This window comes from Deinococcus sp. YIM 77859, assembly GCF_000745175.1.
In the GTDB taxonomy this organism is placed as follows: Bacteria; Deinococcota; Deinococci; order Deinococcales; family Deinococcaceae; genus Deinococcus.
This window is the reverse complement of sequence record NZ_JQNI01000002.1, coordinates 592,916-649,432: the sequence shown is the minus strand read 5'-3', so window position 1 is coordinate 649,432 and position 56,517 is coordinate 592,916. Positions and strand designations below refer to the sequence as shown.

At 68.9% G+C, this 56,517-nt stretch carries 53 protein-coding genes, 1 pseudogene and 1 riboswitch (2 of these 55 only partly in view); of the genes and pseudogenes, 27 read left to right on the top strand and 27 right to left on the bottom strand.

Features of this window, described 5'->3' with window-relative positions; translation table 11 throughout:
• The 3 genes from EI73_RS03290 to EI73_RS03280 all read left to right on the top strand — a co-directional run.
• Positions 1-574, top strand: partial view of a carbohydrate kinase family protein gene (locus EI73_RS03290; protein WP_034387645.1) — the 3' portion only. 359 nt of this gene lie to the left of the window's left edge; the window shows 574 of its 933 coding nt (coding positions 360-933); its start codon lies beyond the left edge, outside the window; it ends in the stop codon at positions 572-574.
• Between the two features lie 90 nt (positions 575-664).
• Positions 665-1,276, top strand: coding sequence for a hypothetical protein (locus tag EI73_RS03285; RefSeq protein ID WP_034384199.1), 612 nt, complete (start codon positions 665-667; stop codon positions 1,274-1,276).
• An 86-nt stretch (positions 1,277-1,362) separates the two neighbouring features.
• The gene (locus EI73_RS03280) at positions 1,363-2,898 is read left to right on the top strand and encodes a gamma-glutamyltransferase family protein (RefSeq protein ID WP_081908950.1); all 1,536 of its coding nucleotides are present in this window, start codon (positions 1,363-1,365) and stop codon (positions 2,896-2,898) included.
• A 20-nt stretch (positions 2,899-2,918) separates the two neighbouring features.
• Here the strand turns inward: EI73_RS03280 and EI73_RS03275 are convergent, their stop codons facing one another.
• Both EI73_RS03275 and recG read right to left on the bottom strand, forming a co-directional pair.
• Positions 2,919-3,752 (bottom strand): SDR family NAD(P)-dependent oxidoreductase, encoded by an 834-nt coding sequence (locus EI73_RS03275; protein ID WP_034384196.1) that lies wholly within the window; start codon positions 3,750-3,752, stop codon positions 2,919-2,921.
• Positions 3,753-3,904: 152 nt separating this feature from the next.
• On the bottom strand, positions 3,905-6,238 hold the full coding sequence (gene recG, locus EI73_RS03270) for an ATP-dependent DNA helicase RecG (protein WP_034384195.1): 2,334 nt from the start codon (positions 6,236-6,238) through the stop codon (positions 3,905-3,907).
• Between the two features lie 100 nt (positions 6,239-6,338).
• Here recG and cax point away from each other — a divergent pair, with 100 nt between their 5' ends.
• Positions 6,339-7,403: a calcium/proton exchanger gene (gene cax, locus EI73_RS03265; RefSeq protein ID WP_034384193.1), complete on the top strand. Its 1,065-nt coding sequence runs from the start codon at positions 6,339-6,341 to the stop codon at positions 7,401-7,403.
• Here cax and EI73_RS03260 read toward each other — a convergent pair.
• The gene (locus tag EI73_RS03260; protein WP_034387643.1) at positions 7,388-7,933 is read right to left on the bottom strand and encodes a DinB family protein; all 546 of its coding nucleotides are present in this window, start codon (positions 7,931-7,933) and stop codon (positions 7,388-7,390) included. The two genes, cax and EI73_RS03260, sit on opposite strands and share 16 nt — an antisense overlap.
• A 70-nt stretch (positions 7,934-8,003) precedes the next feature.
• A riboswitch (SAM riboswitch) is annotated at positions 8,004-8,133 on the top strand.
• 101 nt (positions 8,134-8,234) lie between these two features.
• On the opposite strand from EI73_RS03260, the gene EI73_RS03255 reads away from it, so the two are divergent.
• From EI73_RS03255 to EI73_RS03240, 4 genes are read left to right on the top strand one after another with little or no spacing between them, the layout of a single operon-like run.
• Positions 8,235-9,206 (top strand): methionine ABC transporter ATP-binding protein, encoded by a 972-nt coding sequence (locus tag EI73_RS03255; protein WP_034384191.1) that lies wholly within the window; start codon positions 8,235-8,237, stop codon positions 9,204-9,206.
• Positions 9,203-9,856, top strand: coding sequence for a methionine ABC transporter permease (locus tag EI73_RS03250; RefSeq protein ID WP_034384190.1), 654 nt, complete (start codon positions 9,203-9,205; stop codon positions 9,854-9,856). The genes EI73_RS03255 and EI73_RS03250 overlap by 4 nt, the downstream gene beginning before the upstream one ends.
• Positions 9,857-9,870: 14 nt before the next feature.
• A complete protein-coding gene (locus EI73_RS03245) occupies positions 9,871-10,641 on the top strand; it encodes a MetQ/NlpA family ABC transporter substrate-binding protein (protein ID WP_034384188.1) in 771 nt (256 codons plus the stop codon).
• A 9-nt stretch (positions 10,642-10,650) separates the two neighbouring features.
• Positions 10,651-11,421, top strand: coding sequence for a MetQ/NlpA family ABC transporter substrate-binding protein (locus EI73_RS03240; RefSeq protein WP_034384186.1), 771 nt, complete (start codon positions 10,651-10,653; stop codon positions 11,419-11,421).
• A gap of 24 nt (positions 11,422-11,445) precedes the next feature.
• Here the strand turns inward: EI73_RS03240 and EI73_RS03235 are convergent, their stop codons facing one another.
• From EI73_RS03235 to asnS, 4 genes are all read right to left on the bottom strand, one after another.
• Positions 11,446-12,240, bottom strand: a complete 795-nt coding sequence (locus tag EI73_RS03235; protein ID WP_034384184.1) for a Cof-type HAD-IIB family hydrolase — start codon at positions 12,238-12,240, stop codon at positions 11,446-11,448.
• 26 nt (positions 12,241-12,266) lie between these two features.
• Positions 12,267-13,016 carry a 2-phosphosulfolactate phosphatase gene (locus tag EI73_RS03230; RefSeq protein WP_034384182.1) on the bottom strand — a complete coding sequence of 250 codons (750 nt, stop codon included), beginning with the start codon at positions 13,014-13,016 and terminating at the stop codon, positions 12,267-12,269.
• A 4-nt stretch (positions 13,017-13,020) separates the two neighbouring features.
• The gene (locus EI73_RS03225; RefSeq protein WP_034387637.1) at positions 13,021-13,899 is read right to left on the bottom strand and encodes a PhzF family phenazine biosynthesis isomerase; all 879 of its coding nucleotides are present in this window, start codon (positions 13,897-13,899) and stop codon (positions 13,021-13,023) included.
• Between the two features lie 89 nt (positions 13,900-13,988).
• Entirely contained in the window at positions 13,989-15,329 is a 1,341-nt protein-coding gene (gene asnS / locus EI73_RS03220; RefSeq protein WP_034384180.1) for an asparagine--tRNA ligase, read from the bottom strand.
• A 53-nt stretch (positions 15,330-15,382) separates the two neighbouring features.
• Here asnS and EI73_RS03215 point away from each other — a divergent pair, with 53 nt between their 5' ends.
• Both EI73_RS03215 and EI73_RS03210 read left to right on the top strand, forming a co-directional pair.
• The gene (locus EI73_RS03215) at positions 15,383-16,819 is read left to right on the top strand and encodes a gluconokinase (RefSeq protein WP_034384178.1); all 1,437 of its coding nucleotides are present in this window, start codon (positions 15,383-15,385) and stop codon (positions 16,817-16,819) included.
• Positions 16,820-16,833: 14 nt separating this feature from the next.
• Positions 16,834-18,216: a GntP family permease gene (locus tag EI73_RS03210; RefSeq protein WP_034384175.1), complete on the top strand. Its 1,383-nt coding sequence runs from the start codon at positions 16,834-16,836 to the stop codon at positions 18,214-18,216.
• Positions 18,217-18,272: 56 nt separating this feature from the next.
• Here the strand turns inward: EI73_RS03210 and tpiA are convergent, their stop codons facing one another.
• The 3 genes from tpiA to gap are packed head-to-tail and all read right to left on the bottom strand — an operon-like array spanning position 18,273 to position 21,240.
• Complete coding sequence (gene tpiA / locus EI73_RS03205) at positions 18,273-19,013, bottom strand: triose-phosphate isomerase (RefSeq protein WP_034384172.1); 741 nt, start codon at positions 19,011-19,013, stop codon at positions 18,273-18,275.
• On the bottom strand, positions 19,010-20,194 hold the full coding sequence (gene pgk, locus EI73_RS03200; RefSeq protein WP_034384169.1) for a phosphoglycerate kinase: 1,185 nt from the start codon (positions 20,192-20,194) through the stop codon (positions 19,010-19,012). Before pgk ends, tpiA begins: the two co-directional genes overlap by 4 nt.
• A 53-nt stretch (positions 20,195-20,247) precedes the next feature.
• Complete coding sequence (gene gap / locus EI73_RS03195; RefSeq protein WP_034384168.1) at positions 20,248-21,240, bottom strand: type I glyceraldehyde-3-phosphate dehydrogenase; 993 nt, start codon at positions 21,238-21,240, stop codon at positions 20,248-20,250.
• Between the two features lie 170 nt (positions 21,241-21,410).
• On the opposite strand from gap, the pseudogene EI73_RS03190 reads away from it, so the two are divergent.
• The 7 genes and pseudogenes from EI73_RS03190 to EI73_RS03165 all read left to right on the top strand — a co-directional run.
• Positions 21,411-22,463, top strand: a pseudogene (locus tag EI73_RS03190) (branched-chain amino acid aminotransferase); the annotation flags it as partial.
• A 9-nt stretch (positions 22,464-22,472) separates the two neighbouring features.
• Positions 22,473-22,802 carry a hypothetical protein gene (locus EI73_RS03185; protein WP_034384165.1) on the top strand — a complete coding sequence of 110 codons (330 nt, stop codon included), beginning with the start codon at positions 22,473-22,475 and terminating at the stop codon, positions 22,800-22,802.
• Between the two features lie 49 nt (positions 22,803-22,851).
• A complete protein-coding gene (locus EI73_RS03180) occupies positions 22,852-23,295 on the top strand; it encodes a DUF1775 domain-containing protein (protein WP_034384164.1) in 444 nt (147 codons plus the stop codon).
• A gap of 12 nt (positions 23,296-23,307) precedes the next feature.
• On the top strand, positions 23,308-23,706 hold the full coding sequence (locus tag EI73_RS03175; RefSeq protein WP_034384162.1) for a copper resistance CopC family protein: 399 nt from the start codon (positions 23,308-23,310) through the stop codon (positions 23,704-23,706).
• Between the two features lies 1 nt (position 23,707).
• On the top strand, positions 23,708-24,316 hold the full coding sequence (locus EI73_RS16195; RefSeq protein WP_197050738.1) for a hypothetical protein: 609 nt from the start codon (positions 23,708-23,710) through the stop codon (positions 24,314-24,316).
• Positions 24,216-24,485, top strand: coding sequence for a hypothetical protein (locus tag EI73_RS16930; protein ID WP_369699469.1), 270 nt, complete (start codon positions 24,216-24,218; stop codon positions 24,483-24,485). Before EI73_RS16195 ends, EI73_RS16930 begins: the two co-directional genes overlap by 101 nt.
• Positions 24,486-24,547: 62 nt before the next feature.
• Entirely contained in the window at positions 24,548-25,960 is a 1,413-nt protein-coding gene (locus EI73_RS03165) for an aspartate kinase (protein ID WP_034384159.1), read from the top strand.
• A gap of 139 nt (positions 25,961-26,099) precedes the next feature.
• Here the strand turns inward: EI73_RS03165 and EI73_RS03160 are convergent, their stop codons facing one another.
• Both EI73_RS03160 and uvrC read right to left on the bottom strand, forming a co-directional pair.
• Entirely contained in the window at positions 26,100-26,777 is a 678-nt protein-coding gene (locus EI73_RS03160; RefSeq protein ID WP_034384157.1) for a phosphatase PAP2 family protein, read from the bottom strand.
• Positions 26,778-26,834: 57 nt separating this feature from the next.
• Entirely contained in the window at positions 26,835-28,691 is a 1,857-nt protein-coding gene (gene uvrC / locus EI73_RS03155) for an excinuclease ABC subunit UvrC (protein WP_034384148.1), read from the bottom strand.
• A gap of 53 nt (positions 28,692-28,744) precedes the next feature.
• Here uvrC and EI73_RS03150 point away from each other — a divergent pair, with 53 nt between their 5' ends.
• Positions 28,745-29,383, top strand: coding sequence for a histidine phosphatase family protein (locus EI73_RS03150; RefSeq protein WP_034384146.1), 639 nt, complete (start codon positions 28,745-28,747; stop codon positions 29,381-29,383).
• A 48-nt stretch (positions 29,384-29,431) separates the two neighbouring features.
• On the opposite strand, the gene aspS is transcribed toward EI73_RS03150, so the two are convergent.
• From aspS to EI73_RS03135, 3 genes are all read right to left on the bottom strand, one after another.
• Positions 29,432-31,165 (bottom strand): aspartate--tRNA ligase, encoded by a 1,734-nt coding sequence (gene aspS, locus EI73_RS03145; protein WP_034384144.1) that lies wholly within the window; start codon positions 31,163-31,165, stop codon positions 29,432-29,434.
• Entirely contained in the window at positions 31,162-32,457 is a 1,296-nt protein-coding gene (gene hisS, locus EI73_RS03140) for a histidine--tRNA ligase (protein WP_034384143.1), read from the bottom strand. The genes aspS and hisS overlap by 4 nt, the downstream gene beginning before the upstream one ends.
• Positions 32,458-32,611: 154 nt before the next feature.
• Positions 32,612-32,977: an IPT/TIG domain-containing protein gene (locus tag EI73_RS03135; protein WP_034384140.1), complete on the bottom strand. Its 366-nt coding sequence runs from the start codon at positions 32,975-32,977 to the stop codon at positions 32,612-32,614.
• Between the two features lie 38 nt (positions 32,978-33,015).
• On the opposite strand from EI73_RS03135, the gene EI73_RS03130 reads away from it, so the two are divergent.
• Complete coding sequence (locus tag EI73_RS03130) at positions 33,016-33,972, top strand: diacylglycerol kinase family protein (RefSeq protein WP_034384137.1); 957 nt, start codon at positions 33,016-33,018, stop codon at positions 33,970-33,972.
• Positions 33,973-34,040: 68 nt separating this feature from the next.
• On the top strand, positions 34,041-35,084 hold the full coding sequence (locus EI73_RS03125; RefSeq protein ID WP_051935398.1) for a tyrosine-type recombinase/integrase: 1,044 nt from the start codon (positions 34,041-34,043) through the stop codon (positions 35,082-35,084).
• Here EI73_RS03125 and lnt read toward each other — a convergent pair.
• Positions 35,064-36,533, bottom strand: coding sequence for an apolipoprotein N-acyltransferase (gene lnt / locus EI73_RS03120; protein ID WP_034384134.1), 1,470 nt, complete (start codon positions 36,531-36,533; stop codon positions 35,064-35,066). The two genes, EI73_RS03125 and lnt, sit on opposite strands and share 21 nt — an antisense overlap.
• A gap of 53 nt (positions 36,534-36,586) precedes the next feature.
• Between lnt and EI73_RS03115 the strand changes: the two genes are divergently transcribed.
• Entirely contained in the window at positions 36,587-37,294 is a 708-nt protein-coding gene (locus tag EI73_RS03115; protein WP_034384133.1) for a metallophosphoesterase, read from the top strand.
• Here the strand turns inward: EI73_RS03115 and EI73_RS03110 are convergent, their stop codons facing one another.
• Positions 37,295-38,452, bottom strand: a complete 1,158-nt coding sequence (locus tag EI73_RS03110) for an aminotransferase class V-fold PLP-dependent enzyme (RefSeq protein WP_034384131.1) — start codon at positions 38,450-38,452, stop codon at positions 37,295-37,297.
• 430 nt (positions 38,453-38,882) lie between these two features.
• Here EI73_RS03110 and EI73_RS15585 point away from each other — a divergent pair, with 430 nt between their 5' ends.
• The 5 genes from EI73_RS15585 (at position 38,883) to EI73_RS03085 (ending at position 43,999) form a co-directional block, all read left to right on the top strand.
• A complete protein-coding gene (locus tag EI73_RS15585; RefSeq protein ID WP_231557272.1) occupies positions 38,883-39,851 on the top strand; it encodes a diguanylate cyclase in 969 nt (322 codons plus the stop codon).
• A 70-nt stretch (positions 39,852-39,921) separates the two neighbouring features.
• Positions 39,922-40,893 carry a dipeptidase gene (locus EI73_RS03100; protein WP_231557271.1) on the top strand — a complete coding sequence of 324 codons (972 nt, stop codon included), beginning with the start codon at positions 39,922-39,924 and terminating at the stop codon, positions 40,891-40,893.
• 3 nt (positions 40,894-40,896) lie between these two features.
• Positions 40,897-41,784, top strand: a complete 888-nt coding sequence (locus tag EI73_RS03095; RefSeq protein ID WP_034384129.1) for a C40 family peptidase — start codon at positions 40,897-40,899, stop codon at positions 41,782-41,784.
• Entirely contained in the window at positions 41,775-42,794 is a 1,020-nt protein-coding gene (locus tag EI73_RS03090) for a dipeptide epimerase (RefSeq protein WP_034384126.1), read from the top strand. The genes EI73_RS03095 and EI73_RS03090 overlap by 10 nt, the downstream gene beginning before the upstream one ends.
• Positions 42,791-43,999 carry a Gfo/Idh/MocA family protein gene (locus EI73_RS03085; protein WP_034384124.1) on the top strand — a complete coding sequence of 403 codons (1,209 nt, stop codon included), beginning with the start codon at positions 42,791-42,793 and terminating at the stop codon, positions 43,997-43,999. Before EI73_RS03090 ends, EI73_RS03085 begins: the two co-directional genes overlap by 4 nt.
• 76 nt (positions 44,000-44,075) lie before the next feature.
• Here the strand turns inward: EI73_RS03085 and EI73_RS03080 are convergent, their stop codons facing one another.
• The 8 genes from EI73_RS03080 to fsa form a co-directional block, all read right to left on the bottom strand.
• Positions 44,076-44,822 (bottom strand): alpha/beta fold hydrolase, encoded by a 747-nt coding sequence (locus tag EI73_RS03080; RefSeq protein ID WP_034384122.1) that lies wholly within the window; start codon positions 44,820-44,822, stop codon positions 44,076-44,078.
• Positions 44,819-45,562, bottom strand: a complete 744-nt coding sequence (locus tag EI73_RS03075) for an alpha/beta fold hydrolase (RefSeq protein ID WP_156103443.1) — start codon at positions 45,560-45,562, stop codon at positions 44,819-44,821. The genes EI73_RS03080 and EI73_RS03075 overlap by 4 nt, the downstream gene beginning before the upstream one ends.
• A 24-nt stretch (positions 45,563-45,586) precedes the next feature.
• On the bottom strand, positions 45,587-46,204 hold the full coding sequence (pdxT, locus tag EI73_RS03070) for a pyridoxal 5'-phosphate synthase glutaminase subunit PdxT (protein ID WP_034384118.1): 618 nt from the start codon (positions 46,202-46,204) through the stop codon (positions 45,587-45,589).
• Positions 46,198-47,088 carry a pyridoxal 5'-phosphate synthase lyase subunit PdxS gene (gene pdxS / locus EI73_RS03065; protein WP_034384112.1) on the bottom strand — a complete coding sequence of 297 codons (891 nt, stop codon included), beginning with the start codon at positions 47,086-47,088 and terminating at the stop codon, positions 46,198-46,200. The genes pdxT and pdxS overlap by 7 nt, the downstream gene beginning before the upstream one ends.
• A 61-nt stretch (positions 47,089-47,149) precedes the next feature.
• A complete protein-coding gene (locus EI73_RS03060) occupies positions 47,150-47,548 on the bottom strand; it encodes a response regulator (RefSeq protein ID WP_051935396.1) in 399 nt (132 codons plus the stop codon).
• Positions 47,545-48,918, bottom strand: a complete 1,374-nt coding sequence (locus EI73_RS03055) for a peptidoglycan DD-metalloendopeptidase family protein (RefSeq protein WP_034384106.1) — start codon at positions 48,916-48,918, stop codon at positions 47,545-47,547. Before EI73_RS03055 ends, EI73_RS03060 begins: the two co-directional genes overlap by 4 nt.
• 96 nt (positions 48,919-49,014) lie before the next feature.
• Positions 49,015-50,295: a transcription termination factor Rho gene (gene rho / locus EI73_RS03050; RefSeq protein ID WP_034384102.1), complete on the bottom strand. Its 1,281-nt coding sequence runs from the start codon at positions 50,293-50,295 to the stop codon at positions 49,015-49,017.
• Positions 50,292-51,017, bottom strand: coding sequence for a fructose-6-phosphate aldolase (gene fsa / locus EI73_RS03045; RefSeq protein WP_034384101.1), 726 nt, complete (start codon positions 51,015-51,017; stop codon positions 50,292-50,294). The genes rho and fsa overlap by 4 nt, the downstream gene beginning before the upstream one ends.
• Before the next feature lie 510 nt (positions 51,018-51,527).
• Between fsa and ileS the strand changes: the two genes are divergently transcribed.
• On the top strand, positions 51,528-54,821 hold the full coding sequence (gene ileS / locus EI73_RS03040) for an isoleucine--tRNA ligase (protein ID WP_034384098.1): 3,294 nt from the start codon (positions 51,528-51,530) through the stop codon (positions 54,819-54,821).
• Positions 54,822-54,841: 20 nt separating this feature from the next.
• Here the strand turns inward: ileS and modA are convergent, their stop codons facing one another.
• Together modA and EI73_RS03030 are read right to left on the bottom strand one after the other, a co-directional pair.
• A complete protein-coding gene (gene modA / locus EI73_RS03035) occupies positions 54,842-55,600 on the bottom strand; it encodes a molybdate ABC transporter substrate-binding protein (protein ID WP_034384096.1) in 759 nt (252 codons plus the stop codon).
• A gap of 103 nt (positions 55,601-55,703) precedes the next feature.
• A protein-coding gene (locus tag EI73_RS03030; RefSeq protein WP_034384093.1) for a DegV family protein crosses the window boundary here: on the bottom strand, positions 55,704-56,517 show its 3' portion. The gene runs 32 nt beyond the window's last position; only the last 814 of its 846 coding nucleotides appear in the window; its start codon lies beyond the right edge, outside the window; it ends in the stop codon at positions 55,704-55,706.

Genomic DNA, 56,517 nt, shown 5'->3' with positions numbered 1-56,517 from the left:
GCTCAAGAAAAAGGACATCGAGGGGGCGGACGCCCTGATTGTCAGCGCCTACAGCCTGACCGAAGGACCGCAGCGCGAGTACACCCTACGGGCCATCGAGACGGCCAAAAAGGCGAAAAAGCCGGTTCCTGTCTTTATCGATCTGGGAACCGGCGCCGTGAACAAGGTCGGCACCGATCTGATCGAGAACGTGATCGGCGCAGACTACCTCACCCTCAACCAGCATGAGCTGCTCGCCCTGACCGACACCACCAGCATCAGTGCCGCGCTGGCACAGCTCGGTGATGCGGGTGCGCGCCGGGTCATCGTGAAGGTCGGCCGAATGGGCAGCATCGTCTGGACGCCCAACGAGACCGAGCTCGTCGACCCCATCAAGCCTGAAGGCCGCGTGGTGGACTCAACCGGTGCGGGGGACACCTTTACCGCTGCCTTTGCCCACGCCGTGCTCACCGGCCAGACCCTCGCCCAGGCGGCCCGCACCGCCAACGCCGCAGGCGCCCTCGCTGCCACCCGCGTCGGCGCACAGGCCCGCCCCATCACGCCCGCCGATCTAGAAGCCGCTCTGAACCGCTGAGCGGGTGCGGGCCCCGGGGCCCCCTTTGGCCCCCTTCGAATATATACAAAAGGGCGATGCTGAATTTGCTTCAGTTGCTACCCTAGCCCCATGTCCAGCGCTCTTCCGCTCACCCGCCTCCTGCACGAAGAGGCCGCCGCACGCGGCTTACGCGACCCCCAAGCCCCCCTGCCCGACATTCCCGAAGTCTTTGCCCTGGTGCGCGACATGCCCTATGCCCGCGCGAGCACGCATGACCCCGCGGGCATCGTGCGCGAGTGGCGCGGCACCTGCAGCACCAAGCATGAGCTGCTGGCTGCCCTGCTTGCCGAGCGCGGCGTGAGCAGCACGGTGATCGCCTGCACCCAGGAGATCACGCCGCCGCCCGGAGCCCCAGCGGAACTCTTGGCCCTGGCCGGCGGGCGGCCGGTGGTGGACGTGCACAACTACCTGATTGTGCACGCGCCGCAGGGCGATATGGTGGTGGACGCGACCTGGCCTCTCAGCGCTGCTCAGGCTGGCCTGCCGGTGAATGCCGAGTGGCGTTGGGGCGAAGACCAGCAGCTTGCCTGCACACCCCTCGAAACCTGGGCTGTTCCGGCGGGGGAGAGCGTGGCGGACTTCAAGGCCCGGTTGCTGCGCGAACGCTACACCCCCGAGGAACTCGAGCGCCGCGACGCTTTTATCCGCGAGGTGGGCCGCCTGTTCCTGACCAGCCGCTAGCCTCTCCCCATTCGTATAGCCTGTCTGGCGTGACCTTCCATCCGGATTCTCCTACCGTTCGCCGCCCGGTGTACGCTCGCCGGGGTATGGTCGCGACCAGCCAACCTCTCGCCGCGCAGGCCGGGCTCACGGTGCTGCAAGCGGGCGGAAACGCGGTTGACGCGGCTGTGGCCACCGCTGCCGCCCTCACGGTCGTCGAGCCGACGAGCAACGGGATCGGCGGCGACCTCTTTGCCCTGGTCTGGGCAGACGGCGAGCTGCACGGCCTGAATGCGAGCGGCGCGGCACCCGCTGCCCTGACCCTGGACGTGCTGGGGGGCGACATGCCCAAACACGGCTGGCCGCCGGTCACGGTCCCCGGCGCAGTGCGCGGCTGGGCCGATCTGCACGCCCGGTTTGGCCGCCTGCCCTTTGCCGACGTGCTGGCCCCCGCCATTCGCTATGCCCGCGAGGGCTACCCCCTTTCGCCCGTGCTCGCGGCGAACTGGGCCCGGGCCATCCGGAGCTACCAAACGTTGAGGCTCCCCATCCTGGAGGAATGGTTCCGCGTCTTTGCCCCCTCCGGCTTCACACCTGCTCCCGGTGCCCTGTGGCGCAGCGAAGCCCACGCCCACACCCTGGAGGCCTTGGCCCAGACCAACGGCACAACGCTGTACGAGGGAGAACTCGCCGAGCGAATCGACGCCCACGCCCGTGCCAGCGGTGGGTTTATTCGCGCCTCTGACCTGGCGGCCCACCGCTCCGAGTGGGTGGCCCCCATCCACACCGACATAGACGGTCACCGCGTCTACGAGATTCCCCCCAACGGTCAGGGCATCGCCGCCCTCATCGCCCTGAATGTCCTGCGGAAGCTGGACCTGCCGGAGCGTCGTGACGACCCCCAGGGGCTACACCTTCAGATCGAGGCGATGAAACGCGGCTTTCATGACGCGCATGCGTACGTCGCGGACCCTCGTCACGTCCCGGTGGATGTGGAACGCCTCCTCTCGGAGGAGAACGCCGCCGAACACCGCGCCTTTCTTGGGGGCGCAGCCCATGACCCCGCCACCCGCGCGCCCAGCACCGGCGGCACCGTGTACCTGGCCGCCGCAGACGCGGAAGGCCAGATGGTCAGCCTGATCCAGAGCAACTACATGGGGTTTGGCAGCGGGGTGGTCGTGCCCGGCACCGGCATCGCCCTCCATAACCGCGGCCACAACTTTCACCTTGACCCCGCGCACCCCAATGCCCTGGCCCCCGGCAAGCGGCCCTACCACACCATCATTCCCGGCTTCCTCGGCCGCAGCGACGGTACGCCGGTCGGTCCCTTCGGTGTGATGGGCGGTTTTATGCAGCCGCAGGGCCACGTCCAGGTGGTCTTGAACACGGTCCGCTACGGCATGAACCCCCAGCAGGCCCTCGACGCGCCGCGTTGGCAGTGGCTGCAGGGCCGGGTGGTCGAGGTCGAGCACGCCCTCGGCGCGCCGCTGGCTCGCCTGCTGGTCGCCCGTGGCCACGACGTGCGGGTCCAGCTCGACCCCGGTGCCTTTGGGCGTGGCCAGATCATCTGGCGGAACCCCAAGACGGGTGTGCTCGAGGGCGGAACCGAGAGCCGAACCGACGGGCACATCGCCGTGTGGTAGCTGTGCGTGGCGGGGCCCCCTCAGGGCGCCGGGACGCCCTCCACGTACGCCTCGCTGAGCGCCCACAGCCGCCGCGCCGCCGCGTCGTCACGGGCCTGGCGTGCGGGCCGCGCCTGCTTCTGGGCGCGGAAGTACTGTCCGCTGACCTGAAGGCTGGGGTCTGCGGCGAGGCGGAGGCTGGTGCGCGCCCCCTCTTCCGGCGTGAGGCCAAAGCGGTCGATCAGGCTCCACAGGCGGCTGACGCCTCCGCCGTTGTTGTGCGCGAAGCCCGAGCGAACCAGGCCGGGATGCAGGCTGTTGCTTCGGATGGCGGGCTCACGCCGCGCGAGTTCCCGCGCGAAGAGGATGTTGGCCAACTTGCTCTGGCTGTACGCCGCCCACCCCCGGTAGCCGCGGCGAAACTCGGGATCGGCAAAACGAATTCGTCCGTACCGGTGCGCGTCGGAGGCGACGGTGACCACGCGCCCGTCTGCCGAACGGCGCAGCAGCGGCAGCAGTTCCCGCGTGAGCAGGAAGGGTGCCAGGTGGTTCAGGGCCCAGGTGCGTTCGAGGCCCTCGGCGGTGTCCTGCCGCTGCGCATACCAGGCCCCTGCGTTGTTCACCAGCACGTCCAGTCGGCCCACCCGCTCGCGGAACTCGGCAGCGGCCCGGCGCACCTGGGCAAGCTCTGCCAGATCCGCGAGGAACGTGCTCGCCGCCCCGATCTGTGCGGCGACACGCGCTGTCTTGTTCGCGTTTCGCCCCACGATATGAACCTGTGCCCCCGCTCGCGCGAGTTCCCGCGCCGTGACCAGCCCGATGCCACCAGTGGCACCCGTCACCAGCACCACCCTGCCGCTCATGTTCCACGTCATCCGGCCAGCATAGAGAACGCCACGCCAAAAAGGTAAGGCTGACCCCTGTGGATCAGCCTCCCGGCGCGCGGACTTCACCCGGTCCGCCTGCTTCATTGCGCTGATACCCCCAGTGTAGGCCCCCGGTGTCACACGGTTGTCACGGGTGCTTCCTAGATCACCTCGCGGAAGGCCACGCTCTGGCTGCGGCGCTGAAGTTCTTGGCGAAGAAACTGCAACCTCGGGTGTTCCAAGCGGGGATCATGCGTGAGGATGTGCTTGGCCAGCGCCCGTGCCTGCTCGATGATCTCTACGTCGCTGGCGAGGTCGCCCAGCCTCAGGTCGGGCAGGCCGCTTTGCCGGGTTCCCCGCAGCTCGCCGGGGCCGCGCAGCTTGAGGTCGGCCTCGGCGATCACGAAGCCGTCCGTGCTCCCCTCGATGATTTTGAGGCGCTGCCGCGTCTTCCGGGAGTGCTCGCCCGCGATCAGCACGCAGTAGCTCTGCGCGCTGCCGCGGCCCACCCGGCCCCGCAGCTGGTGAAGCTGCGCCAGACCAAAGCGCTCGGCGTTTTCGATCACCATGACCGTCGCGTTGGGAACGTCCACACCGACTTCGATCACGGTGGTGCTCACCAGGATGTCGAACTCGCGGGCGCGAAAGCGGTCCATCACCTGGTCCTTTTCTGCCGCCGTCATCCGGCCGTGCAGCAGCTCGATGCGCGCTTCGGGCAGCATTCTGCGCAGGTCATCCGTCAGCTGTGTCGCGGCCAGCAGCTCCAGGTTCTCGTTCTCCTCGATCAGGGCCGTCACCACATAGGCCTGCCGCCCCTCCCGGATCTGGCGCATCACGAAGCCGTACGCCTGCACGCGGTGCGTGTCCCCAATCAGCTTCGTCTCCACCGGGGTACGGCCCGGCGGCAATTCATCGATCACCGACAGCTCCAGATCTCCGTACGCCGTGAGTGCCAGGGAGCGCGGAATGGGCGTGGCCGACATCACCAGCACGTCCGGACGGCCCGCGAGCAGCCGCCGCCGCTGCATCACGCCGAAGCGGTGTTCCTCATCGATCACGGCCAGCCCCAGGTTGTTAAAGTGCACGTTCTCCTGAATAAGCGCCTGCGTGCCCACCACCACGTCCACATCCCCTGCGGCGATGCGGGCCTGCATCTCCAGCTTCTGCCGCGGCGCCATCGCGCCGATCAGGAGGCCCACCCGAACATCAAGCCCGGAGAGGTACCCCACGAGATTCGCGTGGTGCTGCCGCGCCAGAATCTCCGTCGGGGCCATCAGCGCCCCCTGGTAGCCGTCCCGCACCGCAAGGTACAGGGCACAGGCAGCCACCGCCGTCTTGCCGCTCCCCACGTCCCCCTGCACCAACCGCGCCATCTGCCGTTCACTGCGCATGTCGTCGACGATTTCAAGCAGGACCCGCCGCTGCGCGTTGGTGAAGCGAAAGGGAAGCGCCGCCTCGAACCGGTCGATGTCCCCGCTGTCCGCCTGAAAGCGCTTCCCCAGCAGCACCCCGTCTTCGCCCTGCAGCAGCACCCGCAGCTCCAGAAAGAGGTACTCGTCAAAGCGCAGCCGGTGCAGGGCGCGTTCAAGCTGCGCCTCGTCGCGCGGAAAGTGAATTCCCCACAGGGCGTCACCCAGGTCCGTCAGGCCGCGTTCGCGCCGCCAGTGGGCGGGCAGGTAATCGTCCAGCGGCGCTGCCTGAAGCGCGCGAAAGGCGGCCCGCCGCAAGAACTCCTGCGAGATCCCGTCCTTGCTGTCATACACCCCCACGATCCGCCCGGTGCTGAGGCTGTCGCGCGCGTCCTCCACCGTCTCCAGGTGCTCGACCCCGAGCTGGACCGTGCGCCCGAACCGTTTCACCCGGCCGGTCAGCACCAGGCGCGCGCCCTCCCGCAGCTGCTTTTCGACCCAGGGCTGGTTAAACCACGACGCTCGCACCCGCCCGCCCGCCGGCGTTTCCAGCGTCACGTCCAGAATCAGCATGTTAGGCCTCGGCTTGCGGCGGCTTTTGGCCACCACCGTGCCCTCCACCGTCACCTTCTGTCCCTCCGGCACCTCCGAGAGGTCCGGCAGCGCCCGGCGGTCCTCATGGCGATGCGGGTAGGCGTGCAGCACGTCCCGTAGGGTGTACAGGCCCAGCGACTGGAGTTTTTTGGTTCCCCCCGGCCCGGTTGCCAGGCGCGACACCTCTGCGTCAAGAGGAAGCCGCTCCCCGGGGGCGGCGGTAGGGGGCGCCGCACGTGCGGCGGGTGAAACCGGCGGACGCACCTCTTCCTCGAGGAGGGCGAGCGCCTTGTGCAGCGCTTCGGCGCGTGCCCCGACATCGAGTGCCGCGTACCCGCGCAGCGCCTCGCGCACCGCCGGAAACGGCCCGGCGAGGGGCGAGGCCAGCAAGCGCTCCACGCCGCCCGCCACCACCCGATTCGCGCAGCCCGCCGCGAGTTCCGCCGCGAGCGGCCGCCTGAGTCTCTCCCGCAGCTCTGCCACCGTCGCCATACGCGGGGCCCAGGCTACCAGCCGCCCGCGCCTCCCGTCCTGCTTTGCCTCACGGTACGCTGAAGGTGCGTCCCCGCGCCCTGCCCGTACACTGCCCCCTATGCAGTGGCTGAACGCGCTCCTGATCTTCCTTCCCGTAGCGGTCTTTCTGGAAGTCACGCACGGCAACCCCACGCTGATCTTTCTGAGCGCGGCCCTCGCCATCCTGCCCCTGGCGGGGCTGATGGGAACGGCCACCGAGCAGCTTGCCGCGCGGCTGGGCAGCACCGCCAGCGGCCTGCTGAACGCCACCTTTGGCAACGCGACAGAGCTCATCATCGCCTTTTTTGCGCTGCGCGCGGGCAAGCTGGCGGTGGTCAAGGCCAGCATCGTGGGTTCCCTTCTGGGCAACCTGCTGCTGGTGCTGGGTCTGGCTGTCTTTCTGGGCGGCCTCAAGCACCGGTCGCAGCGCTTCAACGTGAAGAGCGCGGGCACCGTCGCCAGCCTGCTCTCCGTGAGCGTTCTGGCCCTGATGATCCCCACCATCTTCGACCTCACCGCCCGAGCCGTGGCGCCGCGCGAGGTCCTGCGGCTGGATGTCCGCCTGAGTGACGCGGCCGCCGCCGTGCTGATCGTGGTGTACCTGGGCTACCTGTACTTTACCCTGCGGACCCACCGCGACCTGCTCTCCACCGCCGACGAGGATCACAGTGCCCCCCTCTGGAGCGTGCCGCGCGCAGTCGGGGTGCTGCTTGCCGCCACCGTCGCCGTGGGCTTGATGTCTGAGTTTCTGGTGGGCAGCCTGGAGGCGGCCACCGCAGCGCTCGGCCTCACCGAGTTTTTTGTGGGCCTGATTCTGATCCCCATCATCGGCAACGCGGCCGAGCATGCCGCCGCCGTGCTGTTCGCCCTGCGGGACAAGATGGACCTCGCCATGACCATCAGCCTGGGCTCCACCGTGCAGGTCGCGCTGCTGGTCGCGCCGCTGCTGGTGCTGGCGGGCTTGGTGGTGGGTCAGCCGATGAATCTGGTCGTGACGCCGCTGGAACTCGTCGCGGTGGGCGCGGGAGTTTTGATTGCCAATTCGGTTGCCCGTGACGGCGAGACCAACTGGCTGGAGGGTCTGCTGCTGCTCGGCGTGTACGTCATTCTGGCCTGCGCGGCGTTCTACTACCCGGTGGCCTGATCGTCCCCCAGCGCCGCGAGGCCGCGCTCGATGGCCTGGCGATGGTGCCGGGTGTGCCAAGCGGCCATGCGCAGCCAGTCCAGCGCGTCAAGCTCACCCAGAAAGGGGTGGGGGAAGGTCCGTTCTGGATTGGGCGCCGCCCGCGCCCCGCTCAGCAGAGGCCCGGCGGCGGCGTGCCGTTCCAGCAGCGTCTCCAGGGCCTCGCCCGGTCCCGGTTCTGTTCCCGGCGGCGCGAGCCGTTTGCCCTGCGCGGTGCGGCCCGGCTCCAAGGGGACCGGGCGCAGCGGCCGCTCGGACAGCAGCAGGCGGACCACTCTTCCGGTGCCCTCATTGACCAAGATGGTGTGTTCGGCCTCCTGCGCGGGTGACCACGTTCGGCCCGGCATGGGCGTGTGCCAGTGGGGCGCAGCGGCCCGCATGGTCTGCGCGAGCGCCGCGAATTCCCGCTCGAGCTGTGCGCTGAGGCCTTCGGGCGTCGGGTAGGTGGCACGCAGCAGGGCGAGTTGCTCCTCGGAGCTGGGAAGGGTCATGGCCGCAGTGTACGCTTGGTTGACAAGGAAGGTCAGCTGCTGTAGGGTCATGCGGACCCGTACGGGTCCACTCTTATCCAGAGCGGCGTAGGGATCTGGCCCAGAGACCGCCGCAGCAACCGGCCCTCATCACGGCATCGGTGCTTGCCAGCCCGCTTGCGCCAACGATGGCTTTTTCCCCGCAGCGGGACCGATAAGAGAAGGGTCACCAGACGTTTGCGCGTCCCCTTCTCCGTTGCTTCGCCTCGGAAGGGGACGTTGTTGCGTTCCCTCCGGCTTTCTCCCGACGGAGGACCCCACCTTGACCGCCTCAGTTCCCCCGCCCGCCCTGGTCTTTGCCGGGGTCACCAAGACCTATCCCGGCCAGCCGTCTCCCGCCCTGCGCGACCTGCACCTCACCGTACCGCGCGGCAGCCGCACGGGCATCATCGGCCGCAGCGGCGCGGGCAAAAGCACGTTGGTCCGCCTGATCAGCGGCCTGGAAACCCCCGATACGGGGCAGGTGTGGGTGCAGGGCCAGGAGCTTGCTCGCCTCACCCCCGCCGAGCTGCGCCGGCGCCAGGCCCGCACCGGTCTGGTCTTTCAGCACTTCAACCTGCTTGCCCAGCGCACCGCCCTGGGCAACGTGACGCTCCCGCTGGAGCTTGCCGGGGTGCCCCGCGCTTCCCGGGAAGCGCGCGCCCGCGAACTGCTCGCGCAGGTCGGCCTGGGGGACCTCGCGCACCGCTATCCCGCTCAGCTCTCCGGTGGTCAGAAACAGCGCGTCGGGATTGCCCGCGCCCTTGCCCTGGACCCTGATCTGCTGCTCGCCGACGAGGCCACCAGCGCCCTGGACCCGGAGACCAGCGCGGGCATCCTGGCGCTGCTCACGGAGCTTCAGCGGGAGCGCGATCTCACCCTGGTGATCGTGACGCACCAGATGGACGTCGTGCGGGCCGCCTGCACCCACGTTGCCGTGCTTGACGCGGGGCGCCTGGTGGAGAGCGGCGAGACGCGCGGGGTTCTCGCCCAGCCGGCCCACCCCGTGACCCGCGCCCTGCTCGACGCGCACCGGCCCCAGGCGGAGCTGCACCCCGGCGAGACGCTGCGCCGCGTCAGCCTGCCTGATCTGGGGGGGCGCACCCTCATCACCCTCGGCGCGCTGGGGGCCCGCCTTGTGCAGGCCGACTCGCATCCACAGGGCGTGGATGCCTGGCTGGCCCTGCCCGAGGACGCCCCCGACCCCGAAGTTCGCCTGCGGGACGTGGCGCGCCGCGCCGGAGTTCACGAATGATCGAAAGCCTGCTTCCCCTGCTGTGGCCGGCCACCCTGGAAACCCTCCTGATGGTGCTTCCCAGCGCCCTGATCGCGCAGCTTCTGGGCACGCTTCTCGGCGTGGCGCTGACCCTCACCCGGCCCGGCGGCCTGCGCCCACAGCCCCTCACCTTCCGGGTGCTTGACGCCGCTGTCAACGTGGGCCGCAGCCTGCCCTTCATCATCCTGCTCGTCGTGCTGATTCCCTTGACCCGCCTGATCACGGGCACCAGCATCGGCAGCACCGCGGCGACCGTGCCCCTCACCGTGGCGGCGATTCCCTTCGTAGCCCGTCTGGTCGACGGGGCGCTGCGCGACGTGCCCTACGGCGTGGTCGAGGCTGCTCGCGCGATGGGCGCGCGCACCGGTCAGATCGTTTGGAAGGTGCTGCTGCCCGAAGCCCGGCCTGCGCTGATTCACGCCTTTACGGTGATGCTGGTGAGCCTGATCGGCTACAGCGCGATGGCGGGAGCCATCGGCGGCGGCGGCCTGGGTGACCTCGCCATTCGCTACGGCTACCAGCGCTTCGAGACGGACGTGATGCTTGCCACCGTCGCCCTGCTGCTCGTGCTGGTACAGGGCGTGCAGTGGCTCGGTGACCACGTCGCCCGCCGCGCCGACCACCGCTGAAAGAGGAGCCTGCCATGCGCCCTATCCTGACCCTTTCTGCCCTGCTCTTCGCCTCCTTGGCCTCCGCCGGGACCCTGCGGGTGGGGGCCACCCCCGTCCCAGCCGGTGAGCTGCTGCAGTTTGTGAAACCGCTCCTCGCCAAGCAGGGCGTGAGGCTCGAGATCCGCGAATTCAGCGATTACGTCCAGCCCAACCTGGCCCTCGCGGACGGCAGCCTCGACGCCAACCTTTTCCAGCACGTGCCGTATCTGAACGCCTTTCAACAGAACCGGCCCCTGAACATCGTGCCGGTGAAGAACATCTACCTGCCGCCGCTGGGCCTCTACAGCCGTCGGGTCACCCGGGTGACCGAGCTCCGCCAGGGCGCGACGATCGCCATCCCCAACGACCCCAGCAACGGGGCGCGGGCCCTGCTGCTCCTCGAAAAAGCCGGCCTGATTCGCCTCAAGCCGGGCGCGGGCGTGACGGCCAGCCTGCGTGACATCGTCAGCAACATCAAACGGCTGAAGTTCCGTGAGCTTGAAGCCGCGCAGCTTCCCCGCTCGCTCGCGGACGTAGACGCCGCCGTGATCAACGCGAACTACGCCCTGGAAGTCGGCCTGAACCCCACCAAGGACGCGATTTTCCGCGAGAACAAAAACAGCGTGTACGTCAATGTCCTGGCCACCACGAGGGACAAGGCACGCCATCCCGACGTGCTCAAGCTTGCCGCGGCCCTCACCAGTCCCGAAGCCAAAGCCTGGCTGCTGAACAAGTACGGCGGCAGCATCATTCCCGCGTTCTAAGGAAGAGATATGAAAAAGCTTCTGACCCTTTCTGCCCTGCTCTTCGCCTCCTTGGCCTCCGCCGGGACCCTGCGGGTGGGAGCCACACCCGTGCCGCACGCAGAAATTCTCAACTTTGTCAAGCCTACCCTCGCGAAGCAGGGCGTGACGCTCGAGATCCGCGAATTCAGCGACTACGTCCAGCCCAACCTGGCGCTTGCGGACGGCAGCATCGACGTGAATTTCTTCCAGCACCTGCCGTACCTCAACGAGTTCCAGAAGAACCGGCCCCTTGGCCTCGTTCCCGGCGCGAAGGTGCACGTGGAACCCATCGGGCTCTACAGCCGCCGGGTAAAGAGCCTCAAGGAACTGCGTTCCGGGGCGACGATTGCCATTCCCAACGACCCCAGCAACAGCGGCCGCGCCCTGAAGCTGCTGGAGCGCGCCGGGCTCATTCGCCTCAAGCCCGGTGTGGGCGTCACCGCGACCGTGCGGGACATCACCACCAACCTCAAGCGCCTGCGCTTTCGCGAACTCGAAGCCGCGCAGCTTCCCCGCGCTCTCGCAGACGTGGACGCGGCGGTGATCAACACCAACTACGCGCTGGAAGCGGGCCTCAACCCCCTGAAGGACGCGCTCGTTCTCGAGGACAAGCGCAGCCCCTACGCCAACCTCCTTGTCGCCAAGCCCGCCACCCTGAAAAACCCCGACTACCTCAAGCTCGTCAAAGCCCTGCAGAGCCCCGAGGTGAAGGCTTTTCTCCTCAAGAAGTACGGTGGGGCCGTCGTTCCCGCCTTCTGATCGGCGGGAGCAGCTTCCCCGCGCTCATAACGTCAGGGCCAGCCCCACCGCTTCCACCAGTCCCCCTGCGTCCACGTGGGCGACGTGGTAGCGGGCGGCGGCCCGGGCCTCGGCCTCAGCGTTGCCCATGGCCACCGGGTGGCCGACCACTTGCAGGGCCGAGACGTCGTTGTGTCCGTCGCCCACCATCATCACGCGGGAAAGCGGCACCCCGTAGGCAGCAGCAACGCGGGTGACCGCGCTCCCCTTGCTCACCCCCGCGCGAGTCACGCTGATGAATGTCACGTCGGGCATCACCGGGCTGCCCGCCGGGTGCAGGTCCAGCCCCGGATGGGGTTCGGCTTGAACGGCCTCGGACTCCTCCAGCGGCACCACCCACTGTGCCCGCACCCGCGTGCCGGTGAGCTCCTGTGGGGAGCGCGGCACGTAGGGGAGGCCCAGCAGCTCCGCGTGCCGCCGCGCGAGGTCGCCGGGCTGCGTGATGCCGTACTCGCGATCGGTGTACACCTCCAGCAGGCGCCCCGTCTCCTGCGCGCGCGTGAGAAGCAGGTCCAGGCCCTCCGGCGGCAGCGGCTCCGAGAGGCTGGCGCCGCTTTCCACGTTCACCACCGACGCTCCGTTCTGGAAGACGTGCCAGCCGTCCGGGTCGAGCTTCTGGGCGTAGCGCAGCGCGTTTCCAAAGGCGGGACGGCCGCTACACAGCACGATTCGAATCCCGCGAGCACGCGCCTGAGCCAGAGCCGCCCACACGTCCTCCCGGACCGCGTTTTCGGTACCGACGAGCGTTCCGTCCACGTCCACACAGAGAAGACCCAGCATCCGGGCAGTGTACGCCCGGAGAAGGCTTAGGCGTGAGAAGGGGAGACCCCGTTGACGAAGGCACCCTCCTGCAAGACGGGCACGCAGGAGCTCACGTTCAGTTCTGCCGCCAGCGTCACGTCCTCCGGGAAGCCCCGACCCATCAGCTCCAAGCCTGACGCGCACCCGCTCAGCAGTTCCGGCAGCCGTTTCCGCAGGGCCTGGAACGTCGCTCGTGCGCCCGCCGCCTCCGGGGAAGGGGAGAGGCCCGGCGAGCGGCAGAGTGCCTCCACGACCGCGCCCGCCCCCAGGCTGTCTTCCAGAGCGGGCCGCAGCGTGCCGCCGGGCCACCTTTCCCCCGCCGGGACCACGAGAACCCGCGCAAAGCGTCCGCGCAGCCATTCGCCCACCGCTCCGGCGTTTCGCAGGCAGGCCGCGACCACCACGGCGCGGCTGCTCTCCTGGGCCAGCGCGCAGAGTGTTCCGCCATTGGGCGAGGGCAGAACCAGCCTCGTTCCCGGTGGAAGGCCCAGCAGCGAGGCGGGGGAGAGGGTAGGCCCGCCCGAGTCGCGGTCTCCTGCCAGCACGGCCCCCTGCGCCGCCGCGAAGGTGGCGGCCCGGGTGTCCCGCCAGCGGAAGGGCAGCACCGCCGCACCCCCGGACACGCCGACGTCCACGGCGGTGGAAAAGGACAACACGTCCACGATCACGACCGCGTCCGCCCACGGGGCGAGGTGCTGCACCCCGGGTTCACCCCATTCCAGTCGCACCCCGTGCTCGTCTTGCGCCCAGAACACGCCGCTACCCTTCCCGCGTCCAGGAGCCTTCCCGGTCCAGCACGGCCCGGCCGCCCACCCGCACCACCTGGCCCCCCAGCAGGACTTCGACCTCCACCTCGCCGGGCGTGCCCAGCGCGTGGCCCTGGTATACCACCCCGGCGGCGCGGTCGCCCCGCACGGGCAGGCGGCCTTCCCGGGCGAGCAGGGCCAGCAGGGCGCCCGCCGCGCTGCCGGTGACCGGGTCTTCCGGAATGCCGACGGCGGGGGCAAAGTCCCGCGCGGCAAAGCGGTTGACGCCCAGCGGGGCATAGGCGTAGACGCTGCTCACGCCCAGGCGGTCACTGAGGGCCTGGACATGTGCCAGATCGGGTTCCAGCCCGTCCAAAATGACCTGGTCGATCAGCGGCACAAAGACGCTCCAGAGCCCTGTGCTCGCCGCGGCCAGCGGCAGCCCGCGGTGCAGCATCCGCTCATTCAGGCCGAGGGCCTGCGCCAATTCTTGCCGCAGCTCCGGCGCGACCGAGCGCGACTCCAACTCGCGCTGCTCCATCCACACCCGCGTGGGGACGCCCGCTTCTGTCTCCAGCGTGAGCGGAATCTGTCCTACCAGCGTTTCCAGTGTGAGCGGCTCGCCTCTCCAGTCCCCCCGCTGCGCGAGCGTCAGCCCCAGCGCGACCGTCGCGTGCCCACAAAAGTCGATCTCCTGGGTGGGCGTGAAGTACCGCACCCGCACCAGGCCGTCCCCCATCCGCGTCACAAAGACGGTCTCGGGAGCTTCCAAAAAGGCGGCCAGCGCCTGCATCTCCGCTTCCGACAGGTGCCCGGCGTCCAGCACAACACCCGCGCGGTTGCCCTGTCCGGGCGTAGCGGTAAAGGCGCTGACCTCGCAGTACGCGATCATGCGGGCACTGTAGCGCAGTTGACGCAACAAAACTTTCACGACCAGACCAGTCGTGAAAGTATTCACCTTGTTCTCCCCAACCCGGTGCCTTAGGGTGACATGCGCGTCAGCATGCGCGGAAAGGGAATCGCCTCGCGGATGTGGTCGATGCCGGTGAGCCAGGCCACGACCCGTTCGAGCCCCATGCCGAAGCCCGCGTGCGGCACGCTGCCGTATCTGCGCAGGTCGAGGTACCACTCGAATGCGGAAAGGGGGAGGCCCTCGTGCTCGATGCGGGCGCGAAGGAGCTCGTACTCGTGGATGCGCTCGGAGCCGCCGATGATTTCGCCGTAGCCCTCGGGGGCGATCATGTCGTCACAGAGGGCCAGCCGCGGGTCTTCGGGGTCAGGCTGCATATAAAACGCCTTGATGGCGGCTGGATACCGCTCGACAATGACCGGGCGGTCAAAGTGGTGGCCCAGGATCGTCTCGTGCGGCGCGCCCAGATCGTCTCCCCACTCGACGGGCTGCACGTCCGCCCCCACGTTGGGGGGCAGGTCACCCGCCGCGATATGCTCGCGGATGATGTCGAGCGCCTCGCTGTAGGTGACGCGTGGAAAGTTGCCCTCGGCCGCCGGTCGTAGCCGGGCCAGGTCGCGGCCCAGCAGGGCGAGCTCGGTGCTGCATTCTTCGAGGACACGCCGCACGATGAAGCTCACGAGGCGCTCCTGAAGCGCCATGTTCTCCACGTGGCTGCTGGGGGCGACCTCCGGCTCGACCATCCAGAATTCCAGCAGGTGCCGCCGGGTCTTGCTCTTCTCGGCGCGAAAGGTCGGGCCGAAGGTGTACACCTTGCCAAAGGCGAGCGCGCCCGCCTCCGCGTGGAGCTGCCCGGTCTGCGACAGGTACGCCTCGCGCTCCCCAAAGAGGTCGATCTCAAAGAGTTCGGTGGTGCCCTCCGCCGCGTTGGGCGTAAAAAAGGGAGCGTCAAAGCGGATAAACCCTTCCTGATGAAAAAAATCCACAATCGCCCGCTCGACGCTGTCGCGCACGCGCAGGACCGCCCAGGGCCGCCGGTGCCGCAGCCACAGGTGCCGGTGGTCAAGCAGGAACTCGATCCCGTGCTCCTTGGGCGTAATGGGGTACTCGCCGCTGTTCTCCGCGTAGGGCGCGAGGTCCCGCACGCTGAGCTCGACCCCGCCCGGCGCGCGCTCGTCTGCTCGCACCTCGCCGGTGAGCCGCACCGCCTGCTCCTGCGTGAGGCGTTTGGCCGCCTCGAAGACCTCCGCCGTCACGTCGCCCTTGAACACGGTTGCCTGCACGAAGCCTGTTCCGTCCCGCAGCTTCAGAAACTGAATCTTGCCCTTGCCGCTCTTGTCTGTCAGCCACGCGCTGAGGGTGACCGTCTCGCCGACATGACCCTTCAGGTCACGGATAGAAACCGAAGCCATGGGCGGAATTATACGGGGCCGCTTCCCACGCCTTGCCGGTCCTAGACTGGGGCATGCCCGAGCCCCCCATCACCGTCGGCTTTGACCTGGGAACGACGGCCCTCAAGGCCGTGGTCTTCCGCGGAGCCCAGGAGCTTCACCGCCTCAGTTGCCCGTACCCGCTGCACAGTGACGCGCCCGGGCAGGCCACCCAGGCGCTGCCCGACCTCCAGCAGGCGTTTGCGCAGGCCCTTGCTGGCGTGGAGGCGTACTGCGCAGCGCAAAAGCTTCAGCCGCTGGCCGTGGGTCTGAGTAACGCCATGCATTCGCTGATCCTGATCGGTCCCCAGGGACCTTCGGAGGTGTACACCTGGGCGGACGGGCGCGCCGATACGGGCGGACACCCGCCCACCTTCCACCACGCGCGGACGGGTGTGCCGTACCACCCCATGACGCCCGCCGTGAAGCTCGCCTGGTTGCGGCGGACCCACAATCCCGACGCCTGGGAAGCCGTGAGTGGCGTCAAAGAAGAGATCTTAAAGCGCTATTTCGGCGTCTTCTGGACGGACGTGAGCACCGCCGCCGCCAGCGGGCTGATGGGCCTCAACGGGGCGTACGACCCGGAAGCCCTCGCCCTGGCCGGCGTCCGCCCGGAGCAGCTCCCAGCCATCCAGCCCACCACCGCCCCCCTGCCGCCCATGCGCGAGCCGCACCGGGGCCGCTATCCACGGCTTGCCGCCGCCCATTGGGTGATGGGTGCGAATGACGGCGTGACCGCCACCGAGGGCCTGGGCATCACGCGGCCCACCCAAGCCGCCATCTCGGTCGGAACGAGCAGCGCCATCCGCACCTTTGTGCAGACGCCGCTGCTCGACCCGGAGGCGCGCCTGTTTTGTTACCGCGCCGATGACCGTTACCTGCTGGGCGGTCCCAGCAACAATGCGGGCATCGTGTGGAACTGGCTGCGGGAGCACCTTGTGCTGCCCGGTGACCTCGATGACCTCCTGCACGGAACAGTGCCCGGCGCGCGCGGGCTGCTGTTTCTTCCCGCGTTGGCCGGGGAGCGCGCGCCGCTGTGGGACCCCTCCCTGAGCGGCAGCCTGCTGGGCCTGGGGCTTCACCACACCCCACGCGATATCGCGCGGGCAGGGATGGAGGCCGTCGCCCTGCACCTCGCCTGGCTGGCCGACCTGCTGCGTTCCCAGGTCGGCGCGCTGGACGAGGTTCGCGTGACCGGCGGTCTCACCCGTTCCCGCGCCTGGTTGCAGGTGCTGGCAAATGCCCTGGGCCAGCCCGTCAGCGTGTCGCAGGACGCCGACCTGTTCGAGGGGAGCGCCTTTGGGGCCGCGTGTCTCGCCGCTCGCAGTGCCGGAACCCCGCTCCCCACCGAACGCGCCTACGACCACATCGCGCCCAATGCCCAAGCGCCCCTGTACCGCACGCTCGGCCTGAAGTACCGCCGGACGGCGCTGGCCCTCCAGGCCCTCACGCACGAGCTTGGTCGCCTTTGATCTCAGGAGGACTCATGGAAGGTTTTACCCAGACGCTCGGCGCTCCGGCGCTCCTCGCCATCGGGGCGGCGGCGGTCACCCTGCTGCTGGTGCTGATCATCGCGCTGCGGCTGCATGCCTTTGTGGCGCTGATTCTGGTGAGCCTGCTCACCGCGTTTGCCACGGGACTTCCCACGGGGAGCATTGTGGACGTGCTGGTGAGCGGCTTCGGCACCACCCTGGGGTCGGTGGCGCTGCTCGTGGGGCTGGGGGCCATGCTGGGCCGCCTGATCGAGACGAGCGGCGGCGCAAGAACATTGGCCGAGAGCCTGATTGCCCGCTTCGGCGAGCGGCGCGCCCCCCTCGCGCTGGGCGTGGCCTCTTTGCTCTTCGGCTTTCCGATCTTCTTCGACGCGGGCCTGATCGTGATGCTGCCCGTCGTCTTTGCTGTGGCCCGCCGCCTGAACCAGCCGGTGCTGCGCTACGGCCTTCCCGCCGCCGGCGCTTTTTCAGTGATGCACGTGTTTGTGCCCCCGCACCCCGGCGCCGTGGCCGCCGCAGACCTGCTGGGGGCAGAGATCGCCACCCTGATCGGGGTGGGCCTGCTTGTCGCCTTGCCCACCTGGTTCCTCGCCGGCTACCTCTTTGGCCTGTGGGCCGGGCGCCGCTTTCCTCTGCCGGTGCCTGAGCTGCTCAGCGGCGGCCCGCTGGTCAGCGAGGAACCTCGCCGGCCTCCCAGTGCCGGAACCGTGATCGCCCTGCTGCTGCTGCCCCTTGTCCTGATCTTCGGCAACACCGGTCTCAGCGCGCTGGTGACCGCCGGTGCCGTCAGCGGTGAGAACGCGGCCGTGCAGCTCATTCGCCTGCTGGGCAACACCCCCGTCGCGCTGCTGTTCTCCGTGCTGGTCACTGCGGCGGTGCTGGGCGCATTTCGGGGCGTCGACCGAGTCACCATCGAGAAGCTCCTCGATTCGGCGCTGGGGCCGGTGGCCTCCGTCATTCTGATCACGGGTGCGGGCGGCATGTTCGGCGCGGTCCTGCGCGCCTCCGGCATCGGGGACGCTGTGGCCGCCAGCCTGGAAAACCTGGGCATTCCCGTGATCCTGGCCGCCTTTCTCATCGCCGCTGTCCTGCGGATCGCTCAGGGCTCGGCCACCGTGGCCCTGCTCACGGCCGCCGGTCTTGTCCAGCCTGCCGTGGCGGCGGCGGGCTATGCCGGCACCGACCTCGCCGCCGTCGTCCTCGCTGCGGCCGCCGGTTCTGTCGTGGTGTCGCACGTGAACGACTCCGGCTTCTGGCTGGTCGGCCGCCTGATGAATCTCGATCTCCCCACCACCTTCAAAACCTGGACCGTCATGGAGACCCTGATCGGCGTCATCGGCTTCGCGCTCGCTTGGCTTGTCTTTACGCTGGTCTGAGACATCCGCGCGGCGGGGACCAGCCAGCCCCCGCCGCGCGGAACAGGGTGTGGCCTCTAGCTCAGGGCGTGAGCGAGCGCGAGGACGTCGTCCACCTGTAGGCTCGCGCCGCCCACCAGCGCGCCATTCACATTGGGCTGGGCACAGAGGGCGGCGATGTTGTCCGGCTTGACGCTGCCGCCGTACAGCACGCGCAGCGCCGCAGCCTCCGGGCCGTACAGACCGGCGAGCGCCCCGCGCAGCGCCGCGGCCATCTCCTCCGCGTCGTCGGCGGTCGCCGTGCGGCCGGTCCCGATGGCCCAGACGGGCTCATAGGCCACGACGAGGTTGGCCTGGACACCCTCGGTGCTCGCGCGGAGCTGGTCGAGCGTGAAGCGGACGTGTTCGCCGCGCTCGCGCACGTCGAGCCGCTCGCCCACACACACGATGGGCGTGAGCCCGTGGGCCTGCGCCTGACGGGCCTTGGCCGCCACCACGGCGTCCGTTTCCAGGTGGTACTCGCGGCGCTCAGAGTGGCCCACAATCACGTAGGTCGCGTGCACGTCCCGCAGCATCGCGGCGCTGATCTCACCCGTGTAGGCACCGGCCGCGTGCGCGCTGACGTCCTGGCCGCCCACATCCACCCCGGCGGGCAGCAGCTCTTTCAGGCCGGGCAGGTCAATCGCGGGCGCCAGCACCGCGAGTTCTGCTGCGCTGCGGGTGTAGCGGCTGGCCAGCTCACGTGCCCACTCGCGGGCCTCGGTGGGCGTCTTGTTCATCTTCCAGTTCAGGGCGAGCAGGGTTCTGGGTTGGGTCACGGTTCTCCCTTGTCCTTCATCGCTTCCACGCCGGGCAGCGGCTTGCCTTCCAGCAGTTCTAGGCTGGCCCCGCCGCCCGTGCTGATGTGGCTGACCTTCTCCGCCTGCCCGCTCTGGTGTATGGCGCTCACGGAATCGCCTCCGCCCACCACGGTGTAGGCCTCCTCGTTCAGTGCCGCGATGGCCTGCGCGACCGCGTTGGTGCCGCCCGCAAAGGCCCCGAACTCAAACACCCCCATCGGGCCGTTCCAGAACACGGTCTTGGCCCCCTGAAGCGCCGCAGCGTACGCCTGGCGCGTCTGCGGGCCGATATCCAGCCCCATCCAGCCGTCGGGGATCTGGTCGGCGGGCACCACCTGCGTCTGCGCGTCGGGGGCGAAGCGGTCCGCCGCCACAGCGTCGGTCGGAAGCATCAGCTTGTCGCCGTACCGTTCAAGCAGCTGCCGCGCGTACTCGACCTGATCTTCTTCGACCAGGCTGTTCCCGATGTGCCCGCCGCGCGCCTGGATAAAGGTGAACATCATCCCGCCGCCGATCAGCATGCGGTCCACCCTGGGCAGCAGGTTCTCGATCACCCGGATCTTGTCGCTGACCTTGGCCCCGCCGATAATCACCACGTAGGGCCGCGCGGGGTTCGAGAGCAGGCGCGAGAGGGCCTCCACTTCTGCCTGAAGCAGCAGACCCGCCGCGTGCGGCAGGACCGACGCCACGCCGCTGACCGAGGCGTGCGCTCGGTGCGCGCTGCCAAAGGCGTCCAGCACAAAAGCGTCCCCCAACTGCGCCAGCCTCGCGACAAGCTCGGGGTCGTTCTTCTCTTCGCCCGGCTCAAAGCGCACATTCTCCAGCAGGGCCACCTCACCGGGCTGCAGCGCCTCCACCGCGCGCCGGGTCTCCTCGCTGCCGGGCAGGCTGGCGATGAACTTCACCGGCCGCCCCAGCGCCCTTTCCAGCACCGCCGCCACCGGCCGCAGGCTGTACTTCGCCTCCGGCCCGTTTTTGGGCCGCCCGAAGTGACTGATCAGCACGAGCGAGGCGCCCTCTGCGAGCAGCCGCCGCAGCGTGGGTAGGCTGGCCGTCACGCGCGTGTCGTCCTGCACCACGCCGTCCTTGACCGGTACGTTGTAATCCACGCGGACCAGCACACGTTTGCCTTGGACCTTCAGTTGGTCGAGGGTTTGCATGGTGCCTCCTTCAAGAAAAGAGGCGTGAGGGAAGCGACCCTCACGCCTTCGGCCTACCCTTTTTGCTGCACGAGCTGCACCAGATCGGCGATCCGGTTGCTGTAGCCCCACTCGTTGTCGTACCAACTGAAGAACTTGACGAGGTTGCCCATCGCCATGGTCAGGCCGCCGTCGATGATGGCGGAGTGCGGGTCGCCCACGATGTCCTGGAGGACGATGGGGTCTTCGGTGTACCGCAGGATGCCCTTGAGCCTGCCCTCGGCCGCCTCGCGGAAGACGGCGTTCACCTCGTCCGCCGTGACCTCGCGGCCCAGGATCACCACCACGTCGCTGATCGAGCCCACCGGTGTGGGCACCCGCAGGGACGTGCCGTCAAACTTGCCCTTGAGCTGCGGGTACACCTGCGAGACCGCCTTGGCCGCCCCGGTCGAGGTGGGAATGATGTTGATGGCCGCGGCACGAGCGCGGCGCAGGTCCTTGTGCGGCAGGTCGAGCACGCGCTGGTCGTTCGTGTAGGAGTGAACGGTGGTCATGATCGCCTTTTCGATGCCAAAGGCCTCGTCGAGCACCTTCATGGGCGCACCCAGGCTGTTGGTGGTGCAGCTCGCGTTGCTGATGATGTGGTGCGCCGCCGGGTCGTACTGCTCCTCGTTCACGCCCAGCACGATGGAGATGTCCTCGTTCTTGGCGGGCGCGGTGATGATGACCTTTTTCGCGCCGCCCGCCAGGTGCTTGCTCGCGCCCTCGCGGTCGGTGAAGATGCCAGTGGACTCGACGACCAGGTCTACGCCCAGCTCGCCCCATTTGAGGTTGGCCGGGTCGCGCTCCGCGAGCACCTGGATGCGCTGCCCGTTCACGGTGATGCTGCTCGCGTCGTACTCCACCGTGCCGTTGAAGCGGCCGGCGGTGGAGTCGTACTGCAGCAGGGTTGCCAGCGTCTTGGTGTCGGTCAGGTCGTTGATCGCCTCGACGTCCACGCCGCGCTCGACCAGAATGCGAAACACCAGACGCCCGATGCGGCCGAAGCCGTTGATGCCTACTTTCATGCTGCCTCCTCGTGCTGCTGTAGAGCACTGTGGGGCCCGCGGGTGCCCCACGCATCAGCGAGTGTAACCCACCTTTCCCGGCTGCCGTGTTTCGGCCGCCTGAACAGCCCGCGGCGTAGCATGGCCTCGGCAGGGGTGCAGGGCTTGCCCGCGCTTCCCGGAAAGGACAGGCACCCATGAAGAAGATCGACTGGCAGAACCTGGGCTTTGGCTACCTCAAGACCGACCTGCGCTACGTCTCGCGCTGGCGGGACGGCGCGTGGGACGCGGGCACCCTCACAGAGGACAACTGCGTTCACATCAGCGAGGGCTCGACCGCCCTGCACTACGGCCAGCAGTGCTTCGAGGGCCTCAAGGCCTACCGCTGCCGCGACGGCTCGGTGAACCTCTTTCGACCCGACCAGAACGCTGCCCGAATGGCGCGCAGCTGCGCCCGGCTGCTGATGCCGCCGGTGTCCAGCGAGCAGTTCATCAGCGCCTGCGTGCAGGTCGTCCAGGCCAACCTGGACTACCTTCCCCCCTACGGCACCGGCGGCGCGCTCTACCTGCGGCCCTACATGATCGGCGTCGGGGACAACCTGGGCGTGCGCAGCGCGCCGGAGTTTCTCTTCTCGGTGTTTTGCGTGCCGGTCGGGGCGTACTTCAAGGGCGGCCTGACCCCCGCCAACTTCATCGTTTCCCGCTACGACCGCGCTGCGCCCCACGGCACGGGGGCCGCGAAGGTGGGCGGCAACTACGCCGCGAGCCTCCTCCCCGGTCAGGAGGCCAAGGAACGCGGGTTTGCAGACGCGATCTACCTCGATCCCGCCACCCACACCAAGATTGAGGAGGTCGGTGCGGCCAACTTCTTTGGCATCACCCACGACGACCGCTTCGTCACGCCGAAGTCGCCCTCGATTCTCGCCAGCATCACCAAGGCCTCGCTGCTCCACCTCGCGCGCGAACGCCTGGGCCTAGAGACCGAGGAGGGTGACATCTTTATCGACGAACTCGGGCAGTTCAAAGAGGCCGGGGCGTGCGGAACGGCAGCCGTCATCACGCCCATCGGCGGCATCCAGTACGGGGACACCTTCCACGTCTTCTACAGTGAAACGGAGGTCGGCCCGGTCACCCGCCGCCTGTACGACGAGCTGACCGGCATCCAGTTTGGGGATGTCGCTGCCCCCGACGGGTGGATTCTCAAGGTGGAGGAACGGGGCATCTTGCCTCTCCCCAGTCCCTAGAGTGGCCCCATGCTCCGCAGGAGGTGGCCCCCGCTGTGGACTCGGGGGGCGCGCCTCCTGGCGGCGTGCCTGACCCTGGTCGCCGCGGGCCTGTACCCGCTGCGGACGCTGCCGCTTGTGCCCGCGGCCCACGCGCCCGCGCACCATTCCAGTCCGGTATCTGCTCCAGAACACGCCCACTGCCTGTTCTGCCTCACCGGGGCCTTTGCCACTGCGCCCCCGCCGGGGCCGGTCCTGCTCCCCGCGTGCCCCAGCGTGCCGGACCGGCCCATCCTCGTGCTGCGGCTGGCCGCCGCGCCCGCGGGCCTGCCGGACGCGCGCGCTCCTCCGCAGCGCTGAAGCCGTGACCTGAGTTTCCGACGTCTCGCCTTCAGCTTGAGGAGATCCTATGCAACGTATTTTGGCCCTGCTGCTTGCGCTGTGCCTGTCCGTCGCCGCCGCCCACGCCACCATTCGCACCGAGAGCGGCCTCACCGAGTCTGCCGCGGCAAAGATCGAAACCTACCGCCTGAACGTCCCCAGCGAGAAAAACATCAGCACCACCCAGATCCGCCTGATGGTGCCCGCCGGCGTCACCGTCACCCGCTTCCAGGTCACGCCCGGCTTTGTCCGCACGGTCAAGGTCAATGAGGCCGGTCTGGTGACCGAGGTCACCTGGCGGGGCCGCATCGCGCCCATGGAGTACGCCCGCTTCTTCTTCCAGGCGGTGAATCCCGCACAGCCTGGCCCCCTCGTCTGGAAGGTGTACCAGACCTACGCGGACGGCTCGGTGGTCGCCTGGGACGACAGCGATCCAGAAAAGACGCCAGCGAGCCGCACCACCGTCCGGTGACCCGGAGAACCGATGCGCGCGCTGCTTGCTCTGCTGACCGCCCTCACCCTGGGCACGGCCCTCGCCCATACCGAGGTCACCGGCCTTTTTCCCGCTCACGGCGCCCACGTGAGCGCGCCCAAAGCCGTCACCCTCACCTTTGGCGAGCCCGTCAACCTGCGCTTTTCTGTCTTCAAGGTCGTGCCGCTTCCCGCCGGGGCAGACCCCGCCAAGGAGGCCGCCGCCGTCCTTGCCCGCCGAGATGACGCGGCGCTGCGGGTCGATACGGCCCCGCGGCTCAGCGGCATGGCCACCCGAGTCACGCTGCCCCTGCGCGCGGGCCTGAAGCCGGGCGCGTACCTGACCGTCTGGCGGCTGCTCTCGGCCGACGGCCACCTGGTGAGCGGGCACGCCGTCTTCTACGTGCGGTAACGTGCTGCTTCTCGCCACCGCTCGCGGTCTGACCTTTCTCGGCACGCTGCTGCTGGTCGGGGGCGTCTTTGCCCGCCGAGCGCTGACGCCCGCCCATCCGCCGCGCCGCTGGCTGGGCCTGGGGTTGACGCTGCTGCTGCTGGGGGCCGCCCTGGAGCTGGGCGGAACGCTCGCGGCGCTCGGCTTTCTGAGCGCCGCCGACATCCTCGCCTATCTGACGGACAGCGGTCCGGGCCGCGCCGCCCTGACCCGGCTGCTGGGCGCGGCTCTGCTGCTCGCGGCAGAGCTGTCACCCTGGCCCGCGGTTCTCGCGCTGCTCGCCGCCCTCACCGTGCTGTGGGGCCAGGCGGGGGGGGACACGGGGCGCGCACGGCCTCCTGCTGCGCCTCCTGACCGCCGGGCACGCGGGGGCCATGGCGCTTTGGTTGGGCGGCGTGCTGGCGCTGCTCACGCATCCTGCGCCCACCGCCGCCCTCGCGCGGCGCTTCACCCCGGTCGCCCTGACCAGCGTGGGCCTGCTCGCGCTGACCGGGGCAGTCCTGATCCCCGCCCACGCGGGGAACGTCCTCACCCTGCCGGACAGCGGCTATGGGCGCACGCTGCTGCTTAAGCTCGCTGGCGTAGCCCTGGCGCTGCTCGCGGCCGCCCGCGTACGGCGGGCCTTGACCCGCCCACGGCTCGCCCTCGAGGCGCTGCTGCTGCTCGCCGTGCTGGGCCTGACGGCCGCGCTGGGAAGCATGCCGCCCCCCGTGCACACCGGGCATACGCTCCTGCCCTGAAGTTCCCCTGCTCAGACGCCCGCCCGCTGCACCGCCGGGGCGGGCGTCATACTGTGCCCCATATGGCGTATTCGCTTCTCGTGATGAAGTTCGGCGGCACCAACATGCAGGACGCCCAGGCGATCCGGCACAGCGCCTCCCTTGCGGCGCGCAGCATCAAAGAAGGCGTGAAGGTCGTGGTGGTGGTGTCCGCCATGGCGGGCGTCACCAACCAGCTGTTGCGCCTCGCTGGCGCCGCGCAGGGCGGAGACATCGCCGCGGCGAACGACGAGATCGCGCTGATGCGGACCCGCCACTTCGCCGCCGCCCAGGACCTCGGCGCAGCGCCCGACAGCGAGACGGTGCGCGAGCTGCGCGAGCTGCACGAGACGCTGCGCCAGGCGGTGTACGGCGTGTACCTGCTGCGCGAACTCACCCCCCGTTCACGTGACCTGATCGTGGCCTTTGGTGAACGCCTGAGCGCCCCGCTGATGAGCCTGGCGCTGGAGGCGCAGGGCATTCGCGCCCACCACCTCACCGGCGGCCAGGCGGGCATCCTCACCGACGCGCACTTCGGCAATGCCCGGCCCCTGCCGACCACCTACGAGCGGGTGCGCGACCGCCTCAGCGGCCTGCTCGCCGCGGGTGTCACGCCGGTTGTCGCGGGCTTTATGGGCGAGACGGAAGGCGGCGCCCTCACCACCCTGGGGCGCGGCGGCACCGATTTTTCCGCCACCATCATCGGCAAGGCCCTGCACGCCGACGAGGTCTGGGCCTGGAAGGACGTCGACGGCGTGATGAGCGCTGACCCCCGCGTGGTCAAGGACGCCCGCAACATCGAGGTTCTCAGCTACGGCGAGGTCATGGAACTCGCCTACTTCGGCGCCAAGGTTCTGCACCCCCTGGCGGTGACGCCCCTGCAGGACAGCGGGATTCCGCTGCGTGTGAAGAGTGCGGCCGACCCCGACTTCCCCGGCACCCTGGTCCAGGAAGCTCCCCACAACGAGGCCGGGCACCCGGTCAAGGCCGTGACCGCCATCCGCCACGTGAGCATCATCAACGTGACGGGGGCGGGCGTGCTGGGCGTGCCCGAGGTCGTCGCCAGCCTCTTTGGCGCGATTGCCCGCGAGAACATCACCCTGCTGATGGTCTCGCAGTCGAGCTCCATGAGCAATGTCTCGCTGGCGGTGCAGAGCGCAGACGCGGCCCGCACCCTCGCGGCGCTGCGCCGCAGCATGAGCGGTGAGCTGCGCGTCGAGGAGCAGCCTGGGGTGGCTGTGCTCGCCATCGTAGGCGCCGGCATGCGCGGGCAAAAGGGCGTGGCGGCACGCCTCTTCGGGGCGCTGGCGCACAACGACGTGAACATCCTGATGATCAGCCAGGGCTCCAGCGAGCTGAACATCAGCGTCGCCATCGAGGACGCGCAGGTCGAAGGTGCGACCCGCGCCGTTCACGCCGCCTTTCACCTGGGTGAACCCGCGGCGGCGGCCGACTGATCCGGACTTCAGGAAAGCGCTGGAGATGTCCGGCGTACTCCTGCTGATCGCGGCGCTGCTGCGCTACATCCGCCTGTACCTGCCGGGCCTGCGCCTCGGGCTGGGCCTCACGCCATAGGCTGTCCCAGCGGTCTAGGCGCTATGGCCGCGCCGTGCGTGGAGACTGCCGCAGCTGTGGCCAGCGCCGCGCGAGAATCAGGTACAGGCCCGCCACCCAGGCAACCGAGGCCGCAAAGCCCGCCAGCACGTCCGTGGGGTAGTGCACGCCCAGATAGTTACGGCTGAGCCCGACCGCAAAGGCCCAGATGAAGCCCAGCACGGCGGCGGGCCAGCGCCAGCGGGTGTGCCAGAACACCAGCGCCAGCGCGTAGCCAAAGGCCATGTTGCTCATCGCGTGTCCGCTGGGAAAGGAAAAGCCGGGTTCGGTCAGCAGCGCGACGAGTTCGTCTGGGCGGGGCCGCTGGAAGATCAGTTTGGCGAGCACGTTCAGCAGCGTCGCTCCGGCCACCCCCATCACCAAAAAGGCGGCGTGCGCCCGCGCTCCCAGCCACCACAGCCCAAGCGCGACACTCGCGGTGACAAAGGGCAACACCTCCACGCCCCCCAGGAGGGCGAGCGCCTGGGCCGCGCGTGTCAGCCCCGGCGTGCGCTGCGCCGCGTACCAGGCCAGAATCGCTCGGTCCCACGCGAACCCGCCGTCTTGGAAGACGTCTTCGGTCAGGTCTGCAAGCAGCAGCAGGGGCACCAGCACGCCCAGCAGCAGCAGCGCCAGCTGCCGCCAGTTCCGCCGCAGCAGGTCGGGAAGGTCACGGCGCATCCCCCCACTGTAGACAGGGCAGGCCGGCGTGGTCACAAGGAAAACGTTTAGCCTTGCCTACACGGGCGCGCTGCCGTGCCGCGCCTGCCGTGCCGTCAGGTGGGCTTTGACGCTCTGCGCCGCCCGCAGCGTCATCCCCGGCACCCGCGCGATCTCCTCGACCGGGGCCTGCGCCAGCTCTTCCAGGGAGGTGAAGTGCTCGAGCAGCGCGTCCCGCCGTTTCTGGCCGATGCCCGGCAGGTCGTCGAAGACGCTGCGCAGCATTCCTTCCCCCCGCAGCTTGCGGTGATAGCTCACCGCGTAGTGGTGTACCTCGTCGCGCACACCGATGAGCACGCGCAGCGCCGGATGCGTGTGCGGCAGCAGCAGCTCGCCGTTCGCGCCCACCTCGGTGCCGCCGGTGAGCCACCACTGCGCCCCGTACCGCCCCGGCAGGATGATCCGCTCTTCCCGCTTGGCCAGGCCCACCACCGGCACCCGCACGCCCGCTTCTCGCAGCGCGTCCAGCGCGGCATTCACCTGTCCGCGCCCCCCGTCGATCAGGATCAGGTCGGGAAGGGGCAGCTTGTCGGCCAGCGTTCCGGTAAAGCGGCGCAGAATGGTCTGCCGCATCGCGGCGTAGTCGTCGGGTTGCGTCAGCCCCCGCACCTTGAAGCGGCGGTGCTCCCCGCGCCGCGCCCGGCCGCCCTCGAACACCACCATGCCGGAGACGATGTTCGTTCCGAACAGGTTGGAGTTGTCAAAGCCCTCGATGCGCCAGGGCCGCTCGGGAAGGGCCAGCACCTCGCGCAGCGCGTCCAGGCCCGGATGATCGCCGCGCCGTTCCAGCAGCGCCAGCTCGGATTCCAGCCCCGTGACGGCATTGCGCTGCGCCATCTCGATCAGGTCCACCTTGTCGCCGCGCTTGGGCGCGCGCATCTCGACCTTTCGGCCGGCTTGTTCGCTTAAAAAGGCGCTCCACACCGGGGCGTCCTCGAACTCGGCGGGAAGCAGGATCAGGGGCGGCACGTGCGTCGCCTGGGTGTAGTAGTCCTGCACAAAGGCCCCCAGGATCTCCCCCACGTCACCCCCGCCCGCCGCATCGGTGAGAAAGCGCTTGTCACGGCCCACCACGCGCCCGCCGCGCAGCCGAAACAGCTGCACCATCGCGTACTCCCCGGCCTGCGCCACCCCCAGGAAGTCCAGGTCCGTCTCCTCGCTCATAAAGGCGTGCTGCTCGGTTCCGAACAGCTTCTCCACGGCCTGCACCCGGTCACGCAGGCGGGCGGCCTGCTCGAAATCCTGCGCCCGTGCCGCCGCCCTCATCTCCTCCTTCAGCCGCTCGATCACCGGCCCGGCCCGGCCCTCCAGCAGCGCGCGCACGTCCTCCACCACCCGCGCGTACGCCTGCGGGTCCGCCGCGTCCACGCACGGCCCCAGGCAGCGGCCCATGTGGTAATTCAGGCAGGGCCGCGGCTTTTTCTGGAGGGGGAGCCCCGAATTCTTGCGCAGGGGAAACATGGTGTCCACGAGGTGCTTGACCCGGCGCACCGCGGAAGCGTCGGGGTAGGGGCCGTAGTAGCTCGCCCCGTCCTTGAGCACCCGGCGCGTCACCAGCAGCATAGGAAAGGGCTCATTCGTGAGCTTCAGGAAGGGGTAGTGCTTGTCGTCCTTGAGCAGCACGTTGTAGTGCGGGCGGTGCTGTTTGATCAGGTTCGCTTCCAGAATCAGCGCCTCGACCTCATTGCGGGTGGTGATGAAGTCCAGGCTGTCCGCCAGGGCCGTGAACTTCCCACTCTTGCCCCCCGCCTTGAAGTGCTGGGCGACCCGCGAACGCAGGTTCACCGCCTTCCCGATGTAGATCGGCGTGCTCCCCTGACGGAAGATGTATACGCCAGGCGATGGGGGCAGCACGGGCAGGTCGTCGAAATGCACGCCTCAGGATAGGGGAGAACGTCCCCGCGCACCGTAACGCTACGCTGAGGGCCATGACAGCCACCCGCCTCTTTCTCGTTCGCCACGGTCAAACCGCCAGCAACGTCGCCCAGACTCTCGGCGCGAGCCACGACGACCCCCTGAACCCTACGGGGGAGGCCCAAGCCCGTGCGCTTGCGGGCTGGCTCGCTGGCCTGGCGCTTCCCGCCCCGCGCGTCTACGCCAGCGCCTTTCGCCGCGCCCGCCAGACGGCGCAGGCCATCGCCCACGCCCTGGATGTGCCCGTGACCGTGCTTGACGGCCTCCACGAGATCGAGGTTGGCCCCGCCTGGCTGGGCCGCCCCTACGCCCACCTCCTCACCCATGCCCACGAGCTGGAGTTGCCCGGCGGGGCGTTCGGCTTCGCGGGAGGAGAGACGCTCGAGGGGGTCGCCGCCCGCTTCCTGGCGGCGCTCGAGCAGCCCCTTGCCCTTCCCGGGACCCCCATCGTCGTCTCGCATGGCGGAGCGCTTGCCGCCGCCCTGGCCCACCTGCTGTCCGCCGATATTCGCGAAATCTGGCGTGACCGCCGGTATACCCACCCCAACACCGCGGTGACGGAACTGCAAAGGAACGGACAGCGCTGGCAGGTCGTGCGCCTCGCCGACACCCCACACCTGGAAACAAAACATTCACGAGCCGGTTTATCGTGAATATTTTCACTTACACCAGAAAGGGGAGAGCGTTCCCTCCCCCAGCGCTTACGCTTCTGCCTGCACGCTGATGCCCAGTTCGGCCAGCTGCGCCGGAGAAACGGGGGAGGGGGCCCCCGCCATCAGGTCCGCGCCCCGGTTGTTCTTGGGAAAGGCGATCACCTCGCGAATACTCGTGGCGCCGCTCATGACCATGATCAGGCGGTCAAAGCCCCAGGCGATGCCGCCATGCGGGGGCGTGCCGTACGCCAGCGCCTCGAGAAAGAATCCGAACTTCTCGCGTGCCTCTTGCTCGCTCAGGCCGATGGCCGCGAACATCTTTGCCTGCACCTCGGGGTCATGGATGCGGATGCTGCCGCCACCCACCTCATAGCCGTTGAGCACCAGATCATACGCCTGCGCGCGGATCTCGCCCTGCCGGTCTGTGCCGAACAGCGGGAGGTCCTCCGGGTGGGGCGCGGTAAAGGGGTGGTGCATGTAGGTCCAGCCCCCGCTTTCCTCATCGAATTCGAGCTGTGGGAAGTCCACCACCCAGGAGACGTGGAAGCGGGGACCGGCGGCAGCGAGGTGAAAGAGGTCGCGCAGCGCGAGCCGCACCGCCCCCAGCGCCGTCACGGCCCGCTTCCACTCGCCCGCCGCAAAAAGCAGCGTGCCGCCCGGCGCCACGCCCGTGCGCTCGATCAGCTCTGCCGCCTGCTCGCTCACAAACCGGCTGATGCCGCCGCCCACGCCCGCCCCCTCACGCCGCAGCCAGGCCAGCCCCTTGGCGCCGTTGTGCTTGGCCACCCGCTCCAGCTCGTCGATCTGTTTGCGGGTCAGTTCGGGGGCGGCGAGCACCTTGACCGTCTCCGCGTCCGCAAACGCCTTGAATTCGCCCCCCCGGAAGAGGTCCGTCACGTCCACAAAGCTCAGGTCAAAGCGCAGATCCGGCTTGTCCGAGCCGTAGCGGTCCATCGCCTCGCGGTACGAGAGGCGGGGGAAGGGGAGAGGCAGCGCCTCGCCCAGCACCTCGCGGAAGACGTGGGCCAGCAGCCGTTCCTGCACGTCCAGCACGTCGTCTTGCGTCACGAAACTCATCTCCATATCGAGCTGGGTGAAGTCGGGCTGGCGGTCGGCCCGCAGGTCCTCATCTCGGAAGCAGCGAGCAAACTGGTAGTAGCGGTCTACCCCCGCGATCATCAGCAGTTGCTTGAACAGCTGCGGCGACTGCGGCAGGGCGTAGAACTCGCCGGGGTTCAGCCGTGAAGGCACCAGGAAGTCACGCGCGCCCTCCGGGGTGGAGCGCGTCAGCATGGGCGTCTCCACCTGCACGAACCCCGCAGCGTCCAGAAAAGCCGTCACTGCCGCCATCGCCCTGCTCCTCAGCCGCAGGTGGCGCTGCATCTCGGGGCGGCGCAGGTCGAGGTAGCGGTACTTCAGGCGAATCTCCTCGGCCACCCCTTCGCCCTTGTCGAGCTCGAAGGGCGGAGTCTTGGCGCGGCTCAGCACTGTGACGCGCGAGGCGATCACCTCGTAATCCGCCAGCCCCCCTTTGCGCTGCCCTTCTGGCCGAGGCTGGAAGCGGCCTTCCACCTCGAGCACGTCCTCGGCACGAACGGTGTCGGCCTCGGCAAACGCGGGGGCATTCGGCTCCACCTCGACCTGTACGGTGCCCGAGCGGTCGCGCAGCTCGAGGAAAATCAGCCCGCCCAGGTCGCGGCGGCGACTCGCCCAACCTTGCAGCGTCACGGTCCGGCCCACAAAGGCCTCGTTGAGTTCTCCGATATAGCAGGTGCGTCTCATGTCAGGTGTCCTTGCAGAAAGAGGCTGAGGTCATGGGTCGGGACGGTGTGCTGCCTTCCGGTCGCGAGCTCCTTGAGCGTGATCACGTTCTGCTCGACCTCCTCGGAGCCGATCAGCGCAGCGAAACGGGCGCGGCGGCGCTCGGCCTCCCGAAAGATGGTCCCCGGCTTCATCGCCCGGTACGCGAACTCCGCCCGGGCCTGCGCGCGAACCGCGAGCGCGACGGACGCCGCCAAGGACACGTTCTCCTCATCAAGCGCGGCGACAAACAGCAGCGGCCCGGCGGGCTCGGGAAAGGGCACACCCTCAGCCTCCAGCGCAAGCAGCAGCCGCTCGATGCCAAAGGCCCAGCCGATACCGGGTACCTCCGGCCCGCCCAGTTGCGCGCTCAGGCCGTCGTACCGGCCACCCCCCCCCAGCGCCGACTTCGCCCCCACCTGGGTGTGGTGCAGTTCCCAGGCGGTGCGGCGGTAGTAGTCCAGTCCGCGCACCAGAGAGGGGTCAATGTCAAAGGGCACGTTCCAGGCCGTCAAGTACCGCTGCACCGCCTCGAAGTGGCGGCGCGCCGCCTCGCCCAAGAAGTCGAGCATCGGCCTGATTCCCAGCTCGCCCAGCAGCGCCTGATCCCCCTCGCTCTTGGAGTCCAGGATGCGCATGGGGTTGCGGGTGAGACGGTCGCGGGAGTCGTCCGAGAGGTGCTCGGCGTGCGGGGTCAACAGGTCGCGCAGGTAAGCGTTGTACGCCTCGCGGTCCTCGGGGTCACCGATAGACCCGAGCTTGATGTGCGCGCCCTTCAGGCCCAGCTCGCGCACGACCTCCCACATCAGCCAGATCGCCTCGGCGTCAACCAGCGGCTCTGCCGAACCAAGCACCTCGTAGTCGACCTGGTGAAACTGGCGCAACCGGCCCTTTTGCACGTTCTCCGCACGGAACATCGGGCCGTGTGTCCACAGCTTGAGGGGCGCCGGAAGCTGCTTGAGGCCGTTCTGAAGGTACGCGCGCACGATGCTCGCGGTGCCTTCCGGGCGCAGCACGTACCCGCCGTGATCCCCGAAGTAGTACACCGTGAACATCTCCTTGCGGACGATGTCGGTCGAGCCGCCCACGCCGCGCCGCACGAGTTCGGCTTCCTCAAAGAGCGGCGTCTGAACAAACTGCGCGCCGGCCCGTTCCAGCACGCGCCGCGCCGCGTCCTGCACGTAGACAAAAGCCGACGCCTGCACGTCGCGCGAAAGCTTGGGCGTGCCGTCGGGGAGGTGGTCTTGGGTGCCCTTGGGGCGTTGAAGCGCCATAACCCTGGGAGTTTAGCAGCCGGCACCAACAAACGCCCCGTTGAGCGTCAGGGGGAACGCAGGCTTGGAGAAGCGTGGCTGCACGCCAGCGCTGAGGGCTGCCAGCCCAGCGCATCGAAGAAGCCCTGCGCGAGTTCAAAGAGTCCTGGGCGGTCTAGCGCACGCTGTACGGCAGCCCGGTCGAGCGCAGTCCGCCCACTTCCACAAACAGCCACGAGCCGCCAACGGGCGCGTCCGCCGGAATGGTCAGCACGATCTCGCTATCGGTCCAGGAGCGAACGGCCGAGGCGGGGAAGACGTAGCCGCCCGCGCCGTTTGCGTCCGCACCCAGGCGCACCCGCCCGTTCGCCGGGCCGCCCAGGTACCGGCCCTGGAGGGTGAGGGTGCCGCCCCGCGGGGCGGGTTCCGAAACCTTGAGCAGAACGGGCGTGACCGTCACGCCGCTTCCCACCTGCTGACGCGGCGCACACGACGCCAGCGCCCCCACAAACAGTAAAGAAGCAAAGAAGAAACGCACCATAGCAGCAGCCTCCGTGCGGGCAGTCTAATGAGCCCGCCATGACGGGTCAAACCACCCCCCCCGAAGCTGCCTCCGCCCTAGAGGGCAAACGCGTTCTGATCGTCTTTAACCCCCGCAGCGGGCAGGGCGAAAGCACGCTGCCGGACTTCGTGGAGCGCCTGGAGGCGGGCGGCGCGCAGGTGACCCAGCGGGAGCTGCAGCCGAACACGCCTTTGCCCGAGTATGTCCACGACCTCGAGCGGTATAGCGTGCTCGTCGCGGCGGGCGGGGACGGCACCGTCAGCAGCCTGGCCTACGCCGCCCGCTACAAGAACGTGCCGCTGCTCGCGTATCCCGCGGGCACCGCCAATCTGATCGCGCAGAACCTCGACCTGCCGCGCGATCCCGCCGAACTCGCTCTGGTCGTCGCCAGCGGACACACCGTACGGGTCGACCTGGGCGAGATCGAGGTGAAGGGCGAGAAGAGCGGCTTTGCCATGCTGGCGGGCGCGGGTGCGGACGCCGCGATGATCCGCGACTCGGAAGACCTCAAGGAACGCTTTGGGGTGATGGCCTATGTGCTGAGCGCGATGAAACAGCTCAACCCCAAAAAGACGCGCTTTCACCTCGTGATCGACGGGGAAAAACGTACCTTTGAGGGCATCGGCGTGATGGTCGCCAACTTCGGCATGGCCAACTACCGCCTGCCCATCACCAGCGACATCAGCCCCAGTGACGGCCGCTTCACGCTGGTGCTGCTCAGGGCCGGCAACATCCTGCGCCTGGTGCCCAACCTGATCGATTCCGTGCGCGCCAAACTGAACCTGGGTGACCCCGTCTTCAGCGGCAACCTGGAAACCCTGACGGCCAAAACCGTCACCGTCGACGCCGACGAGCCCTTTCCTTTGCAGTACGACGGCGAGCTGCACGTAGAAACCACGCCCTTTACCGCCCGCATTCTGCCCGGCGCGATCCGGTTTCTCACACCGGTGCGCAAGGCCGATCTGGACACCTGAAACGCCCCTGGGCTCCGGCGACCTCCCATACTCCACAGAAGTGAAATTATCCGGAGTATAATGGTGCTATGTCCGCTCCCCCTGGAACTGCCCTGCTCCTGGCCAGCCGCTGGAGCAGCCCCGAAAACCGCCGCCGCGAGGGCTTGCGCGCGGCCCATGCCCAGGACCAGGACACCTTGATCGACCTCATGACGACCTACCTGCGGCTCAAGTCCAGCCGCAAGGGGCGCACGAGCGCGCTCACGCTGAAAGCGTACGCGGAATCGGTCCGGCAGTTCTTGGCCTTTACCGGCCCGCCCGAAGCGCCGAGTCGGGCGCTCAACCAGCTCAGCGCCGAGGATTTCGAGGTGTGGCTGCTGCAGATGCAAGAAGCGGGGCTGAAGCCGGGCACAGTCAAACGTCACCTGTACGGGGTCCGCAACCTGATGAAGGCGCTGGTGTGGGCCAACGTGTTGCGGTCTGACCCCAGCGCGGGTGTGTCGCCGCCCGCTGATCCGACGCCCGCACACGCGAAGAAACGGGCGCTGACGCAGGCGCAGATGCGGGCCCTGCTGGCCCTTCCCGCCACGCTGCATCCCCAAGATGGGGTGCGGGCGAGCCGTGACACGCTGCTGCTGGCGCTGGGGGGCACGCTAGGCCTGCGGGCAGCGGAAATTGTGGGGCTGGACGTCACGGATGTGGACTTCGCCGGGGGGGCTCTCACCGTACGGGGCAAGGGGGGCAAGACGCGGGTGGTGCCGCTGCCCGCCGGGGTGAGGACACTTCTGGAACGTTGGTTGCTGGCTCGGCGAACGGTAGGCGGGGCCGGAACAGCGCTGCTGGTCTCGCTGTCTCGGGCGAATGCCGGCAAGCGGCTTTCCACAGACGGTGCCCGCTTCATCGCCCACGCCTACTACCGCCACCTTGGGCTTCCGCCTGAGCTGTGGGGCCTGCACACCCTACGGCGCACCGCGGGGACGCACCTCTACCGCGCGACCCGTGACCTGCACGTGGTGGCCGACCTGCTGGGCCACGCTTCGGTGAGTACCAGCGCGATCTACGCCAAGATGGACGTGGACGTGCGCCGTGAGGCGGTGGAACGGGTCGAGCGGCTACGGGCCGGGGAAGAGTGACCCTCTCCCCCGCTCGCGGTCCCGGCGGTCCAGTCGGACGCCGTAGCCCACCATCAGCGCGGCCAGCAGCAGGGCGGGCAGGTCGCCCACTCGGGTGTAGACGGTCTGCCCGCTCAGCAGTCGCGGACGAACGTGCAGCGCTCCTTCCCCTGCGGTGAGAAGGCGGCGGGGCCTGCCCAGGTCGTCCACGGCTCCAGCAATGCCCCTGTTCACGCTGCGCACCACCCAGCGCCGGGTCTCGATGGCGCGCACCCGGCCCATCAGGAAATGCTGCTGTACCCCCCAACCGTCGTACCAGCCGTCATTGCTGGGATTGACCAGGAGTTGCGCGCCCCCGCGAACAAGCGTGCGGGCCACCCAAGGAAAGACGCTGTCGTAGCAGATGTACGTGCCGTACGAAACGCCATTCAGGGCGAGAGGGCGCAGGTCGTGGGCGGGGGTGAGGCTGCCCAACTGAAAGCCAACCGCCTGCTCGATCAGGCCGTAGGCGGGCCGGAGGGCGGCGTAGAGGGGAAAATACTCCCCAAAGGGCACCAGACGGGCCTTGACGTTGCTTCCCAGAACCCGGCCCGCGGCGTCCACCGCAACGGCGACATTCTGGTTGGGCTGGAGGGTCCGCAGGCCGCTGACTCCGGGGCCGGGGAACTGCGGAAGCACCTGGGGCAGACGGCTCGCCGTCATGGCGGTCTCGCTCCACACAACGGGCTCAGCGGGCGAGCGGACGGCGCTGAGCGCGCGCTGAACGGCGAGCTGCTCTTCCTCACTGAGCTGCCGCGTGGCCCGGCCAAAAGCGTCGAAGTCGGTCCGCAGCACGAGCAGGGGCTGTTCGGGCCCTTGCCCCGGCACTCGGGTAATCCCGTAGGCCAGGGCCGCCAGCCAGGCAAAGGTGACCAGGCGGTGCGGCCAAGGGCTTCCCCAACGCACGCTGACAAAGGAGGCCGCCGTCGCAGTGACCAAGACGCTGGCGAGCAACACGCCGCCCAGGTCGGCGATCTGGATGGCGGGTGTGGGGAGCAGGCTGTAGCCCAGCGTCGGCCAGGGAAAGGCGAGGGGGCCCAGGAAGCGCAGCCCTTCGAGCAGCACCCAGCCGCCCGCCAGGGCCCAAACCCGGGCTGTGGGAAGGCGGACCAGGCGCGCGGCGAGGGCGGCCACCGCGGCGAACAAGGCACCCTCTAGGGCGTACAGCGCGCCGGCGAGGACGCCCAGGACCGGCGTCCCAAACAGCTTGGCGAGAAAGGCGGTCAGCCACCACAGGTGGAGGGCGCTGTACGCAAAGGCTGCCCACCACATGCGCCCGGCGACCTGGCGGGGGGTGGGGGCACGAGCGACAAAGGCGAACAGCAAGGCCAGCGGCAGTGGGCTCAGGAAGCTCCAGGGCAGGGGCAGGGCGCAGGCGGCGAGCAGGAGGCCCAGCAGGGCGGCGATCAGAAAGGGCGGCACCGGGGGCACCGCGCCATGATACGGGGCGGGGCGGCGCCGCTTTGCATTAGCATGGGTGCACCTTGAGACTGGCGTTTATCAGTGATCTGCACGGCAACATTCAGGCCCTCACGGCTGTCAAGCGGTTTCTGCTCGAGGAAGCCGTGAACCAGGTGATCGTGGTGGGCGATCTGGTGGGGTACGGCGCGTCGCCCGGCCCGGTGATCGACGTTGTGCGGCGTGAGGGCTGGCTGACCGGTCTGGGCTCCAGCGACGTGCGGGTCGCGCTCGAACTGGGGGGCAGCGACGGGGGCCGCCACGGCGTTGCGGAACAGGTGCTGGGCTGGACGCGGCGGGTGCTCTCCCCCGAACAGATGGAGTTTCTGCGGCGCTTGCCGCCGGGTGGGCGCCTGATGACCCCGGTGGGACGGGTACGGTTCTTTCACGGCAGTCCCCACACCCCAGAGGAGCGGCTCGACCTGATGGCCCCCGAGCGTACCCTGGAGGAGCTGGCCGAGGCGCTGGGGGCGCGGGTGGTTGTGGTGGGCGGCACGCACGTTCCCTTTGTGCGGGTGGTGGGCGACACGACCTTTGTGGATCCCGGTTCGGTCGGCCTAAGCCTCAACCACGAGCCGGGTGCCGATGTGGCGCTTGTGGAGTGCCTGGGCCGTAAGCCCCGGGTCACCCTGCACAAGGTGCCCTATGACTACGCCTCCTCGGCGTTTGACATCATGGCTTGGAACCTGCCCCCGGTGATCGCCGACGTGATTCGCACGGGAAGGATGGGGTAATCACGCGGGCACGGCCTCCAGCGCCGCCTCGAAGCGGTCCACCAGCCCCCGTTCCCCGAGGAGGTCTTCGAGAGCGCTCATCAGGGCGCGGTAGGGCGCGGGGCGCGCGGCCTCCCCCATCAGGCCGAGGCGCCAGATCAGGCCAGCCGTCGGGCCCAGGCCACCGGTCACGCTGATCTCGCGCTCGCGCAGGGCGCGGCGGAGACCGGCGTCGTCCAAGCCCTCCGGGAGACGCAGGGCCAAGACGGTGGGCAAACGGGCCGCGGGGTCAGCCACAAAGGGCCTGAAGCCCAGGGGGCCAAGGGCCGCGAGCACGGCTCGGCCCAGGGCCTGGACGCGCGCCTGTCGGGTGGGAAGGCCCTCTTCCAGCGCTGCGCGTAGAGCCGCATGAAGGGCGAAGTGCAGGTTCACCGGGACGGTGTGATGATAGCTGCGGCGCTCCCAGTAGTCGCGCAGGCCCTCGAAATCGCAGTACCACAGCGGCGTGGGTGTGCGGCGCGCCCCGTGCCGCGCCAGGGCCCGCTCACTGATCGCGACCGGAGCGACCCCCGGAGGCGCCGAAAGGCACTTTTGCGCGCCGGTGTACACGTAGTCGATTCCCCAGTCCTCCATCCCAAAGGGTTCCATCCCAGCTGTGGTCACCGCGTCCACCGCGAGCAGCGCGCCGCTGGCACGGGTCAGGGCGGCGATCTCCGGAACAGGATTTAAGACCCCGGTGCTCGTCTCGCCGTGGACCACCGCGACGAGGGCGGCCCCTTCAAGCGCCTCCGCTACGGCGGCGGGGTCAATGGGCTGACCGAGGGGCGCGGTCACCTGCCGGACCCGTGCCCCGTAGCGGGCCGCCATCTCGGCCATTCGCGCGCCGAAGGAACCATTCACGCACACCAGCACCTCGTCTCCCGGTTCAACCAGGTTGGCAAAGCCCGCCTCCATGCCCAGGCTGCCGGTGCCCGCGAGCAGTGCCGTAAAGGTGTCGGGCGCAGTGCCGTACATCACCCGCAGGTCTCGCTGAATCTCGCCGTTGACCGCGAACACCTCGGGGTCCATATGCCCCAGCATGCCGCGCAGCATCGCCTGCCGCGCCGCCGGGTGGAGCGGTGTCGGGCCGGGGGTCAGCAGGACATGGGGCGCCAACGGGTCGCGGTCATCCTCGAACATGAAGCGCAGTGTACCATCACATCGAAAAAATCAAGCAATGTCGTTGCCTATATGGGCTTAGTTGCCCCTCCTGACGCAATTGAATTGCTCTCCCTGCTGTTGTAGGGGGGAGGCGTTCCGGGGACTTTTATTCTTGATTATAAGTGAAAATATTCACGATAGAGGCTGATTGTGAGGAATTTATTGGCCTGTACCCCAGGGTGGAGGGTAAAGACGCCAAAAATCACAGCTTCATCACCGGTCAGGGGGAAGCCTTAACGTTAAAGGACCCGGTAAGGGTGTGAACTTTTCCACGTTTTTGATGCTGACTCCACTTGGGGTGATGGCTCGGTCGCCGGTGCCCTGCTGCTCCTCATGTCGCCTTCCGGGCCAGTCCCGGCAGGAAGGGTTCTTCTGCGGGCCACAGAAAGGAATGAAAGGTGAGCGGTTCTTGAGAAGAGGCAGACTCCGCAGGTTCTACCGGGGAGACCCGCGGGGGCTCCTGCTGCTGTGGACGCCGCTTCCCGGCGCGCTTGCCTACGGCGTGGCCCTGCTGACCCAGCCGCAGCTTGTCTCTGCGGTCTACCTGGCGCTTGTGGGAACGGGTCTGGCGGTGGGTCTTTTGGCGCTCACCGGCCCGACCCGAGTGCGGACCGCGCTCCACAGGGCCGCGCCGCAGGTGTATGCACTGCTGCTGCTGGGCGCGTGGCTTGCGGCCCTTTACCTGTTGCCGGACCACCCCGCCACACCGGGCGTGGCCGGGGCCGTGCCGCTGTATCTCCCGCTCATCTCCGCTGTTCTCTTCGCCCAGGTTGCCCCGGGTACGGCTGTGGTCTGGTCGGGCGCAACACTCCTGCTGCTGGGGCTGACGGGACTGCCGGTTCCCCTGCTGGTGGCCCATGCTGCCTTGCTGGTGGCGCTCTGGGCCTGGTGCCACACCCGGGCGCAGCTGGCCCGGAGCGAGGCGCGCACACAGGCGCTGCACGACCTGGCCCATCAGGATCCCCTGACCGGTCTGCTCAACCGCCGGGCGCTGGAACGGGACCTGGTGCGTGCGGCCGAAGGGTGGGGACTCGCCGTCATCGACGTGGACGGGCTGAAGCGGGTCAACGACACCCTGGGCCACGCGGCGGGTGACGATCTGCTGCGCCGCGTGGCCTATGGCCTGGCCCGGGTCGCCCCGCCCGGAAGCCGGGCCTACCGTCTGGGGGGAGATGAGTTTGCCCTGCTGTTGCCGCCGGGGACAGCCGAGGCCGCAGAGCAGCTGGTGGCGGAAGTGATGCGCGAGGTCCGAACGGTCTATGCCCAGGGTGGTGCCAGCGTGGGCACGGCCTGCTGGCGGGCCGGAGAAGCCCCGGACGCCTGGTTTACCCGTGCCGACCAAGCGATGTACCGCCACAAGGGACGTGCTCGGGGGTAGGCGTGGTACGCTCCGGACGGGACTTCGGGATGTTGGGGCAACTTCAGGCGAACACCGGGGCGGGTGGGGCTTGAACCCGCCTGCGCTCCTGCTGGTTGACGGCCACCTCGACCTCGCCTGGGGGGCTGGGCTGGGCCGGGACCTGACCTTGGAGCTCGACACGCTGCGGGAACGTGACCCGGTGGCGACAGAGACCGCCACCGTCACCCTGCCAGAGCTGCGCGCGGCGGGCACCCGGGTGTGTTTCGGCACCCTGTTTGCCGATCCCGCCGCGGGGGACGCTCGCCGACAGGCCCTCGCGCAACTGGAGCAGTACCGCCGCTGGGAAGACGCGGGGTGGATACGGCGGCTGCGAACGGGGGCTGAGGTCGCGGCGCACCTCGCCGCCCCGGGCGCGCCGCTTGGGGTGGTGCTCCTGATGGAGGGAGCAGACCCCATTCGCGACCCGGACGACCTGCCCTTCTGGGTGGCCGCAGGCGTGCGGGTGATCGGCCCAGCGTGGGGCCGGACCCGTTACGCGGGGGGCACGAACGCGCCGGGACCGCTGACCGAGGCGGGGCGGGCGCTCGTCACCGCGATGCGGGAACTGGGGGTGACGCTGGACGCCTCGCACCTGGACGACGCCTCGTTTTGGGAGGCGCTGGAGCTGGGCCCCAGGGTCATTGCCACGCACGCCAACAGCCGGGCGCTGGTGCCCGGCAACCGGCAGCTCAGTGACGAGATGGCGCGGGCCGTCGCAGCCGCGGGGGGCGTGATCGGGCTGGTGTTTCTGGGTTCCTTTATTCGGTCGGGCTGGAACGTGGCGCAGCCGCGTGTGGGGCTGGCGGAACTTGCCGCGCACGCCCAGCACTACGCGGCGCTGGTGGGCTGGGCGCACGTCGGGCTGGGTACCGACCTAGACGGCGGCTTCGGACGGGAAAAGGCCCCGGCGGGCATCGAGCGCTACCGGGACGTGCCGCGCTTTCTGACGCAGGTGCCCAAAGAGCACCGCGCGGGGGTGGCGGGCCTCAACTGGGCGCGCTGGCTCACGCGCTACCTTTAGGCCGTGAGCAAAGCAGCGCTGGACCCACGCCTTTACGCGTTTGATGCCCAGACCCGTCTGGCCGAGGCCGCCCTGCAGGGGCGCTTGGCGGGAGAAGGCTGGCAGTTTGTCATGCCCCGCCCGGCTCGTGCGGGCAACGCCCGCGTGAGCCTGCGCGCCGCACCAGACGGGGCCGCCGCGCAGGTGACCGAAGCCCTTCCCGGTGAGGCGCTAGAAGTCATCACCGAGCGGCCAGACGGCTGGGCCTGGGTGCGCACCGAGCACGACCGGTACCTGGGCTGGGCCCGCAGCGCCGCTCTGGTGCTGAAGGGAGCGCCGGCCGGTGAGGTGCTGCGGGTGACGGCGCTGCGGGCCCACGCCTTTGCGGGTCCCCAGGTCAGCCGCCCCATTCTCGCGGAACTCTGCGCGGGAGCGGTCCTGACCCGCGCGCCCGGGGACGAGGTCACCGAGGCGGGCCGCCGCTGGCTGCCGGTGCGGCTGCCCGACGAAACAGAAGCCTGGGTGCAGGCGGTCATCTTCTCGCCTGCCCCGGTGCACGACCTAGGAGCGTGTGCCCTGCGGTTTCTGGAAACGCCCTACGTGTGGGGTGGGCGCAGCGCCTGGGGCCTGGACTGTTCGGGCCTGACCCAGCTCGTGTACGGGATGGCGGGGCGCGCCCTGGCACGCGACGCGGACCAGCAGCAGGCGCAGCTGGCCCCGGTGACCGAGCCGCGGCGGGGCGACCTGGCCTTTTTTCCCGGACACGTCGGGGTGATGCTCAGCGAGCGGCAGATGGTGCATGCCAACGCCACCCAGATGCGCGTGACGGTAGAGACACTGGGGGAAGGCGAGTACGGCGAGCGGCTGGCCCGCAGCCTGACGGGATTTGGGCGGTGGGACGCATGCCGGTGACCTGGGAGACGCTCGAACTGCACACCGCGCAGCCCTTTGGCATCGCCCGCTGGACGCACTCGACCTACCCGCGCACCTTTGTCTCCTTTGAGCAAGGCGGCGTGACGGGCCGGGGCGAGGCTGCGCCGAATGCCTTTTACGGGGAGACACGGAAGACCGTCGAGGCGGTGCTCCCGCTGCTGGCCCAGGCCCTGACGGACGGCTGGGACTGGGACGGGCTGCGCGCGCGGATGCAGGCGCGGCTGCCGGCGGGGCACGCCAGCGCGAAGTGCGCCCTGGAGATGGCGGCGCTGGAATGGGCGGCCTGCACGGCGGGCCTGCCGGTGTGGCGGCTGCTGGGGCTCTCCCCCTCTCCCCTTCCCGAAAGCAGCGTGACGGTGGGCCTGGCCGAGCTGCCCAAGATGCGGCAGGCAGCGCGCGAGGCCGTGACGCGCGGGCACGGCATTCTCAAGGTCAAGCTGGGCACCGACCGGGATGAGGCCATTGTGGAGGCGCTGCGCGAGGAGGCACCTGCCGCTGAGCTCCGGGTGGACGCCAACGCCGCCTGGACCCGGCCGCAGGCGCGGCGGATGCTGGACGTGCTCGCTGCTGCCCGTGTCGAGCTGCTTGAGCAGCCCCTGGCGGCGGATGACCTGGAGGGCCACGCCGAGCTGCGGCGCAGTTCGCCCATTCCGCTGGTGGCTGACGAGAGCCTGCACCACGTCACGGACGTGCCGCGCCTGGCGGCGGCCTTTGACGGGGTGAACCTCAAGCTTGCCAAGCTGGGGGGACCCCTGCAAGCCCTTCACGCGTTGCGGCTGGCCCGCGCCTGCGGCCTGCGGGTGATGATGGGCTGCATGGTCGAGAGCTCGCTGGGGATCGCGGCGGCGGCCCAGCTGGCTGGGGCCTGCGACTGGGCGGACCTCGACGGAGCACTGCTGCTGGCCGACGATCCGTTTACGGGTCTGGGCTGGCAGGCGGGGCGGCTGCAGCGCCCTGAGGGGGTAGGCTGGGGGGTGAAGCGGCGATGACAACGGTCGCTGTGCTGGGCTGCGGCAACCGGGGCGGAGACGTATACGCGCCCTTGCTCGCAGCCGCCGGCGCGCAGGTCACGCATCTGGTGGATCCCCGGCCAGCACGCCTCGCCGAGGTGGCCGCGCGGCTAGGGGTTCCAAAAGAGGCGTGTTTTCTGGAGCCGGAGGCATTTTTTGCGCTGGGGCGGGTAGCGGACGCGGTGGTGATCGCGACTCCCGATGACGCGCACGTGACGCCGTGCCTGCGAGCGCTGGCCCTGGACTACGACGTGCTGCTCGAAAAACCCATCTGTCTGCAGGAAGCCGAACTCGACCTGCTGCGGGCAGCGGAGGCCGCCTCCCGGGGGCGGGTGACGGTCTGCCACGTGCTGCGCGCCGCGCCCTTTTTTCAGGCGCTCACGGCGGTGCTCGCGTCTGGTCGGCTGGGCCGACTCGTAGGCATTCAGCACGCGGAGAACGTGGCCTTTTGGCACTACGCGCACTCGTACGTGCGGGGCAACTGGGCCCAGTCGCCGCCCGCCGCGCCCTTTGTGCTCGCCAAAAGTTGCCATGACCTCGACCTGCTGCGCGCCTGGGCGGGCGCGCCACCCCTGCGGGTCAGCAGCGAGGGCACCCTGCACCACTTTCGCCCCGAACACGCCCCGCCGGGCGCAGCGGCGCGGTGCCTCCACTGCCCGGTGGTGGACTGTCCGTACGACGCGCGGGTGATCTACGGCACCCGTGACCCCCAGCGCTGGCCGGTGACGGTGCTGACGGCGGGAGGGGTGTCCCTTGCGGAGGCGCTTGCCTCTGGGCCGTATGGACGCTGCGTGTACGGCGGCGGCAACAACGTGCCCGACCATCAGGCGGTCACCATCGTGTTTGCCAACGGGGTAACGGCGCAGCTCACAGTCAGCGCCTTTACCCACAACAACACGCGAACGCTGAAGCTGCTGGGTACCCACGGCGAGCTGCGCGGCCACCTCGAGCGCGGCGAGATCGAGCTGCACGACTTCCGCACGGGCGCACTGGAGCGGCAGACCCACGATGTGAGCGGCAACCACGGGGGCGGGGACAAGGGGCTCGTTCAGGCCTGGCTCGCGTTTTTGCGCGGTGAGGCCGCGGTACCCACTCCCCTGGCCGAGTCGCTCGACTCGCACCGCCTGGCCTTTGCCGCCGAGCGGGCGCGGCGGGGGGGAACGGTGGAGTGGCTTCAGACGTAGGAGGACAGAGGACGCCGGAGCAAGCGGCACTTAGTGAATGTTTTCACGACAAAACTGGTCGTGAAAGTTTTCTTTCCTAAACGCCACACTGCTTCAGAAAGTCGAGGGTACAGCGTGCAACGGTGCGGGGAAAGGAGTCGGTCAGGGCATGGGAGCCGCCAGGGATTTCGCATACCACGGCCTCGGGAATGGCGTGGCAGATGGCCTCGAGCGTCCAGGTTTGAATGACGGGGTCACCGGTGCCGTCGAGGAGCAGGGTGGGAACCCGAACATGGGGCAAGAGAGGACCGGTGTCGTGCTCTTGCTGGTCGCGGGCGAGGCGGACCATTCGGCACGGGCCGCTGCGCAGGTAGGCGGCCAGGGCGGGCAGGAGAAGCCCGGGCCGCTCGCGGGGGATGTCCAGCAGCAGGCGCACAAGCTGCACCGCGAGATGAGGGTTTTCAGGAATGCCGGTGGGCGCGCAGGCGATCAGGGCGCTGACACACTGCGGGTACCGCGCGGCCAGATCAAAGATGACTTCACCCCCCAGCGAGTGGCCGAGCAGGGGCACGCTGCCCAGGCCAGTCTGTTCCAGCCAGGCGGCAAGGTGGTCGGTGAGGTCCTCGATGGTGCGGGGAGAGCCGGAGCCGCCCTGGCTACAGCCGTGCCCCGGCGGATCGTAGACATAGACGGTCCGGGCGCGGCAGAGTTCACGGGCGACCCGCACGTACATCCAAGAGGCGCAGCCCAGACCCGGCACCACGACCAGCGGTGGGCCCGCGCCGTACACCCGGGCATGTGTGAGAAGACCCCGAACGGGCGTGTACACGGAGCGGCCGCTCAAGCCGCACCGCCCTCCCCGTCCCCGCGTAGAAAGTCGAGCACCAGGGCATTGAAGCGCTCCGGGGCGTCTACCATCACCACATGTCCGGCTCGGGGAATCTCCTCATAGCGGGCCCCGGGAATAGCCGCGGCCAGGGCGCGGCCCAGGGGCGCGGGCACCAGCGCGTCCCGCGCGCCCCACACGACGAGGGTACGGGCACTCAGCTGCGGCAAAAGGTCCTGCACGCTGTCTTTGAGCAGGTCCGTCGCGCTGCGCCAGAGGTTGAAAGGGCCGCTGCGCGCGGCATCCGCCAGGATGCGGGGCACAAAGGTCACCCGGCCCATCAGGGCGGCGCGCGGCAGATGCAGGGCCAGGCGGTAGGGACTGCCCTTGAGGAGACCGCTCGCGCAGGCCAGGACCAGGTTGTCCACCCGTTCGGGGCGCAGCGCGGCCACATGCATACAGATATGCCCACCCATCGAGTGTCCGATCAGGGTGACGTGCCGCAGCTCGAGATGATCCAGCCATGCGGCGATGAGCGCCGCCGCCGCCCGTACGCCCAGGGCCCGCTGCCGGCGCGCGGCGCCGTAGCCGGTGAGGTCCAGCACATACACCCGGTGCGTGGCGGAGAGCGCCGGGACGTTGCGCCGCCACCAGCGGCTCGACCCGCTCAGGCCGTGTACCAGTACGATGGGCTCACCCTGCCCGGTCACGTCATAGCCCAGCGCCGCGCCACCGGAACGGAACAGCAGGGATCGCACGGGCAAGAGGATAGCCCAAAGCGGTCAGCGCCCAGCAATCAGGTCCAGAAACAGGGCGTGAAGCCGGGGATCCGGTGTGAGTTCTGGATGAAAGGCACTCGCCAGCAGGCGGCCCTGGCGCGCCAGCACAATCTGGCCAGCGTGCCGCGCGAGCACCTCTACGCTGGGCCCTACCTGCTCGATCACGGGCGCGCGAATAAAGACGGCGGGAAAGGGGGCCCCGAGTCCCCGCACGTCCAGCGGCACGCGAAAAGAGTCCACCTGCCGGCCAAAGGCGTTGCGGCGAACCGTGAGGTCCATCAGCCCGAGGCTCGCCTGCCGTCCGCCGAACTGTGGGGGCGCCCCCAGAACCTCGCGGGCCAGCAGAATCGCCCCCGCGCAGGTTCCCCACAGGGCGCCGCCCCCCGCGTACCAGTCGCGCATCGGAGCCCACAAACCAAAGTCGTCCATCAGCCGAGCGATGGTGGTGCTCTCGCCCCCGGGCAGAATCAGCCCGTGCAGCCCGGCGAGGTCGGCGGGAAGGCGGACTTCCGTCACGCGCGCGCCGAGCGCCTCCAGCCGCTGCCGGTGCTCACGAAAGGCGCCCTGGAGGGCCAGAACGCCAATCGAGGGCTGAGCCGTGCCTCTCCCCTTTCCTACCATCCCCGTCCGGCCAGGCGCTCTGCGGGAATGAGGTGATCGATGTTGATTCCGGTCATGGGGGCGCCGAGGTCCTCGCTGATCTCGGCGAGGATGTCGGGGTTCTGGTAATGGGTGACGGCCTTGACGATGGCCCGGGCACGGCGCTCGGGGTCGGCACTCTTGAAGATCCCGCTGCCGACAAAGACACCGTCGAGCCCCAGCTGCATCATCAGGGCGGCATCGGCCGGAGTCGCGACGCCACCGGCAGCGAAGTTCACGACGGGCAGCTTGCCGTGTGCGTGAACGTACTGCACCAGGTGGTAGGGCGCTTGCAGGTCGCGGGCCACCGTCATCAGTTCCTCAGCAGGACGGGCCTGGATCGCCCGGATCTCGCCCAGGACGGTGCGGGCGTGCCGAACCGCCTCGATGATGTTGCCGGTTCCCGCCTCGCCCTTGGTGCGGATCATCGAGGCACCCTCGCCGATGCGGCGCAGCGCCTCGCCAAGGTTCTTCGCGCCACAGACAAAGGGAACTTTGAACTTCGTCTTGTCGATGTGGTACTGATCGTCGGCCGGCGTCAGCACCTCGGATTCGTCGATAAAGTCCACGCCGATGGCCTCCAGAATCTGCGCCTCCACAAAGTGGCCGATGCGGACTTTGGCCATCACGGGAATGGTCACGGCCCCGAGAATCTCCTTGATCATCCGGGGATCACTCATGCGGGCCACGCCGCCGTCCTTGCGGATATCGGCGGGGACGCGTTCCAGAGCCATCACCGCAGTGGCGCCGGCCGCCTCGGCAATGCGCGCCTGCTCGGCCGTCACGACGTCCATGATCACGCCGCCCTTAAACATCTCGGCAAAGCCCTGCTTGATTTCAGGCGTTCCGGTTTGAGCCTCGGTCATGCGGGCAGCCTAAGCCAAAACTGGCCCTATAAGCAGGGCCAGTTTGGGGGGAGGCATGGGGTCAGTTGCGGGAACGGGCGACCTGTTGGATACAGGCCACGAGTTGTGAGGGGCGAAAGGGCTTGACCAGATAGGTCGCCACCACGTGCGGGCCGAGTTCCGGGAGGGCTTCTGTGCGGGTCAGGCCGGAGAGAAAGACGACGGGGGGCAGGCGCGCCTGAAGCGCTCCATGCAGGCGGCGCACCGTCTCGAAGCCGTCCCAGGGCGCCATCAGCACGTCCATGACGATCACGTCAAAGCTGTGGGCCCCGGCGGCCCGCAGCGCGTCGGGGCCGCTTCTGGCGGTGACCACGGTAAAGCCGTGCAGCGAGAGGGAGAGGTCAAGCAGCTCGAGGATCTGTTCCTCGTCGTCGACGACCAGGAGGTGCAGCGTGCTGGAACGGGCGGCGGCCGCGCTCACGGGAGCAGCGCCAGCGGGTCAACCGCCTGACCGTTCAGCCGCACCTCGAAATGCAGGTGCGGGCCGGTGCAGATGCCGGTGCAGCCCACAAAGCCGATCAGGTCGCCCTGCTGCACAGTCTCTCCTGCCCTCACAGCGGCGCGGCTGAGGTGGCCATACACCAGGGTGCTGTTGCCCTGAACGGTGTAGACGTTCATGCCGTAAGCGCCGTAGCCGCTTTCCGTCACCGTTCCGGCGGCCGCGGCATAGATGGGCGTGCCCGCCGGGGCCGCGAGGTCGACGCCCCCGTGGAACACCTGCTTGTGAAAGTCGATATCCTCTTCGCCGTAGCGGCTGGTGATGCGGAAGCTGCGCATGGGCCAGGCCAGGCCCCCCGTTGCCGAGACATTCACCCCGGCGGTCCGGGTGGTGAGCGGTTGGGCCGCCTCCCGTTGGCGCAGGCGCTCGCGCAGGGCGGCCTGCGCGGCCTCGTACTGGGCCTGACGCTCGTAGCGGGCGATCAGGGCCTGCCGTTCGGGGCTGCTTTTCCAGGCCAGATACGCCTCGTACCGTGCCTGCCGGGCGTAGTTCTCCTCCAGGCGCGCCCGTTCGCGGGCCTTTTGCCAGGCGAGGTACCGCTCGTACTGCGCCTGCACGCGGGCCCGGCGCTCGGCCTCTCGCTGAGCTTGGCGGCGCGCCAGCAGCTTGCGGTGGTACTGCTCGGCCTGAAGGCCAGGGAGCAGCAGATAGTCACCCGGCTGGAGGGCCGTGGGCAGCACGCCGTTGGCGCGGGCGGTGCGCGCCAGGTCCGCGCCGTACCCCGCGATCAGGGAAAGCGCGGTCTGCCCGGGCTTGATGCGCAGCAGCAAACCGCGCTCGGCGGTGGGAAGAAAGAGCGTCTCGCCGGGCCGCACCGTATCCAGGCTCTGCAGGTGCAGGTTCGCGCTGAGGAGGTCCAGCAGGCTCAGGCCGTGGCGCGCGGCGATGCGGGCCAGGGTCTCACCGGGCTGCACGGTGTAGGTCACCACGGTGGGGGGCAGCGCAGGCGGCCGCGCGGGGTCGGGCTGGGGAAGCTGAACGCGCAGCACCCTGCCCCGCTCACCCGGCGTGCGGGGCAGGGCGTCTACCGCCGCTGTGGCCACGCCGTAGCGAAGGGCGACGCGCTCAGGGGGCTGTGCGGTCACCAGCACCACGCTGGGCGGCTGGGGCAGGCGCGTGAGCTGAACGGTGGGAAGGGCGGCGTGCAGCACGTCGGCGGGCGTGGGCACGCGCAGCAGCTCGCTGATCCCCTCGGTGGGGAATGGGGCGGCGAGGGCCGCCGGAGTCCCCAGGGCGAGCGTCAGGGTGAGGACAGAGGTGCCCCAACAGGGGCGGGAGAGAAACTGCAACACGGGCCTCCAGACAGAGGATGTCCCGGGGCGTGCCCTCAGGGGCAAGCAGCCCGGACACCCGGGATACGGGAATCAGGGTCGGGAACGGCGGGGGCCTTAGCCGCCCGCGAGCGCTTGCAGGAACTCGACGTTGTTGCGGGTCTTGCCCATGCGCGAGAGCAGCATCTCCATCGCGTCGGCGGGGTCCATGTCAGAGATCACCTTGCGCAGAAGCCACATCTTTTTCAGCACGTCGGGCTGAAGCAGAAGTTCCTCGCGGCGGGTGCCCGACTTGAGGATGTCGAGTGCCGGGAAGATCCGGCGCTCTTCGAGGCGGCGCGAGAGAACGAGTTCGGCGTTGCCGGTACCCTTGAATTCTTCGAAGATCACGTCGTCCATGCGGGAGCCGGTCTCCACGAGCGCGGTCGCCAGGATGGTGAGCGAGCCGCCCTCGCGGGTGTTGCGCGCCGCGCCCAGAAAGCGCTTGGGCCAGTGCAGCGCGTTGGAGTCCAGGCCCCCGGAGAGGGTACGCCCGGTGGGCGGCGTCACGAGGTTGTTCGCGCGGGCGAGGCGGGTGATCGAGTCGAGCAGAATCACCACATGTCCGCCCTCCTCCACGATGCGGCGAGCGCGCTCGTGCACGAACTCCGCCACGCGGACGTGATGCTGGGGCGGCTCATCAAAGGTGGAGGCGATCACCTGCGCGCCCTGCACGCTTTCGCGGAAGTCGGTGACCTCCTCGGGGCGCTCATCAACCAGCAGGACCATCACGGTCACTTCGGGGTAGTTCTTGACGATGGAGTTGGCGATCTTTTTCAGCAGGGTCGTTTTCCCCGCTTTGGGCGGCGCGACGATCAGGGCACGCTGCCCCCGCCCGATGGGCACGAGCAGGTCGACCACCCGCAGCGAGAGGCTGTCATCCATCAAGGGATCTTCGAGAACAAGCTGCCGGTCGGGAAAGGTCGGGGTCAGGTCGTCGAAGCGGGGGCGCTTGCGCGCAGACTCGGGATCCAGGCCATTGACGGCTTCGACCTGCACAAGCGTGCCGTAGCGTTCGTTCTCGCGCGGTTTGCGGGCGCGGCCAATCACCTCGTCTCCGGTGCGCAGGTGAAACTGCTTGATCAGCCCCGCGGTGACGAGCACGCTCCGCGAGGTTGGATCCAGCAGGTCAGCCTGCAAGAAGCCGTAGCCGTCGGGACTGATCTCCAGGTAGCCGCGGGCAAGCACCTGTCCCTCGGCCTGGGCCTGACGCTCCATGATCGCGAGGGCCAGCGCGTCCTTTTTCAGTTTGCGGTAGTTTTCGATGCCCAGGCTGGCCGCGATCAGGTGCAGCTCCGGCAGGATCTTCTGCTGGAGTTCGTGGTAGGGCAGGGGCGCGGTGAGATGCGCTTCGGTCACTGCTTCTGGCCTCCCTGGGCCGTCACGCCGCCCGCCTGCGGATTGGTGCCCGCCTCACTGGCAGGGGTCTCGGGGCTGGCCCCGGCGCGCTTCGCCCAGTCCTTGAGGAAGGCGTCCAGACCCGCACTCGTGAGGGGGTGCTTGATCATCGAGGTAAAGACCTTGTAGGGCACGGTCGCCACGTCTGCCCCCGCCAGTGCCGCCTGCACGACGTGCTGCGGGTGGCGGATAGACGCCGCCAGCACTTTGGTGGGGATATTCCCCAGCACGTAGGCTTCCTTGATCTGGCGCACCAACTCGACGCCGTCCCAGCCGATATCGTCCACACGGCCCGCAAAGGGTGACACGTAGGTGGCTCCGGCACGCGCGGCCAGCAGCGCCTGCGGCACGCTGAAACACAGGGTGATGTTGGTGCGGATGCCCTCCTGGGTCAGCGCTCGGCAGGCTTGCAGCCCCGCTGGGGTCAGCGGCAGCTTCACGACGACGTGTTCACTCCAGCTCGCGAACTCGCGGCCTTCTTGGATCATGCCGTCCGCATCGAGCGCGGTCACCTCCGCGCTGATGGCCCCGCCGACAAGCTCCGAGAGTTCCTGAATGACTTCCTGAAAGTCGCGGCCCGAGGCGGCGACCAGGCTGGGGTTGGTGGTCACGCCCGACAGAACACCCCAGGCGTTGATCTCTCGCACCTCGTCAATGATGGCGGTATCGATAAAGAATTCCATGTTGCTTCTCCCTCCGGGGGATTGTAAGGCCCGCCCTGGGCAGCTGCGGTCACCCTGTGGTCAACTGCACCTCTTGCAGCCCTTCCGTCCCCCTGCTGCCTTCAGTTCAGCATATCTGGCCCGGCGTGATTGCGCGTCACCTGACCGATTGACCCCACCCATGCTGCGCGCCTACCATGAGGCGCACCCCCGATGGGGGGTGAGCAATCCAACAAGGCGAACGCGAGAAGAGTACGCGGGGCCAGGCCTCTCACAGCGAGTTCGGGACGGTGTGAGCCGGACGGGAGGCCCCCGCCGAAGATCCCCTCCCGCGCCGGACGAAGAACAGCCACAGGCTCAGTAGACCGTCCCGGAGGCCCCCCGACAGCGGGCGTGAATGAGGCCGCCAGCGAGCGGTGAAGTTGGGTGGTACCACGCGCCAACACGTTGTCTGCGCGTCCCAGCAGCCAGGCTGGGGCGCGTGCTTGTTTTGGGTTCGCCGCCTTTTTTCCCCAGTCTCAAGGAGCCAGCATGACCAGCACCGAGACCACACCCAGCACGCCCCTCTTTCAACCGGTCAGCGCGCAGCCCAGCTTCCGCGACCTCGAACAGGAGGTGTTGAAGTTCTGGCGGGAGCAGCGCGTCTTTGAGCAGACGCAGGAGCGCCAAGAGGGCCAGCCCGAGTTCGTCTTCTACGAGGGGCCGCCCACGGCGAACGGAAAACCGGCGCTGCACCACGTTCTCGCGCGCTCCTTTAAGGACCTCTTTCCCCGCTACAAGGTGATGCAGGGCTACTTTGTGACCCGCAAGGGGGGCTGGGACACGCACGGCCTCCCGGTCGAGATCAGCGTAGAAAAGAGGCTGGGCCTGCTTGGGCGCAACCACGGCGCGACGCGGGAGGAGCTCGCCGAATTCAACCGTCTGTGCCGCAGCTCGGTGTGGGAAACCATTCAGGAGTGGAACACCTTTACCGAGCGGCTGGGGTACTGGGTGGACCTGGCAGACCCCTATATCACGTACGAGAACGAGTACGTGGAGAGCGTGTGGAACCTCCTCAAAAGGCTGCACCACAAGGGCCTGATCGCCCAGGACTACAAGGTGGTGCCGCTCTCGCCGCGCATCTCCACCACGCTCTCCAAGGCCGAGCTGGGCGAGGTGGACAGCTACCGCATGGTGGACGACCCCAGCGTGTACGTGCGTTTCCCGGTGATCTGGGACACCCTGCCCGAGCGGGCGCACGCCGCCCTGAGTGCGCTGCGTGCAGAAGACCGGCAGAACCTCGCGCTGGTGGTGTGGACAACCACGCCCTGGACACTCCCGAGCAACACGCTGGCCGCGGTGAATGCCGACCTGACGTATGTGGTGGCGCGCAGCCCTCTGGGTCCGATCATCGTGGCGGAGGACGCGCTCGAGCGCCTCAGCGACCTGCACAAGAAAGAGGGCCCGCTGGAGGTCCTCGTTCGCTTCCCAGGCCGTGACCTGGAGGGCGTGGAGTACGAACCGCCCTTCCCAGAGGTGGCCGCAGAGCTGGGGGCGGTGGGAGCGCTGCACGAGCGCAACGCCCAGGGTCGCCCGGTGATGCACTTCGTGGCCCTGGCCGACTTCGTGTCGGCGGCGGACGGCTCGGGCGTGGCGCACGAGGCCCCGGCCTACGGCGCGGAGGACCTGGAGCTCGCGCGCCGCTACGGGGTGCCGCTGCTGTTCGGCGTAGATGAGCGCGGCATTCTGCGGGTGACGGGAGAGCGCGGCAAGTTCTTCAAGGACGCCGACAAGGGGCTGATCGCCGACCTGAGGGCGCGGGGACTGCTGTTTCACGCGGGCACCATCCGGCACCGCTATCCCTTCCACGACCGCACGGGTGATCCCATCCTGTACTTCGCCAAGAAGGGCTGGTACATCCGCACAAACAGCGTCTCGACGCGGATGCTGGAGACGAATGAGCAGGTCAACTGGGTCCCGCCGGGCATCAAGCACGGCCGCTTCGGCCACTGGCTGGAGGGGAACGTGGACTGGGCGATCTCGCGCGAGCGCTACTGGGGCACGCCGCTCCCCTTCTGGATGTCCGAAGACGGCGACCTGCGGGTCGTGGGCAGCGTGGCCGAGCTCGCAGAGCTGACCGGGCGGGACCTCAGCGAGCTCGATCTGCACCGGCCCTTTATCGACGACGTGACCTTTGAGCTGGGCGGCAAGACCTACCGCCGGGTGCCAGAGGTGCTCGACGTGTGGTTTGACTCCGGCGCGATGCCCTACGCGCAGTGGCACCTGCTGACCGATGAGACGGGCGAGCGGGCGCTGCCGGGAACAGAAGCGAACCTGGTGCAGTTCCAGCGGCACTTTCCCGCTGACTTCATCTGCGAGGCGATCGACCAGACGCGCGGGTGGTTCTACTCCCTGCACGCGATTGCCACCATGCTGTATGACCAGCCGGCGTACCGGAACGTGATCTGCCTGGGGCACATCGTGGACGAGCACGGCGCCAAGATGAGCAAGAGCAAGGGCAACGTGGTGGAGCCGCTCCCGCTTTTTGACCGCTACGGCGCGGACTCGGTGCGCTGGTACATGTTCATGGCGTCCGACCCCGGCGACCAAAAGCGGTTCTCCGAGCGGCTGGTGGCGGAAGCGCAGCGCAACTACGTGAACACGCTGTGGAACGTCTACTCGTTTTTCGTGCTGTACGCGAACCTCGACCAGCCCGCGCTGGGGGCCGCCCCCCCCGCGGCGGAGCGTCCGGAGATGGACCGCTGGCTGCTGGCCCGGCTGGAGGAGACGGTGCGGGACGTGACGGCGGCGCTTGACGCCTACGACGCTCGCGGCGGCGGACGGGCGCTGGAGCGCTTCGTGGACGACCTGAGCAACTGGTACGTGCGGCGTAACCGCTCACGCTTCTGGGGCGGTGAGGGCTCTGCTGATCTCAGCGCCTACGCGACGCTGCACGAGGCGCTGCTGACCGTCTCGCAGCTGACCGCGCCGTTCACGCCGTTCCTGGCGGAGGCGCTGTACCGCAACCTCACCCGGGGGCAGGGTGCCCAGAGCGTGCACCTCACCCGCTGGCCGCAGGTGCGTGAGGAGCGGCTGGATGACCGCCTGACCCGGGAGATGGCGGCGGTGATGAAGGTGGTGGAGCTGGGCCGGGCGGTGCGCGGAGCGCATGGCCTCAAGACGCGTCAGCCCCTCGCGAGCGTGACGGTGCGGGCGGCTACTCCAGAACAGACCGACGCGCTGCGGCGAGCGCAGGAGCAGATCAAGGAGGAACTGAATGTCAAACAGGTGCACTTCCTGGAGGGTGTGACCGACCTGGTTCGCTACAGCCTGCGTCCCAACCTGCCGGTGCTGGGCAAGGTGTACGGCAAGGCGCTGCCGGCGGTGCGGGCGGCTTTGGCGAATGCGGACGCGGCTGCCGTCGCCCACGCGGTGCACAGCGGCGAGAGCTTCACCGTGGAGGCGAACGGGCAGACCTTTACGCTCACGCCCGAGCAGGTGCTGGTGGACGCCAAGGCTCCCGAGGGCGTGGCGGCGGCCGAGGACGGCGGCTTCCTGGTGGCCTTTGAGACGCAGCTCACCCGTGAACTGGTGCTTGAAGGCCTGGCCCGCGACCTGGTGCGCGGCATCCAGGAGGCGCGCAAGGCGGCAGGCTTCGAGGTGCAAGACCGCATTCACCTCGCGCTCGACCTGAGCGGCGAGGCCCGCGAAGCCGCCGAGCTGTGGCGGGATTTTATCGCCGGGGAGGTGCTGGCCCAGGCGCTGACCTTTGGCCCGGGCGAGGGCCATCCGGCGCAGGTAGAGGGCGGCACGGCGTACCTGACACGGGTGGTCTCGCCCGCCTAACCCACTTTTTGCCGGCCAACCTACTGCGGGCTGAGAAACCCCCACTTTCGCAGGATCCTCTGTCCTTCCGGGGAGAGCACAAAGGCCACAAACGCCTGCGCCGCCGCCCCGTTGGCCGCATTGGTCAGGATGCCGATGGGATAGCTGGCGCTTTGGTTAAACCGCGAGGGCAACGGGATCACCCGCACGCTGGCTTTGAGGGCGGGCGTGACATCGCTGCGGTACACCACGGCGGCATCAGCCTCACCGAGCTGCACCTTCAGCGCCACCTGCCGCACGTTTGGTTCCTCGCTCACCACGTTCTTCAGAACCTGCTCGGCGAAGTTCTTGCCGTAGGTTCCGGACTGCTCGGCGGCCGCCAGCATCCGGCGGGTGTAGTCGCCCGCCGGAACGGCTTTGTCCGCGATAACGACCTTGACACCGGGCTTGGCGAGGTCGGGCAGGGCCGTCACCTTGGCTGTGCCCTTTGGGGCGATCATCGCCAGCGTGTTCCGCGCGAACAGCTGTCCAGGCTGGAGCAGGCCCGCCTTGACGAGCGGGTCAAACTGGGCAGCGTTGGCGCTCGCATACACGTCGGCCCTCGCGCCGTTCTCGAGTTGGGTCCGCAGCGCCTGCGACCCAGCGAACTGAAAGACCGTGGTGTTCCCGGTCCGGGCGTCAAAGGCTTTGCCGAGCTCCGTAAAGGCGTCGGTCAGCGAGGCCGCGGCAAAGACCCGCAGCGGGGCGGCCTGGGCACTCCCCAGCAGAAGGAGTGTGAGGATGACGTGGCGACACGACATAGGAAACCTCCAGGGGGACAGTGCCACCGAGCAACAGGGCTGCCCCCCCGAACGTAATCCGCCGCCGGCCCAGGGTCAACCGCGGCCCACCCTGAAGCCAACCTCAGCTGGCCCAGGGCCGGGCCATCAGGCCATAGGTGCCGGGGCCAACGTGGGCGCCGATCACCGGGCCAAGCAGTTGCAGGCGGCCCCGCGCCACCTTCAGGCGGCTGGCACTCACCGCCGCCTTGAGTTCTGCGATGCGGGCGGCGTCCCGGCCCGCGTGCCCGATGGTGAGGGCCACCGGCTCGCGGCCGAACTGCGCTTCGAGCTGCTCGAGCATGTCGCGGGTGGCCTGCTGGCCCCGCACCCGGCGCACGGGCTTGAGGCGGCCCGCGTCGAAACGCAGCACGGGCCGCACGCCCAGCATGTTCCCAAGAAGCTCCTGCGCTCGCGACAGCCGTCCGCCGCGGCGCAGGTATTCCAGGGTCGGCACGGTGAATTCGGCCAGCAGGCCCGCCCGCACGGCCTCGACCGCTCGGACGGCCTGCGCCATGTCCCCGCCCGCCCGCACCGTCTCCACGGCGGCGATGGCGGCTTCTGCCAGCGGGAGAGACGCCAGACCCGTATCCAGCACCTGCACGCGGTCCCCGGCATTCAGGGCGGCGGCGGCCTGCCGGGCGTGTTCGGCGGTATCCGAAAGGTGCCCGCTGATGTGCAGGCTCAGAATGCCGCTGTGGGTGGCGAGCAGCTCGCGGTAGACGCGCTCAAAGGCGGCCGGTGGAGCGGGCTGGGTTTGAACCTGCCCGCCGGTCCGCTGGTGATCGTACACAGCGTCCGGGTCGATCTCCTGCCAGTCGAGGAAGGATCGGCCATGCAGCAGCACCCGCAGGGGCACAACGTGCAGCCCCAGCGCGCGGGCAGTCTCGGGGGCCAGG

Coding starts and splice junctions, on each gene's coding strand:
- EI73_RS03285 (WP_034384199.1), top strand. CDS start 665: ATGTCCAGCGCTCTTCCGCTCACCCGCCTCCTGCACGAAGAGGCCGCC.
- EI73_RS03280 (WP_081908950.1), top strand. CDS start 1,363: ATGGTCGCGACCAGCCAACCTCTCGCCGCGCAGGCCGGGCTCACGGTG.
- EI73_RS03275 (WP_034384196.1), bottom strand. CDS start 3,752: ATGACGTGGAACATGAGCGGCAGGGTGGTGCTGGTGACGGGTGCCACT.
- recG (WP_034384195.1), bottom strand. CDS start 6,238: ATGGCGACGGTGGCAGAGCTGCGGGAGAGACTCAGGCGGCCGCTCGCG.
- cax (WP_034384193.1), top strand. CDS start 6,339: ATGCAGTGGCTGAACGCGCTCCTGATCTTCCTTCCCGTAGCGGTCTTT.
- EI73_RS03260 (WP_034387643.1), bottom strand. CDS start 7,933: ATGACCCTTCCCAGCTCCGAGGAGCAACTCGCCCTGCTGCGTGCCACC.
- EI73_RS03250 (WP_034384190.1), top strand. CDS start 9,203: ATGATCGAAAGCCTGCTTCCCCTGCTGTGGCCGGCCACCCTGGAAACC.
- EI73_RS03245 (WP_034384188.1), top strand. CDS start 9,871: ATGCGCCCTATCCTGACCCTTTCTGCCCTGCTCTTCGCCTCCTTGGCC.
- EI73_RS03240 (WP_034384186.1), top strand. CDS start 10,651: ATGAAAAAGCTTCTGACCCTTTCTGCCCTGCTCTTCGCCTCCTTGGCC.
- EI73_RS03235 (WP_034384184.1), bottom strand. CDS start 12,240: ATGCTGGGTCTTCTCTGTGTGGACGTGGACGGAACGCTCGTCGGTACC.
- EI73_RS03225 (WP_034387637.1), bottom strand. CDS start 13,899: ATGATCGCGTACTGCGAGGTCAGCGCCTTTACCGCTACGCCCGGACAG.
- asnS (WP_034384180.1), bottom strand. CDS start 15,329: ATGGCTTCGGTTTCTATCCGTGACCTGAAGGGTCATGTCGGCGAGACG.
- EI73_RS03215 (WP_034384178.1), top strand. CDS start 15,383: ATGCCCGAGCCCCCCATCACCGTCGGCTTTGACCTGGGAACGACGGCC.
- EI73_RS03210 (WP_034384175.1), top strand. CDS start 16,834: ATGGAAGGTTTTACCCAGACGCTCGGCGCTCCGGCGCTCCTCGCCATC.
- pgk (WP_034384169.1), bottom strand. CDS start 20,194: ATGCAAACCCTCGACCAACTGAAGGTCCAAGGCAAACGTGTGCTGGTC.
- gap (WP_034384168.1), bottom strand. CDS start 21,240: ATGAAAGTAGGCATCAACGGCTTCGGCCGCATCGGGCGTCTGGTGTTT.
- EI73_RS03185 (WP_034384165.1), top strand. CDS start 22,473: ATGCTCCGCAGGAGGTGGCCCCCGCTGTGGACTCGGGGGGCGCGCCTC.
- EI73_RS03180 (WP_034384164.1), top strand. CDS start 22,852: ATGCAACGTATTTTGGCCCTGCTGCTTGCGCTGTGCCTGTCCGTCGCC.
- EI73_RS03175 (WP_034384162.1), top strand. CDS start 23,308: ATGCGCGCGCTGCTTGCTCTGCTGACCGCCCTCACCCTGGGCACGGCC.
- EI73_RS03165 (WP_034384159.1), top strand. CDS start 24,548: ATGGCGTATTCGCTTCTCGTGATGAAGTTCGGCGGCACCAACATGCAG.
- EI73_RS03160 (WP_034384157.1), bottom strand. CDS start 26,777: ATGCGCCGTGACCTTCCCGACCTGCTGCGGCGGAACTGGCGGCAGCTG.
- EI73_RS03150 (WP_034384146.1), top strand. CDS start 28,745: ATGACAGCCACCCGCCTCTTTCTCGTTCGCCACGGTCAAACCGCCAGC.
- aspS (WP_034384144.1), bottom strand. CDS start 31,165: ATGAGACGCACCTGCTATATCGGAGAACTCAACGAGGCCTTTGTGGGC.
- hisS (WP_034384143.1), bottom strand. CDS start 32,457: ATGGCGCTTCAACGCCCCAAGGGCACCCAAGACCACCTCCCCGACGGC.
- EI73_RS03135 (WP_034384140.1), bottom strand. CDS start 32,977: ATGGTGCGTTTCTTCTTTGCTTCTTTACTGTTTGTGGGGGCGCTGGCG.
- EI73_RS03130 (WP_034384137.1), top strand. CDS start 33,016: ATGACGGGTCAAACCACCCCCCCCGAAGCTGCCTCCGCCCTAGAGGGC.
- EI73_RS03125 (WP_051935398.1), top strand. CDS start 34,041: ATGTCCGCTCCCCCTGGAACTGCCCTGCTCCTGGCCAGCCGCTGGAGC.
- EI73_RS03110 (WP_034384131.1), bottom strand. CDS start 38,452: ATGTTCGAGGATGACCGCGACCCGTTGGCGCCCCATGTCCTGCTGACC.
- EI73_RS03090 (WP_034384126.1), top strand. CDS start 41,775: ATGCCGGTGACCTGGGAGACGCTCGAACTGCACACCGCGCAGCCCTTT.
- EI73_RS03085 (WP_034384124.1), top strand. CDS start 42,791: ATGACAACGGTCGCTGTGCTGGGCTGCGGCAACCGGGGCGGAGACGTA.
- pdxT (WP_034384118.1), bottom strand. CDS start 46,204: ATGGTAGGAAAGGGGAGAGGCACGGCTCAGCCCTCGATTGGCGTTCTG.
- pdxS (WP_034384112.1), bottom strand. CDS start 47,088: ATGACCGAGGCTCAAACCGGAACGCCTGAAATCAAGCAGGGCTTTGCC.
- fsa (WP_034384101.1), bottom strand. CDS start 51,017: ATGGAATTCTTTATCGATACCGCCATCATTGACGAGGTGCGAGAGATC.
- ileS (WP_034384098.1), top strand. CDS start 51,528: ATGACCAGCACCGAGACCACACCCAGCACGCCCCTCTTTCAACCGGTC.
- modA (WP_034384096.1), bottom strand. CDS start 55,600: ATGTCGTGTCGCCACGTCATCCTCACACTCCTTCTGCTGGGGAGTGCC.